This window comes from Pseudomonas sp. WS 5010, from assembly GCF_012985565.1.
Classification (GTDB): domain Bacteria; phylum Pseudomonadota; class Gammaproteobacteria; order Pseudomonadales; family Pseudomonadaceae; genus Aquipseudomonas.
The window spans coordinates 226,959-282,726 of record NZ_JAAQWQ010000003.1 but is presented as its reverse complement, the minus strand read 5'-3'; the positions used below and the strand labels follow the sequence as shown (position 1 = coordinate 282,726).

Genomic DNA, 55,768 nt, shown 5'->3' with positions numbered 1-55,768 from the left:
AGGTCGCGCATGGCTTCAAAGAAAATATTGTGGTCGGCGTTGTTGCGGGCCTTGTCGGCCATTTCGAACAGGGTGTCGTCGGCGTTATCGAACAGTTCCTGCAAACCCCGGTCGAGTTGCTGGGTGGCCTTGTCACGCACCTGGAGCACGATCACAGGCAGGCGGGCGAGCGGCGACGGCATCGCTTGTGCGGCGATCTTGTTGATCGGCACCACCTTTGCGTCATTGTGCATGCTGGCCTCCTGGAACGACGGGGTTCGGTTTTGTGAGCGCTCGCGCGGCAACCGCCAATGGAATACCGGCGGGAGCGCGATTATCTGTAGATCACCGAGACGTCAAAGCTATGACGCCAATTGCAAGGCGCGAGATTATCTTGCAAATAGCCCCTGTAGCGCCAGCAAACTCTGTAGGTGCTTTGTAATCAGGCAGGTTATGCCGGCATACCTTGGGTTCGGCGCTGCCATGCCCCTATAATCGGGGCACTTTGTATGTGGAGCCCGCTATGCCGAATCTACGCCTCGCCGACCTTACCGCCGAAATCGAAGCCAACGTGCGCCGCGCACTGCTGGAAGACATCGGCAGCGGCGATATCACCGCGCAATTGATCCCGGCCGAACGGCTGGCCAAGGCCACGATCATCACCCGGGATGCTGCCGTGATCAGTGGCACCGCCTGGGTCGATGCCGTGTTCCGCCAGTTAGACCCGCGGGTTGCCGTGCATTGGCAGGTGCGCGACGGTGAACGCGTCAGCCCCAATCAGGCGCTGTTCCACCTCGAAGGCCCCGCCCGCTCGTTGCTGACCGGTGAGCGCAGTGCGCTGAATTTCCTGCAACTGTTGTCGGGCGTGGCCACGCGCGCGCAGTACCTGGCGGACTTTGTCGCCAGTACCCAGGTCAAGCTGCTGGACACCCGCAAGACCCTGCCGGGCCTGCGTCTGGCGCAAAAATACGCAGTGACCTGCGGCGGTTGCCACAATCATCGCATCGGCCTGTATGACGCGTTCCTGATCAAGGAAAACCATATCGCCGCCTGCGGTGGCATTGCCCAGGCGATAGCTGCCGCCCACAAGATCGCCCCGGGCAAGCCGGTGGAAGTCGAAGTGGAAAGCCTGGAAGAGTTACGCGAAGCCCTGGCGGCGGGCGCCGATATCATCATGCTGGATGAGTTGAGCCTGGACGACATGCGCGAAGCCGTACGCTTGAACGGCGGCAAGGCCAAGCTGGAAGCCAGCGGCGGGATCAATGAAAGCACCTTGCTGCCCATTGCCGAGACCGGCGTGGACTACATCTCCATCGGGGCGATGACCAAGGATGTGAAGGCAGTGGATTTGTCGATGCGGCTCAGTATCTAACACCGTCATCGCCAGCAAGCCGGCTCCTACACAATTGTGCGACACCTGTAGGAACCAGCTTGCCGGCGATAATCGCGTTTAAACCACCAGATTGTTCATCTCGCAGTACTCTTCCCACTCGACACCCAGCACCTCGGCCGCCTCTTTGTGCAAGGCCAGGCGCGCCGCTTCGAATTCTTCCGCTGTGGTCGTGTACTTAAGGGTCAGTTCCCAAGGCTGGAAGCCCTGGCTCTCGGCCTCGTCCTCGAATGCCCACTGGATCTGGTCGCGCTGGTCATCAGCGTTCAGTTCCTTGATCTCTTCCTTAAGCTGCGGCGATTCCTCGAGATATTTCTTGAGGGCTTCTGCGTGCCGCACTTCCTGGGTCATTGCTGTCGTGGTCATGTCGTTCTCTTAGATCGAGGAATGGGGATGCATCTGGGTCATCAAGGTTGCGCAGATACAAAAGAACGGGCACGAATACCGGTTCATCTGGCCTTCAGAACCATTCTGGGATCATCTGAAAACTGTGGTGCCTTTTTGCCCGAGACAGGAGTCGAACCTGCGACCTTCGCGTTACGAGTGCGCTGCTCTACCAACTGAGCTACACGGGCGGTGGGCTAAAGCTAGCACTGCATTGGGCGCCCGGCAACTTACCGGATGTGCGACGCAATGACTCCCTGGACCCAGAACCGTGGCTGCAGATGGCTTTTGGCAACGTCAATGTAGTGTTGGCTGCGCTCAGTGGCACCAGGCAAGTCGCGATACACGACAAATACCAGCCACACCACCGCGAGCACTGCCGACGCTTGCCAGGCCCGGTACAACAGCGGCATCGGCGCGACAACCGGCGTGCGCCACGGATGCAATGCCATCAGCCACCCCACCACCAGCGCCAACCAGAGTTGCGAATAAGGCATCACAATCACCCCATCGACCATGGCCTGCACCGTCGCGCCCAGCAGCGCGGCAAATAGGCACAGGCGCAGCAGGTCTTGCGCGGACCCTGCCGCCCCTTGCCGATGAATGACCACCAACGTGGCCCAACCGCCGCGCAACGCCAGCAGCGCCACACACAAGGCCGATGGCACGCCCCACTCACTGGCCCACTGCAGGATCGCCTGGTGCGGGTGGGCGGCAATCGGGTTAGGGATATCGGCAAAGTGCATCGGCCCGAAACCCAGCCACGGCCGTTCGCGGATCATGTCCCAGGCTTGCCACCAGATCACTTCACGGCCCGAAAGGCTGGTGGTGAGCCGGTCATTGGAAAGACTGGCAATTTCCAGCCCCAGGTAACGCGCCAGGACCGTGAACAACAACCAGTACAAAAACAGCCCGCCACACAGTGCAGCCAACTGCCAGGTCAACCAGCGGCGCCCCGCAGCCCCCAGGAAAGCCACGACGATTGCAGCCACGCCGATGCCCAGCCAGGTGCCACGGGTGCCGCCACTGATTGCAATCAACCACCAGGCACACAACAGGGCAAATACCAACCCTCGCGCCAACCGCGAGGTGCTCGCGAGCAACAGCGGCAATGCCAGCAACGGCAAGGTAAATGTCTGGAACTGGCCGTAGAAGCGCTTGTTGGAGAACCCGGAAAGCAGGAGGTCAGTGTCCAGTGTCGGTGCGCCACTGGTAAACGCCAGCACGCCCGCGTACCCGTATTGCACAACCTTGATCAGGCACAGCAGCAACACAAACAGGATCAGCACCTGATCCAGGGCTGGATCGCCATTGCGCCGCAACCGGGCAAACGCTGCGGCAATCACCCCGCAGGTGATCATCAGCGCCCACTCGGTCAGCGCCCAGAGTGGCTGGTGGGCCAACGACGAAGAGATCAGGCCCAGGCCGAATACCAGCGCCAGGCCGATAGCGGTGGGCTTGTCGACCAGGCGCATGGCGGGAGTCGCCAGGCAATAGAGCAACGCACAGACACCCACGCCGACCTGCATGACACGCTGCCAGTCATGGCCACTGAAGGACAGGGTAATACCCAGTAGCAAAAGGCTCAGCGCCAGCACCAGGAACACGCTTCCTCGCTGTTGCACGGATAACGTCATGGGCAACCTTTACTTGGGAGCCCGTCACGCCGGGCTCCTATCACTGATTAAGGCAGCCCGGCCTCAGTTGCCAGCCGCACACCCCTTTGCAACGTACTGCTCGTCAGCGCTGGTGGTGCACTTCCAACCCTCACTGGCACTGCGCGCCAGGGTAATGAGCTTGCCCTGGATCGGCGCAGGCGCATCGAGGATTTGGCAGGCAATCGAGCCCGTCCCCGCAGCCACATCACCCACCACGCTGATCACGCAGTTGGCGGTCGGGCTGGAGCCACCGATCAGCGCCAGCGTGGGCACCGTGCCCTGGTTGAAGGTGTCTTCGAAGCCCGCCTTCAACGCCGAGATTTCCGCCAGCCCAGCCGTGAACTTGGCCTTGGCCTGGTGCTTGGTGTACATGGGCAGGCCAATGGTGGCCAAGATGCCGATGATCGCCACGACGATCAACAACTCGATCAAAGTAAAGCCGTTCTGACGCATCACACTCACTCTCCAGAATAAAACCCCATCGCAAGGCACGTCCTGCGCCCTGCCCTCAACAACCGCGCCAGTGTACTCATCCGCGCCGGGCAAGGCCCTCACAAGACGCACAATCTGACATTTTCCCCTTGTCCAATAGCCTGACGGACACAGAGGCCTGACTAAGCTGTAGATCGTCACCTGCCGATGAGCTGTCGCCGCCAATGAATGATGTCACCGCGAACCCCGCCACCACCTACGCCTGGGAAGGCACGTTGCGCAATGGCCGCAAGGTCTCTGGCGAAACCCGTGGCCATAGCCCCGCCATGATCAAGGCCCAATTACGCCGGCAAGGTATCAACCCGCTTCGGGTACAGATGCGCTCCAGCCTCCTTTCGGGCCTGGGCAACCCCATCACCCCGGCCGATATTGCGCTGTTCACTCGCCAACTGGCCACTCTGCTGAGGGCGGGAATCCCCCTGCTGCAAGCCTTCAACATGATTGGCGAAGGCTTTGACAGCCGCGCCATGCGCACGATGGTCCAGGGATTGAAGCAGGAGATTGCCGCAGGCAACAGCCTGACCGGCGCATTATTGAAACAGCCGCAGTGTTTCACCCCACTGTATTGCAGCCTGATCGCGGCCGGCGAACAGGCTGGCACCCTGGAAACCCTTCTGGAACGAGTAGCCACCCACCTGGAAAAGAGCCAACGCCTCAAGGCCCGGATCAGGAAGGCCATGACCTATCCGCTGGTGGTCCTGCTCGTGGCGGCGCTGGTCAGCAGCATCTTGCTGATCCACGTCGTACCCCAATTCGAAAGCCTGTTCGCCGGCATCGACACACCGCTGCCGCGCTTTACCCAACTGGTTATCCTGCTGTCCGAATTCATGCAGAGCGCATGGTGGATGCTGTTGCTGGCCGTGGCCGCGACTGCCTGGGGGATACGCCGTGGCTACCGTCGACACAACGGCTTGCGCCTGTGGCTGGACACTGGTTTGTTGAAACTGCCGTTGGCAGGCACACTGCTGAAAAAAACCGCTGTCGCCCGCTACGCTCGCACACTCGCCACTACCTTCGCCGCCGGCGTGCCGCTGGCACAGGCGTTGGATTCAGTGGCCGCAGCCACCGGCAACGAGCGGTTCACCCAGGCAATCACGCGCATGCGCCAGGACGTGGCAATAGGAATGCAATTGAATCAATCCATGAGCGCCAGCGGCCTGTTCCCTGGCATGGCGATCCAGATGACAGCCATCGGCGAAGAGTCGGGCACGCTGGACAGCATGCTGGAGAAGGTCGCCGAGCATTATGAAACGGACGTCGACAACCTGGTGGACAACCTGACCAGCCTGATGGAGCCGCTGATCATGGTGGTGCTCGGCAGCATTGTCGGGGCGCTGGTGATCGCCATGTACCTACCGATCTTCCAGCTTGGCACGGCGTTTTGAACATGACCCTGGAGCAACTCCTGATCCTCCACCCCTGGCTGTTCGTCTGGGCTGCACTGGTGCTGGGACTGATCGTTGGCAGCTTCCTCAACGTGCTGGTCTGGCGCCTGCCGAAAATGCTCGAGCGGGACTGGCGCGCCCAGGCCCATGAAATACTCGGCCTGCCCCCGGAGCCCAGCGGCCCGACCTATAACCTGCTGCACCCCAACTCCTGCTGCCCGCACTGCTCACAGCCGATTCGCCCGTGGCAAAACATCCCGGTGCTCAGCTACTTGCTGCTGCGGGGGCGCTGCGCGCAGTGCCACGCCTCCATCAGCCCACGCTACCCGCTGACCGAACTGGCCTGCGGGCTGCTCTCGGCATTTATTGCCTGGCACTACGGCTTCGGCTGGCCGGCCGCGGGAGTGCTGTTCTTGAGTTGGGGCCTGCTGGCTATGAGCCTGATCGACGCCGATCACCAACTGCTGCCGGATGTGCTGGTGCTGCCACTGCTGTGGCTGGGGTTGATCCTCAATTATTTCGAGTTGTACGTGACCCTGCCCGATGCCCTGTTGGGCGCGGTTGCCGGTTACTTGAGCCTGTGGTCGGTGTTCTGGCTGTTCAAGCTGTGCACTGGCAAGGACGGCATGGGCTATGGCGACTTCAAGCTACTGGCCCTGCTCGGCGCCTGGGGTGGCTGGCAGATCCTGCCGCTGACGCTGCTGCTGGCATCGCTGGTGGGCGCGATAGCAGGGGTGATTCTGTTGCGCATGCGTAACGCGCAGACATCGGTGCCCCTACCGTTTGGTCCCTATCTGGCGATTGCCGGCTGGATTGCATTGCTCTGGGGTGGTCAAATAACCGACTTCTATTTGCAGTCTGTCGGTTTCAGATGACCACTTCTGTCGCAACACCCTGGATTCTTGGCTTGACGGGCGGTATCGGCAGCGGCAAAAGCGCTGCCGCCCAGCACTTTATCGACCTTGGCGTAGACCTTATCGACGCCGACCATGCCTCGCGCTGGGTGGTGGAGCCCGGTCGGCCGGCGTTGGCAAAGATTGCCGAGCACTTTGGCAGCGCAATCCTGCTGCCCGATGGCCAGTTGGATCGCGCTGCCTTGCGCAAGCGTATTTTCGAGGCGCCGCAAGAACGCCTGTGGCTTGAGGCCCTGCTGCACCCACTGATTGCCGACGAGATCCGCAGCCATCTGGCCCGCGCCCGCTCGCCCTATGCGATCCTGGTGTCGCCGTTGTTGATCGAGTCGGGCCAGCACACCATGACCCAGCGCATCCTGGTGATCGATGTGCCGCAATCAACACAGATTCAGCGTACCCTGCTGCGCGATGGCATCAGCGAAGGACAGGTGCAGGCAATTCTCAAGGCCCAGGCCTCACGGGAAGATCGCCTGCGCCATGCCGACGATGTACTGGTCAATGACCAGGACCTGGCCTGGCTACAGGCCGAGGTCGAGCGACTGCACCACTTTTACCTTACTTTGCGTGGAGGCCGAACATGAGCCAACCCTTGACCGTCGAATGCCCAACCTGCGGCGCCCCCGTGGAATGGAAAGCGACCAACCTCAACCGGCCATTCTGCTCGGATCGCTGCAAACTGATCGACCTGGGTGCCTGGGCCTCAGAGGAACACAAGATTCCGGTCAGCCCGGACGCCGAAGACGAACTGTTCTCCGAAGACCTGCCACCGCGCGCCCACTAAGGCCGCATAAAGCCGTAGTCTTGTTGGTCGTCGAGGTTTTCCGCTAAAAACTGCAACTCGTCGGCCAGGTCTTCGGCACTACGCACGCCCTTGCTCTGCTGCACCACTGCACTGAGCAAGGCACGCAGGCTCAAGCCCGGGTCAAAACCGATTTCCTGTGCCGCATCCTGGCTTCTGCGCAACTCCTGCCGTGCCCACTCGTACACACTCATGATCGTGCTCCTGGAAGTTTCGCAGAGCATGCGACCACTTTTGCGTCACGCCTTTGATTTGGATCAAGGGCGTGAATTGTCATCTTTCCAGGGCGCCGAGAGGTAGCGCGTGCGGTTGAAAGTCTCAAGCCATTCCGGGCAAAACACCACCAGCGCACTGATCACCATGCCGTTGATAAACGCTTCGGGAAAGATGATCAGCCACAGGTAACCGATGAAGTCCTCGATCCACTCGGGCATGGCAAAGCGCCCATCCAGCCACAACAAGCCCAGGCCGGCCAACAGGCACAGCAACGCCGACAATGCGGCGGCAAAAAAGCCGGAACAGAAGATATACACGAAGGGATTGCGCGGCTGCGCCCGTTCCACCAGCAACGCGCACGTCTCAGTCACCAATACCGGCAAGAGGACCAGCAGCGCGCCGTTGACCCCGACTGCCGCCAAGTCCTGGCGCCCGAGCAGCACCAGGCCCAGTTGCGCCGCGAGCCCGCCGACGATTGCCAATGGCCAGTCGAGCAGCAGGGTCACGGCGGTCATGCCGATAAAGTGGTAGGACACCCCGGTGTCGAAGTCCCGGCGCACCAACCACAGCATGAACAGCGCGAACACCGTGCCAAATAACAGGTGCTGACGCCGCCGGTCGGCAAACAGTTCGACCCAGGACGAGCGCAGGATCGCCCATACAATCACCGGCGCATACAGCAGCCAGCCCAGCCACAGGGTGTGCGGTGCCAGCACGGCGGCGCTGATCACGGCTGCACCTGCTCCAGGGCCTGGCGCAGTTCGGCGGCAGAGGCGTACTCATGGCGCGCCACCAGCTTGCCGTCTTCCAGTTGCAGCCACAGCACTTTATCCACAGGTGCCGGATAGCGCGGAGCGATCCGCGCATCACGATCGAGCATCACCCGGTAGTTGTAGGCCTGCATCGCCGGGACCGCAAAGAGCTTGGCGATCAGCCTCGGCATGCGCTGGATATCGGCGACAAACACCCCATGGCGCGCCTCCAGATACCCCTTGGGCTGGCCCTGCAATGCCGTATCCACCAGTTTGGCCGCGTCCATGCTGCGCGCCACCAGCAGGACCTGCGCCTGGTTATCCAGGGTGTAGGCCTGGTCGAATTGATCGAGCAGGGTCCACGGCGCCAACCGCTCCCCGAGTTCAACCGCCTGGGCCCACAGGGGCAGAAAGCTCAGAAATACCGCAAGCAAAAACCTCACCGCAAACTCCTTGTGCAAAACCGTCAACCGAACCGCCAGTCTACACCGAGCCTTTTCACACGGGACTTCCTGCGGTCATCATTTGAACGCTAAGCTGGAACCATGGATGACTCAGATTATTTGCGCCTGCTCACCATAGCGGCCGAACAAGCCAACGCGTTCCTGTCCAATGCCCGCAAATGGGAGCGTGAGCGTTGGGTCTGCCAGCGCCTGCTGCAAGGCCTGAATGTGCCCTACCGCGCCGAAGAGTTTCATGCCGCGGGTCAAGAACCGCCCGATGTGCTGTTTCGCGATGCCAGTTTCGAGGTGTTTTTTGTCCTCGACGAAGGCCGGCGCCTGAATGACGAATGGCGCGACGAACTGCTGCGCCGACGCAGTGCCTTTTCCCTGAGCCAATTGGTGCGGCGCGAGGCCAAGCCCAGGCGCATTCCCGCCCATGAATTCCTCCTGCGCCTGGCGCCGACCCTGCGCAAGAAAGCCCATAATTACAAAGAACGCGGCATGGACCTGGGCGAGCTGGATATCATCGCCTTCGCCAGCCTCAAGCGCGAAGTGCTGGACCTCAACAGCCATTTCCCGCCGCCCACCGAGTACCTGCGCCAGGGCTGGCGCTCGCTGTCATTGGTCGGTCCGACCTTTGCGCGGGTGCTGTTCGCCCATCCGGACGCGCCGGATTTCTTGCGCAACAACCTGGGGCGCAGCATAGTGTTCGATGTGGGTATCAGCCTGTAACGTGGTGCCCTTCTGCAACGTCTACCTGACGAGGCCTTTATGACCAGCCGCCTGAACCCTGACGACCAACAACATGTCGAAGAGTACCTGCAACTGTCCCAGCACCAGGTTGAGCGCAAGCCTTTCCGGCCGTGGCTGCTCCTTGGGGTGGTACTGGTTGTGGTGATTGGCCTGGGCATTCTGAGCCGTCTTTTGAGTTACCTGACGCTATGAGCTGCCTGGCGCTCGCTCGGGTAACTGCACCGATTTCTTTTAGCCTTGCGAGATACCCCCATGACCCATCGTATTATTATCGTCGGCGGCGGCGCCGGCGGCCTGGAGTTGGCTACCCGCCTGGGTAAGACTCTGGGCAAGCGCGGTACCGCCAGCATTACGCTGGTCGATACCAACCTGACCCATATCTGGAAGCCCCTGCTGCACGAGGTGGCGGCCGGCTCGCTGAACTCTTCTGAAGACGAACTCAATTATGTTGCCCAGGCAAAATGGAACCACTTCGAGTTCCAGCTAGGGCGCATGAGCGGGCTCGATCGTGAACAGAAGAAAATCCAACTGGCCGCAACCCTTGATGAAGAAGGCCGCGAGCTGGTGCCTGCACGCGTGCTGGGGTATGACACCCTGGTGATTGCCGTCGGCAGCACCACCAATGACTTCGGCACCGAAGGCGCGGCACAGCACTGCCTGTTCCTCGATACCCGCAAGCAGGCCGAACGTTTCCATCAGCAATTGCTCAACCACTACCTGCGCGCCCATGCCGGGCAAACCGATGTGGTGGAACAAATCAGCGTGGCAATCGTTGGCGCTGGCGCTACCGGCGTCGAACTGGCCGCCGAACTGCACAACGCCGCCCATGAACTGGCGGCCTACGGCCTGGACCGGATCAAGCCGGAAAACATGCACATCACCCTGATCGAAGCCGGCCCTCGGGTATTGCCAGCGCTGCCAGAGCGGATCAGCGGGCCTGTGCATAAAACCCTGGAAAAGCTTGGCGTGACGGTCATGACCAACTCGGCCGTGAGCGAAGTCACTGCTGACAGCCTGATTACCAGCAGCGGCCAAGTGATCCCCGCCAGCCTCAAGGTGTGGGCCGCCGGGATTCGCGCGCCAGGGTTCCTCAAGGACATCGACGGCCTGGAGACCAACCGCATCAACCAATTGCAGGTGCTGCCAACGCTGCAGACCACCCGTGACGAGAATATCTTCGCCTTCGGTGACTGCGCCGCCTGCCCGCAGCCAGGCACCGACCGCAACGTTCCACCACGGGCGCAAGCAGCCCACCAGCAGGCGTCACTGCTGGCCAAGTCCCTGAAATTGCGCATCGAAGGCAAGACACTGCCCAGCTACAAGTACACCGACTATGGCTCCCTGATCTCGCTGTCGCGTTTTTCGGCTGTGGGTAACTTGATGGGCAACCTGACCGGCAGTGTGATGCTCGAAGGCTGGCTGGCGCGGATGTTTTATGTGTCGCTGTACCGCATGCACCAGATGGCGTTGTACGGGTTCTTCCGCACGATGATGTTGATGCTGGGCAGCAAGATTGGCCGAGGCACCGAGCCGCGGCTCAAGCTCCACTAACAACACGGCCCAGTGTGGGACTGCTCAATGTGGGAGGGGGCTTGCCTCTTCCCACATTTGATCGAGGTAACTTCAGCTTTTGCACAGGCAAAAAAAATCCCCGTATCTTTCGATACGAGGATTTTTAATATGGTCGGGGTAAGGGGATTCGAACTCCTGACATCCTGCTCCCAAAGCAGGCGCGCTACCGGACTGCGCTATACCCCGGTAAAAAAAAGGCGACCTTTTCAAGTCGCCTTCTTCGATCAGGACTTTTGGCCTCTGATCTTAAGATTCGATTCCAGCGTTAACTGGTCTCAAAAATGGTGGGTCGTGTGGGATTCGAACCTACGACCAATTGGTTAAAAGCCAACTGCTCTACCAACTGAGCTAACGACCCAAAAATGGTCGGGGTAAGGGGATTCGAACTCCTGACATCCTGCTCCCAAAGCAGGCGCGCTACCGGACTGCGCTATACCCCGGTTTGAAATTGGCTCCGTGACCAGGACTCGAACCTGGGACCCAATGATTAACAGTCATTTGCTCTACCGACTGAGCTATCACGGAACTACATATTTCAAAGTACTACGATGCTGCTTACTACCTTCTCTTCGACCCGTCCGTATCGCTACGTTCGTGTGTCTGAGGCGCGCTATTCTACAATCTTAAAAACCCCTGTCAACCCTTTAAATTGCTTTTAAGACAATGATTTGCGCTTCTTTCTGATTTCTCCTTGGGGAGAAGAAACCCGTGGGCTGACGTTGCTGCGGGGCGCACTTTACAAGCCTTTGCCTTACAGTTCAACGCCCTATCGAAAAAAAAGGCCCCGCAATGCGGGGCCTCTGCTTATAACCACCAGTTGCAGGCTTAGTGGAAGACGATTTCGTCGTTTTCCACGGTGGCCTTGACGCTGGTCCCCGGCATAAAGCTGCCCGAGAGGATCAGTTGCGCCAGCGGGTTCTCGATCCAGCGCTGGATCGCACGTTTCAAAGGCCGTGCGCCATACACCGGGTCGTAGCCAACCGCGATCAACTTGTCCAAGGCCTCGCTGCTCAGTTCCAGCATCAGCTCGCGCTCTGCCAGACGGCTGCGCAGGCGACCCAGTTGGATCTCGGTAATGCCAGCGATCTGATCCCGCGCCAAAGGCTCGAAGATCACCACTTCGTCGACCCGGTTGATAAATTCCGGGCGGAAGTGGCTGGTCAGCGCGTCCATTACCGCAGCACGCTGGCCTTCACGATCCCCGACCATCTCCTGGATCTGTACCGAGCCCAGGTTGGAGGTCATCACGATCACCGTATTACGGAAGTCCACGGTACGCCCGTGGCTGTCTGTCAGCCGGCCATCTTCCAGCACTTGCAGCAACACGTTGAACACATCCGGGTGGGCCTTCTCGACCTCATCCAGAAGGATCACCGAGTAAGGCTTGCGCCGTACCGCTTCGGTCAGATAGCCGCCTTCCTCGTAGCCCACATAGCCTGGTGGCGCTCCGATCAAACGAGCCACGGAGTGTTTCTCCATGAACTCGGACATATCAATGCGCACCATCGCCTCTTCAGTATCAAAGAGGAACTCGGCCAGGGCCTTGCACAGCTCGGTCTTACCCACACCGGTCGGGCCGAGGAACATGAACGAGCCACTCGGGCGATTCGGGTCGGACAAACCGGCCCGTGAACGCCGCACCGCATTGGACACTGCCACCACGGCCTCTTCCTGGCCAATCACGCGTTGGTGCAACAGGCTTTCCATACGCAACAGTTTGTCACGCTCGCCTTCCAGCATCTTCGACACCGGAATGCCGGTCCACTTGGACACAACCTCGGCAATTTCTTCCTCGGTCACCTTGCTGCGCAGCAACTGGTTTTCGCTGTGGCCATGCTGGTCGACCATTTGCAGGCTGCGTTCCAGATCCGGGATCACCCCGTACTGCAACTCGGCCATGCGGTTCAGGTCGCCTTTACGGCGGGCAGCTTCCAGTTCCTGGCGCGACTGCTCTATTTTTTGCTGGATCTGTGCGGAACCCTGTACTTCGGCTTTTTCCGAGGTCCAGATTTCTTCCAGGTCCGAATACTCGCGCTCCAGGCGGACGATTTCTTCCTGGAGTTTTTCCAGGCGTTTCTTCGCCGCGTCATCGTCCTCTTTTTTCAGCGCCTGGGATTCCACTTTCAGTTGAATCAGGCGGCGCTCCAAGCGGTCCAGCACCTCAGGCTTGGAGTCGATCTCCATGCGAATCCGGCTGGCCGCTTCGTCGATCAGGTCAATGGCCTTGTCCGGCAGCTGACGATCAGTGATATAGCGATGGCTCAACTTGGCCGCCGCGATGATCGCACCGTCAGTGATTGCCACGCGGTGGTGGACCTCATAACGCTCTTTCAGGCCACGCAGGATCGCGATGGTGTCTTCTTCGCTCGGTTCTTCCACCAGGACTTTCTGGAAGCGACGCTCAAGGGCCGCGTCCTTTTCAATGTACTGGCGGTATTCGTTGAGCGTGGTCGCCCCCACACAATGCAACTCACCCCGGGCCAGTGCTGGCTTGAGCATGTTGCCTGCGTCCATCGAGCCTTCGCCTTTACCAGCGCCGACCATGGTGTGCAGTTCGTCGATAAACAGAATGATCTGCCCTTCCTGCTTCGACAGCTCGTTAAGCAGGGATTTGAGGCGTTCTTCGAACTCGCCACGGAACTTGGCACCGGCGATCAACGCCCCCATGTCCAGGGACAGCAAGCGCTTGCCCTTGAGGCCGTCCGGCACCTCACCATTAATGATGCGCTGGGCCAGGCCTTCGGCGATGGCAGTTTTACCCACCCCAGGCTCACCGATCAGCACCGGGTTGTTCTTGGTACGACGCTGCAGGACCTGGATGGTGCGACGAATCTCGTCATCACGCCCGATCACCGGATCCAGCTTGCCGTCTTCGGCGCGCTTGGTCAGGTCGACGGTGTATTTGTCCAGGGCCTGGCGTGACTCCTCATGATTGGGGTCATTCACCGCCTCGCCGCCGCGCAGGTTGTTGATGGCATTTTCCAGGGCCTTTTTGCTCACGCCCTGGCCCAGCAACAACTTGCCGAGCTTGCTGTTGTCATCCATGGCGGCGAGCAACACCAGTTCGCTGGAGATGAACTGGTCACCCTTCTGCTGGGCCAGGCGATCTGCCTGGTTGAGCAGGCGCGCCAAATCCTGGGACATATTCACGTCGCCCGTCGGATTCTGGATTTTCGGCAGTTGGTCGAGCTCTTTGCTCAACTCTTTGCGCAGGCTGTTGACGTCGAAGCCCACCTGCATCAACAGGGGCTTGATAGAACCACCCTGCTGTTCGAGGAGTGCCTGCATCAAGTGCGCGGGCTCGATGGCCGGATGGTCGAGGCCAACCGCCAGGGATTGGGAATCCGATAACGCCAATTGTAATTTGCTGGTTAAACGATCAATACGCATTAGTCACCTTCCTTTTGAGCAGGCCGGAGCTATGTGCGAGCGAGCTTGCCCGCGATTAACGCATCCTGAATGAAGAAACCTGCCAGATACCCCTATAGATGGGGTGGATTCTGGAAGATTCAAGCCGGCACTGCTTGATATGGATCAGCAGAGTCTAGCGTTCGAGCCAGATCAGGGAGGCAAATCGACCGGTGCGCGGGCTGCGCCGGTAAGAAAAGAAGCGCGGATCGGTCACGGTGCACAAGCCGCCACCGTAGACGGCGGTGATTCCACGCGCAGCCAGGCGCAGGCGCGCCAACTGGTAGATGTCGGCAAGGAACTTGCCGGGGTTGTGGCCGGGAACGAAGGCCTGCGCGGTTTGCGGGTGTTGCTGCATAAACGCTTCACGCACTTCCGGGCCGACTTCAAAGGCCTTAGGGCCAATCGCCGGGCCCAACCACACCAGTACGTCGGCCGGCACAGCCCCCAGGCTGTCGGCGGCAGCTTCCAGTACACCCGCCGCCAGGCCACGCCAGCCGGCATGGGCCGCAGCAACCCGGGTACCGGCCTTGTTGCAAAACAGGGCCGGCAGGCAATCGGCGGTCATCGCCGTGCAGGCGACGCCCGGCGTCTCGGTCCAACTGCCATCAGCCTCGGCAATCTGTCCCGGGTCGGCCTTAACCACGACCACGCCATGCACCTGGCGCAGCCAGGCGGGCTGGATATCGAACGCGGCAGTGAGGCGACGACGATTTTCAAGCACAGCTGCAGGGCTGTCCTCGACGTGATCACCTAGGTTGAGGCTGTCGAACGGCGCCAGACTGACGCCGCCCGCACGGGTGGTGACGCAGGCTTTCACCCCGGCCGGCGCAGGCCAGTCAGGAATCAGCCAGTCATTCATCCGACAAAGGCCTCGCGGTCCTGCTTGAGCAACGACAGCAACCAGACAAAGTCGTCGGGCAGTGGCGATTCCCAGCTCATCCGCTCACCGCTCGTCGGATGATCCAGTTCCAGGAAGCGTGCATGCAGCGCCTGGCGCGGGAACGACTTCAATGACTCAACCATGGTCACGCTGGCGGCCGGCGGAATACGGAAGCGACCACCGTAGGCCGGGTCGCCGACCAACGGGAAGTTGATATGCGCCATATGTACCCGGATCTGGTGGGTACGGCCGGTTTCCAGCTTGACCCGCACATGGGTGTGGGAACGGAAGCGCTCCAGCACGCGATAGTGGCTGACGGCCTGCTTGCCGCCCTCCATCACCGCCATGCGCTGGCGCTGCTGGCCGTGACGACCGATAGGCGCGTTGATCTTGCCACCGGCCACGACCACACCAATCACGATGCACTCATAGATGCGGCTGACACTGCGACTCTGCAATTGTGTGACCAACTGCGTCTGCGCCTGGATGGTCTTGGCCACTACCATCAGACCGGTAGTGTCCTTGTCCAGGCGGTGGACGATGCCGCAGCGCGGGACATTGATGATGTCTGGCACATGGTGCAACAAGGCATTGAGCAAGGTGCCATCAGCGTGCCCGGCCGCCGGGTGAACCACCAGGCCTGCGGGTTTGTTGATCACGAGGATGTCGTCGTCTTCATAGACGATATCCAGCTCGATGTCCTGGGCGATCCATTCTCCCTGGGCTTCCTGCTCGGCAGTCAGCTCAAGAACCGAACCGCCATGAACTATGTCTCGCGGGCGGATAACCGCTCCATCCACAGTCAGGCGGCCGTCTTTGATCCAGGCGGAAAGGCGCGAGCGCGAGTGCTCAGCGAATAGTTGTGCGGCGACTTGATCGAGGCGTTGGCCGCCCAATTCGGACGGCACCTCTGCGCGAAGTTCAATTTTATCGGACATGCTCAGACTAGGCGTGGCACAGCCTTTGGTTTCGGCTGCGCGCTTGTGGTTAAATACGGCGTCTTTTGCCCCGAGGCTTTCATCGGGGCGCTCATCATAACAGGACGGCCCCGCCCAAGACAGCGGCCGTCATAGGGACGCAAGCCGCCATGCAAGTGAAACACCTGCTGCTGATCGCCATCCTCGCCATGACTGCTGCTTGCTCGTCAACAAAGGACGTCGTCGACGAAAACCTCAGTGAAGTCGAGCTGTACCAGCAGGCTCAGGCCGACCTGGACAACAATAGCTACACAAGCGCCACGGCCAAGCTCAAGGCCTTGGAGTCGCGCTATCCGTTTGGCCGCTATGCCGACCAGGCCCAGCTCGAACTGATCTATGCGAACTACAAGAACGCCGAGCCGGAAGCTGCCAAGTCCGCTGCCGAGCGTTTTATCCGCCTGCACCCGCAGCATCCGAACGTGGACTACGCCTACTACCTCAAGGGCCTGACCTCGTTTGACCAGGACGTTGGCCTGCTGGCGCGCTTCCTGCCGCTGGACATGACCAAGCGTGACCCAGGTGCTGCGCGCGACTCCTATAACGAGTTCGCCCAACTGACCAGCCGCTTCCCCAACAGCCGCTACGCGCCGGACGCCAAGCAGCGCATGATCTACCTGCGCAACCTGCTGGCTTCCTACGAAATCCACGTAGCCCACTACTACCTGACGCGCCAGGCTTATGTTGCTGCCGCCAACCGTGGTCGCTATGTAGTGGAAAACTTCCAGGAAACCCCTTCCGTGGGTGATGGCCTGGCAGTGATGACCGAGGCTTACCAGCGCCTGCACCTCGACACCCTGGCGGCTACCAGCCTGGAAACCCTGAAACTCAACTACCCGGACCACCCTAGCCTGCAAGACGGCCAGTTTGTGCCGCAGGTTGCCGAAGCGGACAACCGCTCGTGGCTGAGCAAGTACACCCTGGGCCTGATCGAGTCCCGTCCACCGTTGCCGCCGGGCGAAACCCGCGCCAACCAGGACATCCTCAAGCAGTATCAGGACGCCAAGGACGCCATTCCATCCGAGCTCAAGCCGCACGACGAGAACGGCGACGTGATCGAGGAAGAAGCACCAGAGGCCCTGGGCAACAACCAGGATCGCTCGTGGTTCAGCTACATGACGTTCGGTGTCTTTGACTGAACCCGTCTTGGCAGCGCAAGAAGGAGCCCCTCGGGGCTCCTTTTTTTATGGCGCGACTTTATTACCCTGTGCGCCGCTAACATCCTTGGCTAAACTGCCGGATTCCCTGTCGAGAAGCTGCCTGCCATGGTTCGTTTACTGTTCTGGATTGCCCTGATTGCTGCTGCGGTATGGTTCTGGCGCAAATTCAAGCGCCCCGCTTCGACCCAGCAACAGCCCGGCGAACAAAGTGCCGCGCCCATGGTTCGCTGTGCGCACTGCGGCGTGCATCTGCCTCAAGACCGGGCATTGAGCCAACGCCAGGACTGGTACTGCACCCAGGCGCATCTGGAGCAGGGACCGAAATCTATCGAGCGCTGAGTACTCTGGAACGGTAGGAGCCCCGGTTTATATTCGACCAGTGGGCGCATAAGGGGCCGGGTCGATCACCGGCTCATGCCCCAGCAGCAAGTCAGCAAACAACTGGCAAGACGCAGGCGCCAATACCAGCCCGTTGCGGTAATGCCCACAGTTGAGCCACAACCCTTCAAACCCTGGCACCTTGCCTATATAGGGGATGCCCTCGGGCGAACCAGGCCGCAAACCAGCCCAATGCCCCACCACTTGGGCATCTGCCAGTGCCGGAATCAACTCCACCGCCGAGGCCTTCAAGCTTTCCAGGGCCGGTTCGGTCGGTGTCTTGTCGAAGCCCTCATGCTCCAGCGTACTGCCAATCAGGATGTGCCCATCACGGCGCGGGATCGCATAGCGGCCTTTTGCCAAGACCATGCTGGACAGAAAGTCCGAGGCGCATTTGTACAGAATCATCTGGCCCTTGACCGGCTCCACCGGCAACGTCAGCCCGAGGCTACCCAGCAATTCACCACTCCAGGCACCGGCGGCAAGCACGACCTGATCACCCCGCACCTCACCGTGCGCCGTATTGACCCCAACGATGCTGCCGCCCTCCTGGATAAACCCCTGTACCGCGCAATGTTCATGCAGGGTCACGCCAGGCAACGCCAACAGTGCAGCCTTGAGGGATTTGACCAGGCGTGGATTACGCACGTTGGCCACATCTGCCATATAAATAGCCTGTGCAAACCCCGGTCCCAACACTGGAACCGCGTCACGGGCGGCCGACACATCCACCTTGCTCAACGGCCGGCCTTCCCGCTCAGCCCAGGCCAGGGCAGCGGCCTCGTCGTCGAGGTCCAGCCAATAAAGGCCGGTGGTATGAACCTCAGGATCCACGCCAGTGGCGGCAAACAGACGCTGGGCCAATTGCGGGTAGAAGTCCTGGGACCAATGGGCCAGCGCCGTGACGGCCGGGCTGTAGCGCCATGGGTATAACGGCGAAACAATCCCGCCTCCGGCCCAGGAGGATTCCTGACCGACCGACGAACGGTCAAGCACGGCAACCGCCACCCCCTGAGTTGCCAGGTTGAACGCCGTCAACAACCCGATAACACCACCACCCACAACCACGACTTGCTGCTTAGTCATTGTTCGATCCAGCCCATAAAAAGAAAGGAGCGCCGCTGGCGCCCCGTCGCCCACCCGCCTTATCGCCCCCAGCACTCTTGACGCGTAGTGCCGGGCACTGCGCCGGGATTGGTCCGCGCGCCCGTGCTGGTCAAACTGAACACACCACAAGGATCACCCAGCATCGCGCCGGCAAAAGGCGTCGCGATCAAGGTGAAGTCCTGCGGGTCCAGTATCACGGTGATTCTATAGCGATCATTGCCGGTACTGACGCCGCTTGCATCAATAAAAGTGCCATTTCTCACGTGATAGCGCTCAAGGTGCTGAGCTTGCTCCGTGAGCAGCCCGACGATTTCGGTGCGATAGGCCTTTTTCACCTGGGCGGTATACACCGGATAAGTCACCGCGACCAATGTGCCGATGATCGCCAGTGCAATCAGTAACTCTAACAAGGTGAATCCTTTGCAGTTGCCGCTCATCGTGATGCTCACCTACTGAAGTTGTCGCCAGAGAATTCGTCGAAATCGCCCAGCGGCCTCCGGGTCTACCCGCGCATAGACGCTCTCCAGAACCGTGCGCAACTGGCCGCTGATCCCCACTGCAGTGACCCGGTACAAGGTCGCCGGGGTATCGGGCGGCAAATGTGCCAACCCGACAGCGGGCCCCAGGTTTTGAATGCCATAGACGCCTCCCTGTATGCCGACCCAGGTGATAGCCGAAATTGGATCGACGCCCGGCTGGCTGATGGCATAGGCCTCGTTAGGCGGTGCGCAGGTAACTTGGGACTGGCAGGGCGGCAAACCAAATCCGTGTGCCTGCACTGCCGACTCACCGAGCCGGAGCCCACTTTCGGCGGTTTGAAACGATTGGTTGCGATGCCTGAGGCTGCCGGCGAGCTGTTCCTGCGACGTAGAGCCCTGCATCGATGACAGACCGAGAACCGTCAACAACAGCAGCAATACCAGGCTGATCAACAGCACCACGCCGCGCTGCCTGGGAGCCGTGATCCGCCACCCGCTATTCAAGGCGATTACGCACGGCGGCGACGGCGCTGTAGACCTGGTCCCGCACACGGCCTGCCGGGTCGCGAAGCGTCAATAGCACACGCACACTGCGGATCAGCGATTCGTCGCCAGGATGGCTGTCATACCGGTTTACAACACTGGAGCCAGGCTGGCTGGCCATCCCGAAACTCAACTCGAACGCCCCTACGTTATCCACCAGCACCGCCTTGGCCGGCGTTGCTGGCGTGCTGAGTTTTAGCTGCCCCGACTCAAAGGTGTAGGTCAGTTTGCGCACGGGAAAGGCGATCTGCCCGGGCCCCGGCTTGGGCGGCACATCCGAATAAGCCTGGGCGTTGTCGACACAATTGCTGAGCACAGTCCAGTCAGGCCGACTGCCTTGGCCACCAACATCGCCGGTGACCAGTGTCAGGCTGGTCGAGGCACCATTGACCACCACGCTGACCGGCCTGGAAAAATCAGCAGGCGCCTGAGCTATCAGAGGCAGGGACAGACACCCGAACATCCCCGCCAGGCGAATCTCCTGGATCATCTTGCCCAGGATGAATCGCCCGTCATCCTGCAACAACGCTGACGCGTGCTGGCTGGCGGCACTGCTTCGGGCGGCCAGGGTTACCTGGACGGCCGCCAGGACCACGAGCAACCCCAGGGTCGCCGCCAGCAATGCTTCGACCAGGCCCAAACCCAGGCTGGAGCGCCTCATCGCACAGGCCTCGGATCGACAGCGACGCGACTGGTCAGGGTAAATATTTCACGGGTATTGCTGGCCTTGGCCGCACGGGAGTCATCCCAACTGATGCTGATGGTCACCTCACGCTGATTGATCGCAATCGAACCTTTGGCGGAATCGCCGGCAAGGTGGCTGATATTGGCCTCGAAGTCATGCAAGTCCTGGTCGCGGACACTCGCGGCCAAGGTGCTGGCAGGCGAGATATCGTCGCTTCCCCAGGAATAGTCGGCAGCAGCGTTGGCGCGGATCCGGTCGAGCATGTCGTAGGCGATGAAACTCACCTGGCTGATCATCCTGGAACTGTCGGTGTATTTGAGCGCATTCAGCTGGATCAGCCCGGCCCCCAGCAGGCCAACACCGAGAATCAGCAGCGAGACGAGCACTTCGATCAGGCTCATGCCGGCCTGTCGGGCGGTAGCAGGGGAGGCACAAGAGGTTGCCGGGCAGGTTCGCATAGCCATCGTCATCCTTGTCGAAGGTCATCAAAACGACCGAGAGAGCCGTGTGTTGCCCAAGACTAGCGCCGCTCCCGTGACCGCGCTGCCTCTCGGAATAAAGGGAAATACTTTGGACAGAAAGGCCATCACCGCCCTGCCCGCAGTGCCGCTATAACTAGTTCAGCCACACGGTCCATGGAGGGACGAGGTATGAAACAACGAGGTTTTACATTGATCGAACTGCTGCTCGGCTTGATCGTCAGCGGCATCCTGGCGCAATTGGCGGTACCCGGCTTCAAGAGCCTGCTGGACTCACAAACGCGACTGAGCGCCGCACAAACGCTAGCGTCCGGCCTGCGCTACGCGCGCACCCAAGCCATTGCACGTAATCGAACGGTGATCATCCATGCGCTGGATGATGACTGGAGCCGAGGCTGGAGAGTGGTGGTGGACATGAATGGGCGCGGTCATCTGGACGACGACAATCCGGTCCTGCTGGAGCGCCAGGACAATGGGCGGATCCCGATCGTGGGCAATACCCCGGTGCGCACGCAGATTCGTTTCAGCGGGTTGGGCGAACCCCTGCTGTCTGCGGGCGGGTTTCGCGCCGGCACCGTACATGTGTGTTCAACGGACCAGCCGCTGAGCCTGCATCAAGTGGTGCTGGCGCCCACCGGCCGGATCAGCCTGCGCAGCGACAAGGCCGAGCAGGCCTTGTGCCGCGGGTACGACGAGTTGGGGCTCAGAGCAGCGAACGAACCCGCAGCTCCTTGGGCATGGAAAAAGTGATGTTTTCTTCACGTCCTGCCAGCTCGTCGGCGCCTGTCGCACCCCACGCCTGCAACTGCTGGATCACGCCGCGCACCAGGACTTCCGGCGCCGAGGCGCCCGCCGTGATACCGATGCGCTCGACACCGTCGAACCAACTGCGCTGCAGGTCTTCGGCGCCATCGATCAGGTACGCCGGGGTGGCCATGCGCTCGGCCAACTCGCGCAGGCGGTTGGAGTTGGAACTGTTGGGGCTCCCCACAACCAGCACCACGTCGCACTCGTCGGCCAGTTGCTTGACGGCATCCTGGCGGTTTTGCGTGGCGTAGCAGATATCGTCCTTGCGTGGCCCACCAATGGCGGGGAAACGGGTACGCAGGGCGTCGATGACACGACTGGTGTCATCCATCGACAAGGTAGTCTGGGTCACGAATGCCAACTTCTCAGGGTTATGCACTTGCAACTCGGCGACGTCTTTTTCGTCTTCCACCAGGTAGATCGCGCCGCCGTTACTGGCGTCGTACTGGCCCATGGTGCCTTCGACTTCGGGGTGGCCGGCATGGCCGATCAGGATGCACTCACGGCCGTCGCGGCTGTAGCGCGCCACTTCGATATGCACCTTGGTTACCAGCGGGCAGGTTGCGTCGAAGACTTTCAGGCCGCGGCCTGCTGCTTCGGTGCGCACGGCCTGGGAAACGCCATGGGCGCTGAAGATGACGATAACGTCATCCGGCACCTGATCCAGTTCTTCGACAAAAATCGCGCCACGGGCCCGCAGGTCTTCGACCACGAACTTGTTGTGCACCACTTCATGGCGCACGTAGATCGGCGGCCCGAAGACTTCCAGGGCGCGATTGACGATTTCGATCGCCCGGTCCACCCCGGCGCAGAAGCCACGGGGGTTGGCGAGTTTGATTTGCATGCTGTGCCTCGTGTCTTTGTGGGAGCTGGCTTGCTGGCGATGGCAACGCCTCGGAGTAACGGGTAGACCGAGGTGATGCTATCGCCGGCAAGCCGGCTCCTACAGGAACCGGTTTCGTCAGTTAGAGCGCTTTAACGTCGATGATTTCAACATCAAAGGTCAAGGTCTTGCCGGCCAACGGGTGGTTGAAGTCGATGGTCACCTGAGTGTCATCGAAGGTTTTGACCACGCCGGGCAGTTCGGTATTCGCCGCATCGTTGAAGATCACCAGCAAGCCTTCCGACAGCTCCATGTCCTGGAACTGCGACCGCGGGATAACCTGTACGTTTTGCGGGTTGGGCTGGCCAAAGGCGTTTTCCGGCGGGATCTGCAGGTTGCGCTTGTCGCCGGCCTTGAAGCCGAACAATGCCGCCTCGAAACCCGGCAGCAGGTTGCCGTCGCCGACCTTGAAGGTCGCCGGGGCCTTGTCGAAGGTGCTGTCGACCGTGTCGCCGTTCTCCAGGCGCAATGCAAAATGCAAGGTGACTTCCGTGTTCTGGCCAATGCGTTGTTCGGCCAATACTTGTTCAGTCATTTACAGCTTCTCCGGGTTTGTTGCCCTTGAACATATCCAGCGCCAGCATGATTGCGCCAACGCAGATGGCGCTGTCGGCAAAGTTGAACGCCGGGAAGTAATGGCGGTTCTGCCAGTGCACCAGAATGAAGTCGATCACATGGCCCAGGGCAATGCGGTCGTACAGATTGCCCAGCGCACCGCCCAACACCAGTGCCAATGCGATAGCCAGCCAAGTATCGTTGCGGCCCAGGCGCTTGAGCCAGACCACCAGCACCGCACTGACCACCACGGCGATCAGGGCGAACAACCAGCGCTGCCAGCCACCACCGTCAGCGAGGAAGCTGAAGGCGGCGCCGGTGTTGTAGGCCAGGGTCCAGCTGAAGTAGTCAGGAATCACCACGATCTGCTGGAACATTTCCAGGGTGCCCTCGAAGTGAGCCTTGCTGACCTGGTCGATGACCAGGACCAGCAAGCTCAATGCGAGCCAACCCAGACGTCCGAACCGGCTGGATTTAGGCATAGTGGCGAACCTCGCCAGCACCGCTAATGTTGTCGACGCAACGACCGCAGATTTCCGGATGCTCCGGGTTCACGCCGACGTCTTCACGGCAGTGCCAGCAACGGGCGCACTTGGCGAAGGCCGACTTGACCACCTTGAGCTTGAGGCCCGGCACTTCGGTTGCGACCGCATCAGCCGGGGCCTGGGCGAATGGCGCCAGGCTGGCTGTGGAGGTAATCAGCACGAAGCGCAGCTCGTTGCTCAACTTGCCCAGGTCGGCGGTCAGGCCTTCCTCGGCAAACAGGGTGACTTCGGCCTGCAGGTTGCCACCGACGGCCTTGGCCGCGCGCTGGACTTCCAGTTCCTTGTTCACCGCGACCTTGACGGCCATCACGCCTTCCCAGTACTCGCGGCCCAGTTCGAAGTCGGCCGGCAATTCGGTCAGGCCTTCGTACCAGGTGTTGAGCATCACGGACTCGTTACGCTCGCCCGGCAGGTATTCCCACAGTTCGTCGGCGGTGAAGGCCAGGATCGGCGCGATCCAGCGCACCAGCGCTTCAGAGATGTGGTACAGCGCGGTCTGTGCCGAACGGCGGGCCTTGCTGTTGGCGCCAGTGGTGTACTGGCGGTCCTTGATGATGTCGAGGTAGAAGCCACCCAGCTCCTGCACGCAGAAGTTGTGGATCTTCGAGTAGACATTCCAGAAACGGTATTCGCCGTAGTGTTCCTGCAACTCGCGCTGCAGCAACAGGGTACGGTCCACGGCCCAACGGTCCAGGGCGAGCATTTCGTCGGCCGGCAGGATGTCGGTAGCCGGGTTGAAGCCGGTCAGGTTCGACAGCATGAAGCGTGCGGTATTACGGATTCGACGGTAGGCATCGGCGCTGCGCTGCAGGATCTGCTCCGAAACGGCCATCTCACCCGAATAGTCGGTCGAAGCCACCCACAGGCGCATGATATCGGCGCCCAGGGTGTCGTTGACCTTCTGCGGCGCGATCACGTTGCCCAGGGACTTGGACATCTTGCGACCGTTCTCGTCGACGGTGAAGCCGTGGGTCAGCAGTTCCCGGTACGGAGCGTGATCGTCGATGGCGCAACCGGTCAGCAGGGACGAGTGGAACCAGCCACGGTGTTGGTCCGAGCCTTCCAGGTACAGGTCGGCGCGCGGGCCGGTCTCGTGACCCATCAGGTGCGAGCCGCGCAGCACGTGCCAGTGGGTAGTGCCCGAGTCGAACCACACGTCGAGGGTGTCGCTGATCTTGTCGTACAGCGGCGCTTCGTCACCGAGCAACTCGGCAGCGTCCAACTTGAACCAGGCCTCGATGCCTTCCTGTTCAACGCGCTGGGCCACCACCTCCATCAGTTCGACGGTACGTGGGTGCAGCTCGCCGCTTTCCTTGTTCAGGAAGAACGGAATCGGCACGCCCCAGTTGCGCTGGCGGGAGATGCACCAGTCCGGACGATTGGCGATCATCGAGTGCAGGCGCGCCTGGCCCCAGGCCGGGACGAACTTGGTGTCTTCGATGGCTTTGATCGCACGCTTGCGCAGGGTTTCGCCAGCCACAGGCTCTTTGTCCATGCCGATGAACCACTGCGCGGTGGCGCGGTAGATCAACGGGGTCTTGTGGCGCCAGCAGTGCATGTAGCTGTGCTTGATGGTTTCGGTGTGCAGCAGCGCCCCGACTTCTGACAGTTTGTCGATGATCGGCTGGTTGGCCTTGAAGATGAACTGGCCGCCGAAGAACTCCAGCGACGGCGCGTACACGCCATTGCTCTGCACCGGGTTGAGGATCTCATCGTTGACCATGCCATAGGCCTTGCAGGTCACGAAGTCGTCCACGCCGTAGGCCGGTGCGGAGTGAACCACGCCAGTACCCGAGCCCAGCTCGACGTAGTCAGCCAGGTATACCGGCGACAGGCGGTCGTAGAACGGGTGACGGAAATTGATCAGTTCCAGCGCGGAGCCGGTGGTGGTGGCGATCACCGCACCTTGCAGCTCGTAGCGGGCCAGGCAGGCCTCGACCATTTCCTCAGCCAGTACCAGCAGGCGATCACCAACGTCCACCAGGGCGTAGGTGAATTCCGGATGCACGTTCAGCGCCTGGTTGGCCGGGATGGTCCACGGGGTGGTGGTCCAGATCACGATGGCGGCAGGCTTGGCCAGGCTTGCCAGGCCAAAGGCCTCGGCCAGCTTGGTATCGTCGGCAATCGGGAACGCGACGTCGATGGTCGAGGACTTCTTGTCTTCGTATTCGACTTCCGCTTCGGCCAGGGCCGAGCCACAGTCAAAGCACCAGTTCACAGGCTTGAGGCCCTTGAACACGAAGCCGCCCTTGACGATCTCGGCCAAGGCACGGATTTCCCCGGCCTCGTTCTTGAAGTTCATGGTCTTGTACGGGTTGGCCCAGTCGCCCAACACACCCAGGCGGATGAATTCGGACTTCTGCCCTTCGATCTGCTCGGTGGCGTAGGCACGGCACAGTTCGCGGGTCTTGTCGGCGCCCAGGTTCTTGCCGTAGGTCACTTCGACCTTGTGTTCGATCGGCAGGCCGTGGCAGTCCCAACCCGGGACATAAGGTGCGTCGAAGCCCGCCAGGGTTTTCGAGCGGATGATCATGTCCTTGAGAATCTTGTTCAGCGCATGACCGATGTGAATCGTGCCGTTGGCATAAGGAGGGCCGTCGTGCAGGACGAACTTCGGACGATCCTTGCCAATCTCGCGCAACTTTCCGTACAGGCCAATACTGTCCCAGCGCTGCAGGATCTGCGGTTCGCGCTGTGGCAGGCCGGCCTTCATTGGGAAGGCGGTGTCCGGAAGGTTTAGCGTGGCTTTATAGTCGGTCATTTAAGGCTCTTCATTAGCGATGGGCGCTAGGTGCGGCTAGTGCACGGGCGGCGGCGACATCCGCATTGATCGCCGTTTTCAGCGCCTCCAGGGAGGCGAATCGCTGCTCTTCACGCAGCTTTTGGTGGAAAACCACCGTCAAACGCCGGTCATATAAATCCCCGGCAAAATCCAAAAGGTGAACTTCCAGGTGGGCCTTGCCATCACCTGCAACCGTTGGCCTGACGCCTATATTGGCGACTCCGGGCCACGGTTGGCCGTCGATATCGACACTCACCAGGTACACCCCGGTCAGTGGCACGCGACGGCGCTTGAGCTGCACGTTGGCGGTTGGCGTGCCCAGTTGGCGCGCCAGCTTCTGGCCGTGCAGGACCCGCCCGGCAATCCGGAACGGGCGACCGAGCAAACGCTCGGCCAAGGCGAAGTCGGCAGCGGCCAGGGCATTTCGCACCTGGGTACTGCTCACGCGCAGGCCGTCCAGTTCGACGGTTTGCGCGGCTTCGACAGTAAAACCCTGGGTCACGCCGGCCTGTTGCAGGAAATCGAAATCCCCTACCCGGTCGCAACCGAAGCGGAAGTCGTCGCCGACCTCCAGGTGCTGCACGCCCAGGCCATCGACGAGGATGCGGTCAACGAACTCCGTGGCGCTGAGGCTGCGCAAACGCTGGTTGAACGCCAGGCACAGCACCCGGTCCACACCCTCTTCAGCCAACAGCTGCAGTTTGTCCCGCAGGCGAGCCAAACGGGCCGGGGCCGTCTCGGGGGTGAAAAATTCACGGGGCTGCGGCTCGAAAATCACCACGCAGCTGGGCACGCCCAACTCGACTGCGCGCTCGCGCAGCCGCGCCAGGATAGCCTGGTGGCCACGGTGAACACCGTCAAAGTTGCCAATAGTGGCGACGCACCCCCGATGCTCGGGGCGCAGGTTGTGGAGACCTCGAACCAGCTGCATAACGCGCTTCTTGCTCATAAAGTGGTCGATTATAACCACACCCAGCCCTGGGCGACAGGCAACAGCGCAGGCCAAATGATTCGAATCGAAAAAACAGCCGGCTTATTGTTGATTGTGATCAGTTCAGCGCCTTGCGATTGAAATCCCGCAGGCGAAAGCCCAGCACCAGCAACATGCCAAAGTAGGCGACCACCCCGGCCACGACCAGCAGGCCCAGGCGCAGGAATCGCTCGAGCATCTGCCCTTCGTCCCACGCGGGCATCCAGTGCATCAAGCCCAGCAATACCGCCGACATCACCGCCACCGCCACCAGCAGCTTGAGGGCGAACATGCCCCAGCCTGGCTGCGGCTGGTACATTTTCTGTTTACGCAGTTGATAAAACAGCAGGCCGGCATTGATGCACGCCCCGGCGCTGATCGCCAAGGCCAGGCCCGCGTGCGCCAGAGGCCCGATGAAGATCAGGTTGAACAGCTGGGTAACCACCAGGGTGAAAATTGCGATCTTCACCGGGGTCCGGATGTTTTGCTGGGCATAAAAGCCCGGCGCCAGGACCTTGATCACGATAATCCCCAGCAACCCTACCGAATAGGCGACCAGCGCGCGCTGGGTCATCAAGGCGTCGAAAGCGCTGAACTGGCCGTACTGGAACAGCGAAACCGTCAGCGGCTTGGCCAGGATCCCCAGGGCCAGGGAGCACGGCAGCACCAACACAAAGCACAGGCGCAAGCCCCAGTCGAGAATGCGCGAGTACTCATGGCGGTCCTTGCTGGCATAGGTGCGGGCCAGGGTCGGCAGCAAGATGGTGCCCAGCGCCACGCCGAGCACGCCGGAGGGTAATTCCATCAGACGGTCGGCGTAATACATCCACGACACCGAACCTGAGACCAGCAACGAAGCGAACGCAGTGTTGATGATCAACGAAATCTGGCTCACCGACACCCCGAGAATCGCCGGCAGCATGTTTTTCATGACCCGCCACACGCCCGTGTCCTTGAGGTTCAGGCGCGGCAACACGAGCATGCCGATCTTTTTCAGGTGCGGCAGTTGATACAACAGTTGCGCCAGGCCACCGGCCAGCACTGCCCAGCCAAGTGCCATGACGGGTGGATCGAAGTACGGCGTGAGGAACAGGGCAAAGATGATCATGCTGACGTTAAGCAGGGTCGGCACAAACGCCGGTACCGAGAAGCGGTTCCAGGTATTGAGGATCGCGCCCGCCAGGGACGACAGGGAAATCAGCAATATATAAGGAAAGGTCACCCGCAACAGGTCACTGGTCAGGGCGAATTTTTCTGGAGTGTTGGCAAACCCGGGCGCCGTGGCCCAGATAATCCAGGGTGCGGCGAGCATGCCGGCGATGGTCACCAACATCAGTACCAGGGTCAGAAGCCCCGAGACATAGGCAATGAATGTGCGAGTGGCTTCCTCTCCCTGCTGGGTCTTGTACTCGGCCAGGATCGGCACGAATGCCTGGGAAAACGCACCCTCGGCGAAGATCCGCCGCAACAGGTTGGGCAGTTTGAACGCGATAAAGAAGGCGTCCGTGGCCATGCTCGCGCCAAAAATACGCGCGATGAGGGTGTCACGCACAAACCCCAGAACCCGGGAAATCATCGTGATAGAGCTGACGGCGGCCAACGATTTGAGCAGATTCATTGAAAGAGTTTTTGCCTATAGATAAAGAGCAGGCGAACAAAGCGCCTACTTATGCGATACTGCGCGCCTGCAACAGCACAGAGCCAAAGCTCGCGAGTTTACAGGTCAAGTGCCGGAAATAAATCACCCGCCTCTTCAGATCGACCACTCAGCAGTTCGCATCAGCCGCCCTTGACAAGACGTCAACTCATCGGCATGATTCGCGGCCTATTTTGTTTGCTATTTCCTAAAAAGTCTTTCGAGGAGCTCGACGGTGGCCAACACACCTTCCGCCAAAAAACGTGCAAAACAGGCTGAGAAGCGTCGCAGCCACAACGCCAGCCTGCGTTCCATGGTTCGTACCTACATCAAGAATGTAGTTAAGGCCATTGACGCAAAAGACGCTGAAAAAGCTCAAGCTGCTTACGTTCTGGCCGTGCCAGTTATCGACCGTATGGCCGATAAAGGCATCATCCACAAGAACAAAGCTGCTCGCCATAAAGGTCGTCTGAATGGCCACATCAAGGCTCTGAACCTTGCTGTTGCAGCCTAAGCGATAAGCTTGTTAAAAAACCGACCCCAGGGTCGGTTTTTTATTGCCCACGATTTATGCCACACCCCAAAACAAATGTAGGAGCTGGCTTGCCTGCGATGAGTATTAACATTCAACATTGATGTCGACTGTTGAACCGTTATCGCAGGCAAGCCAGCTCCCACATAATGCAGAGCAGAGTTGCCAGGTTTATTGCGCGCTAGGCCACGGCAAGATCGGAATCGCCGTCACCGCATTCTGCGGACTGCCTTCGATCAAGCGATCGCTGTAGACCAGGTACACCAGGGTATTACGCTTCTTGTCGAGGAACCGCACCACCTGCATGGTCTTGAACACCAGCGAAGTGCGCTCCTTGAACACCTCGTCGCCATCTTTCAGCTCACCCTTGAAGCGAATCGGCCCCACCTGACGACAAGCAATCGACGCCTCGGCACGATCCTCAGCCAAGCCCAGCCCCCCCTTCACTCCGCCCGTCTTGGCGCGGGACAGGTAGCAGGTCACGCCATCCACCTTGGGATCATCAAAAGCCTCGACCACGATCCGATCGTTGGGTCCGACAAACTTGAACACCGTCGATACCTGGCCAATCTCTTCAGCCGAAGCCAGCAGCGGCATCGCCACCAGCAGACCGAGCAACCCCTTCATCACGCGCATCGCAGTTTTCCTTTAGACCAGAATCAGGTTGTCGCGGTGAACCAGCTCCGGCTCAGCCATGTAACCCAACAGACCGACAATCGACTCAGACGACTGCCCAATGATTTTCTGCGCCTCGAGGGCACTGTAGTTGGCCAGGCCGCGGGCGATTTCACGACCGTCGGGCGCCACGCACACCACCATTTCACCACGACGAAAGCTGCCCTGGACCAGCTTGACGCCTACCGGCAACAAGCTCTTATTGCCTTGGGACAACGCAGAAACAGCCCCCGCATCCAGCACCAAGGTACCGCGCGTCTGCAAGTGACCAGCCAGCCACTGCTTACGCGCCGCCAGCATGCCGCGCTCCGGCGACAGCAGCGTGCCGATGCGTTCACCGGCCTTGAGGCGATCCAGCACGCGCTCCAGGCGCCCACCCACGATGATCGTATGGGCACCGGAACGAGCCGCCAGGCGCGCCGCGCGCAGCTTGGTCTGCATGCCACCTCGACCCAGCGCACCACCGACACTGCCCGCCACCGCGTCAAGCGCCGGATCATCGGCCCGCGCTTCGTAAATCAGCTGGGCGTGCGGATTGTTGCGCGGATCGGCGTCGAACATGCCATCACGATCCGTGAGGATCACCAGCAGGTCGGCCTCCACCAGATTGGCCACCAGCGCAGCCAGGGTGTCATTGTCACCAAAGCGGATTTCGTCGGTCACCACGGTGTCGTTCTCGTTGATCACCGGGATCACCTTGAGCTCGACCAGTGCACGCAAGGTGCTGCGGGCATTGAGGTAGCGCTTACGGTCGGACAGATCGTCATGGGTCAGCAGAATCTGCGCGGTATGGCGGCCGTGCTCGGCAAAGCTGGATTCCCAGGCCTGCACCAGCCCCATCTGGCCAATCGCAGCAGCGGCCTGCAACTCATGCATCGCGCTGGGTCGCGCGGTCCAGCCGAGGCGGCTCATCCCGGCGGCAACCGCCCCGGACGACACCAGCACCAACTCGACACCTGCCTCATGCAAGGCCACCATCTGTTCAACCCAGACGCTCATGGCTGCGCGATCCAGCCCCTTGCCATCCGCCGTCAGCAGCGCACTCCCGATCTTTACGACCCAGCGTTGCGCACCCGTCACTTTGCTCCGCATCATCTTCAACCTTAGATTGAGGGCCACGCGACCCAGCGCCGCCCATAACGTTATTCGTGACTACCGATTTCCAGATACTAAAACGCCGCTCGATTGAGCGGCGCTTAAGTTTATCGCAACAGATCAGTCACGCACGTAAATGATTTCTGGACCATCTTCATCATCCACGTCTTCCTCGTCCCAATCATCATCACCAATATCATGGACCGACTTGACGCCACTGCGGCGCAGGGCACGCTGGTCATCCAGCGCCTGCAACTGCGCACGCGCTTCATCTTCGATACGCTGGTCGAGGTCAGCCAATTCAGCCTTGTAGACCGGATCGGCAGCCAGGCGATCAGCACGATCTTCCAGGTAGCGCATGATGTCGCGAGTCAGACGCTCAGTGCCTTCTTTGGCAATGGCGGAGATCACGTAGACCGGACCTTCCCACTGCAGGCGATCAACGATCTCCTTGACCCGTTCTTCATGCTCTTCTTCGAGGATCTGATCGCACTTGTTCAGCACCAGCCAACGGTCACGCTCAGCCAGGGACGGGCTGAACTTGGCCAGTTCGTTGACAATCACTTCAGCCGCATCCGGGGCACTGGTTTCATCCAGCGGCGCCATATCGACGAGGTGCAGCAGCAAACGGGTACGGGACAAGTGCTTGAGGAAGCGAATGCCCAGGCCGGCGCCATCGGAAGCACCTTCGATCAGGCCCGGAATGTCCGCAACCACGAAGCTTTTCCAGCGATCGACACTGACCACGCCCAGGTTCGGCACCAGGGTGGTGAACGGATAATCCGCCACTTTTGGCTTGGCCGCAGACACCGAGCGAATGAAGGTACTTTTGCCAGCGTTTGGCAGGCCCAGCAGACCCACATCCGCCAACACTTTCATTTCCAGCTTCAGGTCACGCTGCTCGCCCGGCTTGCCTGGCGTAGTCTGGCGCGGCGCACGGTTGGTACTGGACTTGAATCGGGTGTTACCCAGACCGTGCCAGCCGCCCTGCACAACCATCAGCTTCTGGCCGGCCTTGGTCAGGTCGCCAATCACTTCCTGGGTCGCAGAGTCGATGATAGTGGTGCCGACCGGCACACGCAGCACCAGATCCTCACCTTTTTTACCGGTGCAGTCGGTGCTGCCACCATTGGAGCCACGCTCGGCATCGAAGTGCCGGGTGTAGCGGTAGTCGACCAGGGTATTGAGGTTTTCGTCGGCCATCATGTAGATAGAACCGCCATCACCACCGTCGCCGCCGTTAGGGCCACCGTTTTCGATGAACTTTTCGCGACGGAAACTCATGCAACCGTTACCGCCGTCGCCTGCTTTTACTCGGATGGAAACTTCATCAACGAACTTCATAACAAAACGCCTCTCGCCGCACGGACGAGCTTAAGAAACCAAGACATAAGACTCTTGCAAAAATGAGCGCAGCGACCTCAATCAGCGACCGCAAATCCCGCTGCCTTCGCCATTACAAACAGCTTTGCAAGAGACTCACCCCACAAACGAAAAAGCCCCGTCGCAAGACAGGGCTTTTCCAGCGAGCTCGCAATTAAGCCGAGACAACGCTCACGTAACGGCGGTTGAACGCGCCTTTTACTTCAAACTTGATCACGCCTTCGATTTTCGCGAAGAGAGTGTGATCTTTACCCATGCCTACACCGTAACCGGCGTGGAATTGGGTGCCGCGCTGACGCACGATGATGTTGCCCGGAATGATTTTCTGGCCGCCATACATCTTAACGCCAAGGCGTTTGGCTTCTGAGTCGCGACCGTTACGGGTACTACCACCAGCTTTTTTGTGTGCCATGAGTCAATTCTCCTAGTGAGGAATTAGGCTGAAATTAAGCCTGAATACCGGTGATTTTGATCTCGGTGTACCACTGGCGGTGGCCCATACGCTTCATGTGGTGCTTACGACGACGGAACTTGATGATGCGGACTTTATCGTGACGACCTTGGGAGATCACTTCAGCCACAACGGTAGCGCCAGCAACAACTGGAGCGCCGATGTTCACGTCATCGCCATTGGCGACCAACAGAACGCGATCAAAAGTAACGGATTCGCCGGTAGCGATTTCCAGTTTTTCGATCTTCAGGTATTCACCTGGGGCGACCTTGTATTGCTTGCCACCAGTAACAATTACTGCGTACGACATGGTATTTCTCCGATAATCCTGCTCACCCAGCGCTTTATAAGAAGAGGTATTGGCTGGCATGGCTGCATGGGATGGACGTCCCGAATGCAATTGCGTAAGGCAGGTGCTGCCCAGGAAGTTCAGGGTGCGCGATTGTACGCAAGCTGCGAGAGGCTTGCAAGTAGCCGTCTATCGCGCCTTGACACCCAGGGGCGCGGGTCCTAGCATGCCGCGCAACCCTTCTGGAGCGACTGTCGCTGATGCAACCCCAAGCTTTCTACCGCGCGGTGGCGGACGATTTTAGCGCCGTCGACGGCATCATCAAGAAGCAGCTGACTTCTAAAGTGCCACTGGTCTCCAAAATTGGCGACTATATTACTTCGGCCGGCGGTAAACGCCTGCGGCCATTATTAGTGTTGCTGTGTGGCAAGGCCCTGGGCCGTGAAGGCGATGACCTGCGCCTGCTGGCCGCCACTATCGAGTTCCTGCATACCGCCACCCTGCTGCACGACGATGTGGTCGACATGTCCGGCATGCGCCGTGGCCGTGAGACCGCCAACGCCATGTGGGGCAACGCGCCCAGCGTGCTGGTGGGCGATTTCCTGTATTCGCGCTCGTTCGAAATGATGGTCGAGCTGGGCTCGATGCCGGTGATGAAGATCCTGTCCCAGGCCACGCGCATCATCGCCGAAGGCGAAGTGCTGCAGCTGTCCAAGGTGCGTGACGCGAGCACCACCGAAGAAACCTATATGGAAGTGATTCGCGGCAAGACCGCGATGCTCTTCGAAGCCTCGACCCACAGCGCCGCCGCCCTGTGCGAAGCGAGCGCCGAACAGGCCGAAGCCCTGCGCACCTTTGGCGATCACCTGGGCGTGGCCTTCCAGTTGGTGGATGATCTGCTCGATTATCGCGGTGACGCCGAAACCCTGGGCAAGAACGTCGGTGACGACCTGGCCGAAGGCAAGCCGACCCTGCCGCTGATCTACACCATGCGCGAAGGCACCCCGGAACAGGCGGCATTGGTGCGCAAGGCGATCCAGAAAGGCGGCATTGAAGACCTGGAAAGCATCCGCGCCGCCGTGGAAGCCTCGGGTTCGCTGGACTACACCGCACAGCTGGCCCGCGACTACGTGGCCCGCGCCATCAAATGCCTGGAAGCCCTTCCAGCCAGCGAATACCGGGACGCCCTGGTGGAGCTGAGTGAATTTGCGGTAGCCCGTACTCACTAACACTCTGTGGGAGCCGGCTTGCCTGCGACAGCATCACCTCGCTACAGCTGATAGACCGAGGTGTCTGCATCGCAGGCAAGCCGGCTCCCACATTGAGACCGCATCGCCCCGCCCCCGGCAAAACCCTATATAATGTGCGACTTTTAGCCATCCTGACTTTCAAGGAGCTTTAGTGAGCACGTTGCCACCCTGCCCAAAATGCAATTCCGAATACACCTACGAAGACGGCGCCCAGCTGATCTGCCCGGAATGCGCCCATGAGTGGTCCGTCGGTGGTGAAGCCGAAGCAGCCAGCGATGAAACCGTGAAGAAAGACTCCGTTGGTAACGTCCTGCAAGACGGCGACACCATCACCGTGATCAAGGACCTCAAGGTCAAGGGCACCTCGCTGGTGGTCAAGGTCGGCACCAAGGTCAAGAACATCCGCCTGTGCGATGGCGACCACGATATCGATTGCAAGATCGACGGTATCGGCCCGATGAAGCTCAAGTCCGAGTTCGTCCGCAAGGTCTGACCTGCCGCCATCCCGTGCCCCGCGCGGGATGGCGCTTCACCCTCCCCGTACCACCCCCTCCCCAGTAGCAAAAGGCCAGCCCTTTTGACCTTGAACAATGCCCACACAGAAAAACCAGGAAATTGCCAATAGGGACTTGCTATTCTTTGAATAAGAATTATTCTCATTGAAACCCTTCAAGGAGATGCGACCCATGACTTATTTGATTGATGCCTGGCTGGACCGTCCGCACCCTTACCTGCGGATCCTTCATCGGGAAACCGGCGAAGTCTGTGCGGTGCTGGAAGAAGAAGCGCTCAATGAACTGCAGGACCAGGGCGACCTGGACGTCAACGGCCTGAGCTCCAGTGAACCTGGGGTGCTTAAAGAGGTGGTGAGGAATCTGTTTCTGTTCTGCTATGCCCGAGCGTTGCGCCCGGTGACGGAGCTACATGGCAAGTTTCATCCATGAGCAACCGCGCAGAACCTGATTGCATGGCCCTCTGCAGGAGCTGGCTTGCCGGCGATAACATCACCTCGGTGTAACCCATACCGAGTTGTCTGTATCGCTGCGACCCGCCAAGCCAGCTCCTACATAGAGCCATCAGCAGGTCTTACAGAACGTCGAGCAGCTCGACGTCGAATACCAGAACGCTGTGCGGCGGGATGCTGCCAACACCTTGTGCGCCGTAAGCCAGTTCGCTCGGCACGTACAGGCGCCATTTGCTGCCGGCATTCATCAGTTGCAGGGCTTCGGTCCAGCCAGCGATCACACCACCGACCGGGAATTCTGCCGGCTGGCCACGCTCGTAGGAGCTGTCGAACACAGTGCCGTCGATCAGGGTGCCATGGTAGTGGGTACGCACCTGGTCTTCACGGGTCGGCTTGGCGCCGTCGCCGGCGGTCAGCACTTCAAATTGCAGGCCGGAAGCCAGGGTGGTGATGCCGTCACGCTTGGCGTTCTCAGCCAGGAATGCCAGGCCCGCGCCTGCGGCTGCTTCAGCCTTGGCCGCTGCTTCGGCTTGCATGATGTCGCGAATCACTTTGAAGCTGGCAGCCATTTGCTCCTGGTCAACACGGCTTGGCTTGCCGCCGAACGCGTCGGTCAGGCCAGCCAGGATCGCGTCCAGGCTGACGCCCGGTGGCGGGTTGTCGCGCAGTTGGTCGCCCAACTGACGGCCAATGCCGTAGCTGACGCGGGTTTCGTCGGTGGACAGATTGACTTCGGACATGGAAAGGCTCCGCTGTAGGACAACTGCAAAAATCCGCAAAAACGCGGGGTCTGGCGTGTCATCCAAACTAAAAGGGCGAGCAGACTAGCACACTCGCCCCAGGCTTGATGAGCCCAAAATCCCGGGCCGGCAGGCGCCGGTCATGGATCAATGCTTGGTCAGTTTATCCAGGTAGCCCATGGCAAACGCCGAGATCACGAAGGTCATGTGAATGATCACGTACCACATCAGGTGCTGTGGATCGACATTCTTGGCATCCATGAAGATCCGCAGCAGGTGGATCGAGGAAATTGCCACGATGGACGCCGCCACCTTCATCTTCAGCGACGAAGAGTCCATGGTGCCCAGCCAGTTGAGCTTCTCCTTGTTGTCGTCGATATCCAGTTGCGAGACAAAGTTCTCATAGCCGGAAATCATCACCATCACCAACAAGCCACCCACCAGGGCCATGTCGATCAACGACAGCAGCACCAGGATCAGCTCCGACTCGGCCATCGCAAAGACATTGGGCAGCAAATGGATCACTTCCTGGAAGAATTTCAGCGCCAACGCCAGCAGCCCGAGGGACAAGCCGAAATAGATCGGCGCCAGCAGCCAGCGGGAGGCGTACATTGCATTTTCGATAAAGCGTTCCATGGAATCTCACACAGCTTGGCTAGAAATGGCGGCGAGTATATCAGCCGCGTACATTGCGCCATAACCACCCGGAAACTGACCTGTAGCGCTTCTGTAAGACAATTTTTCTGCTAGTGTCGGCCTCATCAACGTGGCTCGATGCTGCCGGACAGGAATCTCAAATAATGGATGTGCGATCTCCCTTGGCCAGTCTTGGCCTGTGTATGGCTTTACTGGCGGCCAGCGGCTGCTCCCCCAGCGACGAGCACAAGCAAGCCTCTCTGGAAGAAAAAACCACCCAGTTCGAACAATCCCTGGATACGATCCAGGATCCGCGCCTCAAGGAGGCCGTGGGCGAGCTGGGCGGCTCGCTGCTATTGCTGGAGCGGGCGCGCATCAAGCTCGACACCAAGCCAGTGGAGACCGAGTACGGGGAAAACAGCCTGGCCGTGCTTGCGCACTACCCTACCCCGCAAGCGCTGGTGGATACCTACATCAACGGGCTGTTCGTCCTACGCAAGAACTCGCACTCGGACTACCTGACCGATCTGCAACCGGTGTTCCCGTTCAGTTTCAATATGCCGGACCAATTCCCGTTTCCCCATGGCCTGGAATGGCAATCGGTGACCTTGAGCAACAACAAGATCATCCCGTTCCAGCCGGAATGGTCAGAAACCGACCCCGGCATTCAGTTGAGCCCCAGCAGCTCCAACCTGACCAACCCGGACGACCTGACCGTCACCTATCCCTTCATCGAAGGCATCGAGACGGACAACAAGAGCCAGCCCCAACCCGTCACCCTCAAGGGCCGGGTCGAGGTGATTGCACCCAGCAAAGTGCTGACCTTCGACCTGACCCGCAAAGACGTGGGCCACAAGCGCACCGAGGCAAACATCACGCTGACCCTGCTGGCCCTGGAGAACAACTACGCCGAGATCGAACTGACCAACACCAGCCCCCTGGCGCCACAAGTGGCGGATGAGTCGCCCAACCCGCTGCTGGTCCAGGCCCGGGACACCACCGGGCAATTTCTTTCCCGTGCCGGTTCGATCAATGAAAGCGCCGCCCAGGTGGCGTTCTACGAGCAGCAACTGGCGCAGATGCGCAAGCAGACAACCTGGTCCGAGGCCTTTGAAAAGCAGTTGCAAGACGAGCAGAAAGCCTTCGAACAAAAACAGGCCAGCCACTACGCCAAGGTCTACTTCAACGGGGTGATCGATAACCTGCAAGTCAGCGTGCTGGATTTCTCCGACGCTACAGTCACCCGCAAGGACCTGGAACTGCCGATACGGCGCTTTGACAAGAACAGTCTGGAGAAAACCGTGCAGGGCCTGCCCATGCCCGTCACGGTGTATGACGATGAGGCCGCAGGCTGGCTCCAAAGTGCCAGCCTCTCCGAAGACCAGTTGAAAAGCAGCGTCACCATCAGCCAGTCGGTGGACGACGCCAGCGCCGCCCACATCGCCTTTGACCATCCCTTCACCTTCAATGACGACCTGATCGGCTCGACTCGCACCAGCAACGACGCCCCGCTGACGTTCTTCACCGCAAATGATCAAGGCAAGCGCGGCGAGCCCATCGAGCTGCCCACCGAGGCCTTTGAGGTCGACCCATGGCGCGCCACCATCACCTACGACCTTAATTTATTCCCGGAAACCCCGGCATTTGCCGTGGGATCGATCCCGCTGTTCCTGGCCACCATCGAAAAGAACACCGTCAACACCGCCCAACTGCCCAAGGGCCTGTCGATCCAGGACAACGTGCTGATTGTCGACCAGGCGCTCTTCCCTTCCGATAGCTGGCGCTTCTTTGCCAAGGACGCCAGTGGCAAGTACTTGAAGGAAATCCTCGGCGTCAGCCACCGCGCTGCGGAATACGGCACCGCGTTGTTTGATGTGCATTACTTTTATGGCCAGCCGACCGCGCTTGAAACGTACCAGCGCACGGCGTTGAACACCGTGCAATACGGCTTCGAGGTCAAGCTGGACAAGCCCGAGAGCAAATTGTAGGAGCCGGCTCCTACAAAGGTTGCGGTTTACAGGTGCAGGGCCTGGGGCCGTCCGCCATTGAGCTGGCGCAGGTGGGCCTGCAAGTGCAGGCACCAGATCTGCGGGTCGTCGGCCAGTTCGTAGCCGTGCAGGGTCAGGCTTTGCACGATGGATTCAAGAATGTTTTCCGCGACGAACGGGCCATGGAACGGCCCCTGGGACTTGATGGTCGAGGGCTGCTCACCTGTCATTCCGGCGGCAAACAGCAACGTCCACATCCCGGCATCCCCCGCAAGAGGACGAATGGAACATTCAATTCGGGTGACCAGGCCCAGGCACTGGCGGGTGAGGCAAAGGCTGCGCGGCATGGCGGCGACCCTCGGTAGATCCGGTGTTCAGCCTCCAGACACAAGGCCGTCTCTATCCCATGACTCCTGTAGATATCCCTTGAGCTGAGAATAGAAGAAAACCGCTACAAACCAAGATTGTAGGGACCAACGGCCATCAGCTCCCCACAACCCAGCCAAAAATATGGCGCTTTCCCCGCTCGGACCCGACTTGCCGGCGATAGCGATACATAGAGCGCCATCGCCGGCAAGCCGGCTCCAATGGGTGATCCCGCATCAGCTGGGCTTGGCTTCGACCAACGCCTGCTGCGCCAGCTCCTTTTCCGCTTCCTTGAGGTCTTCCTCGCTGATCATCTCGGCAATCGCCCGCAGACGTTCAACCACGCGCGCGTTGACGCTACCCTCGGGGAATTGCCCTTCGGCATCCGGCTCGCCGGCAGGCTCGCCCACCAACAGGCTCAACGCCTCGTCGGCCTGGCGCACGGCATACACGTGGAACTGCCCTTGCCTTACCGCCTGCAAGACCTTCTCGTCGAGCATCAGCGTCGCGACGTTGGCCTGGGGAATGATCGCGCCCTGCTCGCCCGTCAAGCCACGGGCCTCGCACAGGCGGAAGAAGCCTTCGATCTTCTCGTTGACCCCGCCCACCGCCTGCACTTCACCGAACTGGTTGATTGAGCCAGTAATGGCAAAGCACTGCTTGAGCGGGGTCTTCGACAGCGCCGAAATCAACGTACAGGCCTCGCCCAACGAGGCGCTGTCGCCGTCGACATAACCGTAGGATTGCTCCAGGGCAATGCTCGCAGAGATCGCCAGGGGAAATTCCTGGGCATAACGGCTGCCCAGGTAACCGGTGAGGATCATCACGCCCTTGGAGTGGATCGGCTGGCCGAGGTTGACCTCACGCTCGATATCGACAATGCCACTGCCGCCCGGGTACACCGTGGCAGAAATGCGCGCCGGCACACCGAACGCCGAATCACCGACCTCCAGCACCGTCAGCCCGTTGCATTTGCCCACTGCCGCGCCGGCGGTGTCGATCAGGATCACCCCGGCGAGCATGTCGTCGAGGATCCGCGCCGAGACCCGGCCGGTGCGCGTGGCCTTGGCCTTCAACGCGCGCTCGATGTGCCCGGCGTCGGTGCGTTCATCACCCGCCAGGTGGCGGATGAAGTCCGCCTCGCTGACCAGCTGGAACAGGTCGCCGATGCGCGCCGACAAACGTCCCTGGTGCTCCGCCAGCCGTGCGCTATAGGTCGCCAGGCGTGCCACCGCATCCGAGGTCAGCGGCGCCATGCCTTCTTCCGAGGTGCGGGTTTTCAGCAACTGGGCGAACTGCTCCAGGCTTTCATCGACCATCGGGATGTCTTCATCGAAATCCACCAGCACCCGGAACATCTCCTGGAAGTCCGGATCCAGGTCTTGCAGGGTGTAGTACAGCGAGCGGGCGCCGATGATGATGACCTTGACCTGCAACGGGATCACTTGCGGGTTGAGGGTCACGGTGGCCAGGCGGCCCAACTCGCCCAGAGGCGACTCCATCTTCAACTTGCGCGACTGCAGCGCGCGCTTGAGCGCGTCCCAGACAAACGGCTCGCTGAGCATTTTCTCGGCTTCGAGGATCAGGAAACCGCCGTTGGCACGATGCAACGCCCCCGGACGCAGTTGCCGGTAGGTGGTGTAGAGCGCGCCCTGGTCGGTGCTGTACTCGATCCGGCCAAACAGGTTGTCGTAGGTCGGGTGCGGTTCGAACACCACCGGCGCGCCGCCATTGAGCGGATGGCCCACCACCAGGCTCGGGCAGTACTGCTCTTCCAGCAACTTGCGCGCCTGGGCGTCGGTTTTGGCGTCATCCACCAGCAGTTCGACCACGGTCTTGAGCAGATAGACCTGCATCGCCTGCAGGTAGCCGCAGACGCCGGCGTTCTCGGCGTACTTCTCGGACAACGGTGCCAGCAATGGCTGCAAGGCCAGGGTGATGGTCTCTTCGTTGAACTGGCGCATCTGGTTGTTGGACTCGCGCTTCCACTGCGGCAGGCTGGCGAGTTCTTCGTTGAGGCGCTCTTCGAGCTCGGAAATATCCGTGTGGAAACGCTCACGGTCGGCTTCCGGCAGTTGCGAGAACTCGGCCTCGTCCAGGGCCTTGCCATCGAGCATCGGGGTAAAGGCGATATTGCTGCTGTCACGGTACAGCGCCACGTCCTTTTCCAGGGCCAGGCGCTCGATCACATCCAGGGCGCGGTCGTAGCGCTGGTTGAAGGCGCGGTCGATCGCGCTTTTGCGCTGTTGATACGTAGGGTGCTCGAACACTGCCGGGAAGGTGGCGACCAGGTTGTCGATCAGGCCACTGATATCTGCGATGAACGGGGCCGCGCCGCCCGCAGGCAATTCCAGGGCGCGGGGCTCGCGGGGCTCGTCGAAGTTATTGACGTAGACCCAGTCCGCCGGGGTCTGCAGGCGCTTGCCTTCGGCCTTGAGGTAGCGTTTGACGAACGAAAAGCGGCCGGTACCGGGCTCGCCCATGACAAATACGTTGTAACCGGGGCGTGGCATGGCCACACCGAACTGCAACGCTTCAACCGCGCGTTCCTGGCCAAGCACACCGCGAAAGGGCTCCAAGTCATTGGTGGTCGAGAAGCTGAACTGTTCAGCGGAGAAAGGACGGGTCAGCGCTTCGGGCGCTAGACGCAAGCTGGCAGCAACAGGATCAGGCATCGGGCTTCCTTACATCAGGCGGGGCAATGGCGGCATTCTGGCGCCGTGCGTAGCTGGCTGGCAAGGCACGACTGAGGTAAAGCATAGACACGGGATGCGGCCTGCAAAAAAACCAGTCTGCATTGATTGTTTTACAAAAAAGCACGGAACCCTTGGAACATGCCTAAACTCCAAACTGCGCGGGTTGGACTAATAACTGGCCCCTAGGGTGCTTTGCGGCGCCTGAACCCTTGTCCATTGGTTTGCACACTAAGAGAACAAAGCTATGAAACGGATCCTTCTCGGTACTCTCTTCACCGTTGTCTCCCTCAATGCAATGGCCGAAGCGCCAGGTGGCCCTAACTGCGGTTGGGGCAACATGCTGTTCGAAGGCCAGCGCGGCACGCCGGCTCACTTCCTCGCTTCCACCACCAACGGCACCTCCGGTAACGCCACCTTCGGCATGACCTCGGGCACCAACGGTTGCAGCACCAACAGCGCGCTGACTTACGGCGGCAAATCGTGGATTGCCATGAATGGCATGATGAACGAGCTGTCCGAAGACATGGCCAAAGGCAATGGCGAAGCACTGACCACCTATGCCGTGGTCCTGGGCGTTGCTCCAGAAGATCGTGATCACTTCGCCGCTGTGACTCACGAACACTTCCAGCAGATCTTCAGCAAGGCTGACGTGACCGCAGAAGACGTGCACTCCAACACCATCGCTGTTCTCAAGGGCGACGCCCGCCTGGCGAAATACGCCACCCAGGCTTAAGCTCGACCTACCCGCGCCCTTACCCGGCGCGGGTTTTATTTTTTGGACCTGCCCCTTTCCCGGGTCTTTATTTATTCCGACTTAAGTTGCCCCTATGCTCAAACGCCTTGCCTGCCTGGCACTCTTCGCCTGCGCCCCGCTATCTGCGGCGCCGCACCTTGATGATCAACGTTTGCAGCAATTGGCCAATGATCCATTCTGGCTTTCATTGGGGCACTACGAAGCCGGCAAGCTCAAAGGCTGGCGCAGCTATGTCAGCGACCAGAAATTCTTCCTCGCCAAAGACGGCGCCCACCACCCGGACGCCGAACTCAAGGCCACCGTAGACGCACTGTACGCCCCGGCCAGCCTCGGCGAAAAACATGCCCAATGCGTGTACCCGGCCCGCACCCGCTGGCTCAAGGACCAGTTGCACCTGACTGACCTGCCCGCCGTGGACTGCGTCGAGTTCAAGCAATGGTTCAAGGACGTCGCGCCCCACAGCGCGGTGATGATCTTCCCGGCGGCCTATCTCAACAGCCCATCTTCGATGTTCGGCCATACCTTGCTGCGCATCGACCAGGCTGATGTGCAAAGTAACAAGACCGCCTTGCTCAGCTACGCGATCAACTTCGGCGCCTACATTGAAGGCTCGGACAACAGCATCCTCTACGCCTGGAAAGGCCTGATGGGCGGCTATCCCGGCCTGTTCGCCCTGGTGCCCTACCAGGAAAAACTCTCGGAATACCGCAGCCTGGAGAACCGCGACCTGTGGGAATACCGCCTGAACCTGACCCAGGTCGAAACCGAGCGCATGGTCGAGCACGTGTGGGAGCTCAAGCAAATCCAGTTCGACTACTTCTTCTTCGATGAAAACTGCTCGTACCGCCTGCTGGAATTGCTGCAAGTGGCCCGCCCCGGCCTGCGCCTGACCGAACAGTTCCCGCTCACCGCCATTCCCACCGACACCGTAAAAGCGGTGAAGGACGCGGGCCTGGTGGAGAAAATCGATTATCGCCCGTCCCGCGAACGTGAGTTGCTGGAGCGCGCCAAGCCCCTGGACAGTGACGAGCAGCAATGGGTGCTAAAGATCAGCGATGACCAAAAACAATTGCAAGATCCAACGTTCATGGCCCTTGGCAAAGACCGCCAGGCCCTGATCATCGACGCGGCCTACCGCCTGGGCCGCTACCGCGCCAACGGCCTTGAGCGCGACAGCGAACGCTCCCAGCGCAGTTTCGAGTTGCTGCGGGCAATCAACCAGAACCCGGCGCCGGACCTACAGATCGAGCGCCCCGGCCTGCCGGAAAACGGCCATGAATCGCGCACCTGGCAAGCAGGTATCGGCACCCGTGGCGACAAAGCCTTCGGCGAATACGGCCTGCGCATGGCCTACCACGACCTCAACGACAACGCCGAAGGCTTCCCCCTGGGCGCGCAGATCGAAATCCTGCAGATGAAACTGCGCCAGTACGAAGGCAACAACTGGCAACTGCAACAACTGGACCTGGCGACCATCCGCTCCCTGACTCCGCGCAATGAGCTGCTGCAACCGCTGTCCTGGCAAGTCACCGGCGGCCTGGAGCGGGTACCGGGCAAACATGACGACGAAACCCTGGTCAGCCACGTCAACGGCGGCGCCGGCGGCACCTGGCAACTGCACGACGACATGCTCGGCTTTGCCCTGGGCACCGTGCGCGTGGAACACAACAACGACTTCAGCGAATTCATCTCCCCCGCTGCCGGCTTCAACACCGGGCTGCTGTGGAAAAACCCGCTAGGCAACCTGAGCCTGGAGGCCAAGGGCGACTTCTTCACCAATGGCGAGGTACGACGTAGTATCAGCCTGAATCAGCAGTGGGAAGTATCACGCAACCTCGGCGTGCGCCTAAGTGCGCAACGGGAGTTCAGCCACCTGGCGACGCCGGTTAACGAGGTGATGCTTGAGCTGAAGTGGTATCACTACTGACCGGCCCCAACGCCTATTGAAGATCCAGTGTGGGAGCGGGCTTGCCCGCGATAGGGGTGTGTCAGTCGCTGTGGATATGACTGATCCACCGCCATCGCGAGCAAGCCCGCTCCCACATTTGGCCCGCGTTTATCCCACACCCTAAGGAGCTCTTACGACATGGCCGTTACCTGCACCAGCCTTGAACACGTCCGGGAAAACATCGACCGCCTTGACCGCCAGATCGTCGCCCTGCTGGCCGAGCGCGGCAGTTTCGTGTCCCAGGCCGCCCGCTTCAAAAAAGACAGCGATGGGGTCAAGGCACCCCAACGGGTCGAACAAGTGATCCACAAGGTTCGCGATTTAGCGCAAACCCTCGGCGCCAACCCCGACGTCACGGAGCAGGTGTACCGCGCGATGATTGGCGCATTCATCCAGCAAGAACTGGCCGAACACGCTGCGCTCGCGCAACCCACCGCCTAAGCCCCTGTGGCGAGTGAGCCGCCCAAACAAATTGCTCACCCCGTTTTCACATCGCCCCGACGAATCCCCTTCTAGACTTCCCTTATCAGCCGCTCAACGGCCTGGGAGTATGAGATGTGGCGGTTCGCTGTGATGTTGGGTGTAGTGATGGCGCTTTCAGGCTGCCAATCCACCCACGATGAGTTACTGGCCAAGGGTTATCCACCGCCCTTCGCCGACGGTTTTGACGATGGCTGCAGCAGCGGGCGCCAGGCGGCCGGGGTGATTACTGGGGAGTTTCGCAAGAACGTCCCGCGCTATTTGAAAGACCAGGCGTACGCCGAAGGCTGGGAGGACGGCTTTCGCCAGTGCAAGGCCATGCGCGAGAGCGAGGACCAGAATGACTACCGCGACCGCCATTGGGACGAGCGCGAACGCGCCTGGCAGCAGGAGAAGGACCGCGACGCCGCACGGGCTTATCGCAGCCAGTAACACCAGAGCGAATGTGAGAGTTGTCGAGCCCCAGCGAAGCTGTGATTGCGCTGGGCCAGGCAGTAAACCTGTGCTGACCTACCGCTATCGCAGCCGCGCTGGGGCTCGACAGCTCCCACAATTGATCATCGGTGTCGCTCAGCTCGCGGTTTAGACGATGCCCTGCGCCAGCATCGCATCCGCCACTTTCACAAAGCCTGCGATGTTCGCGCCCTTCACGTAGTTGACCCGGCCATTCTCCTCACCGTAGTGCACGCAGGCATGGTGGATCGACTGCATGATGTTGTGCAGTTTGCTGTCCACTTCACCGGCGGTCCACAGCAGGCGCATGGCGTTTTGCGACATTTCCAGGCCACTCACCGCCACGCCGCCAGCATTGGAGGCTTTGCCCGGGGCAAACAGAATGCCCGCTTCGATAAAGATATCCACAGCCTCGAGGGTGGTCGGCATGTTGGCGCCTTCGGCCACGCAGATGCAGCCGTTGCGCAGCAGGGTGCGGGCGGCTTCGGCGTCCAGTTCGTTCTGGGTCGCGCATGGCAGGGCGATGTCGCACGCCAGCTCCCATGGGGTCTTGCCGGCGCAAAACTCCAGGCCAAAACGCGCGGCCAGTTCGCTGATGCGCCCGCGCCGTACGTTTTTCAGCTCCAGCAGCGCCGACCATTGCTCGTCGGTCAAACCGCTTTCGCAGTACAAGGTGCCTTCGGAGTCGGACAGGGAAATCACCTTGCCGCCCAGGTCCATGACCTTGCGCGCTGCGTATTGCGCGACGTTGCCGGAACCGGAAACCGCCACGCGCTTGCCTTCGACGCGCTGGCCCTGGCGCTTGAGCATCTCCTCGGCAAAGTACACGCAACCAAAGCCGGTGGCTTCCGGGCGGATCAGGCTGCCGCCGTAGCTCATGCCCTTGCCGGTAAGCACCGAGGTAAATTGGTTGCTCAGGCGCTTGTACTGGCCAAACAGGAAGCCGATTTCCCGGGCGCCCACGCCGATATCGCCAGCCGGTACGTCCACGTCCGCGCCGATATGGCGGTACAACTCACTCATGAACGACTGGCAGAAACGCATGACTTCAGCGTCGCTCTTGCCCTTGGGATCAAAGTCCGAGCCGCCCTTGCCACCGCCCATGGGCAGCGAGGTCAGGGAGTTCTTGAAGGTCTGCTCGAAGGCGAGGAACTTCAGCACCCCCAGGTTGACCGACGGGTGGAAGCGCAGGCCGCCTTTGTAAGGGCCGATGGCGCTGTTCATCTGGATACGGAAGCCGCGGTTGACCTGGACCTTGCCCTGGTCATCGACCCACGATACCCGGAAGGTAATGGCGCGTTCCGGCTCGCAGATGCGCTCCAGGATGCCCGAGGTCAGGTAGTGGGGATTGGCTTCAAGAAAGGGCCACAGACTGCGTAGGACTTCTTCCACAGCTTGGTGGAATTCCGGCTGGTCCGGGTCGCGTTTTTTGAGGCGGGCAAGGAAGGATTCGACGGATTCGATCATGAAAAGTCTCGGCAGATTTATTGTCGTTAATGGCGATTTGCCCAGGACTTTATCAATTCATGTCGCACCGCGACAGGGCAAAATGTCGCTTTTGTGAATTTAAATGGTGCGATAGATATAAATACACGCGCTTTTTTTTGCCCCAAAACAGGGATTTCAGTTCAAGGGGCGCACCAATAGATAGACCGCGATCGCAGGCAAGCCAGCTCCCACATTAGATCGAGTACCTCTGCTACGACACGGTCAAATGTGGGAGCTGGCTTGCCTGCGATGAAGTCACCTCGGTCCCTCTCAATTGCGCCAAAAAAAACGGAGCCCGAAGGCTCCGTTTTGTTCAAACCAACCCGAATCAGGCGAGTTTTTTGTGCCGTACACGATGCGGCTGGGCAGCCGCTTCGCCCAGGCGCTTCTTGCGATCGGCTTCGTATTCGGTGTAGTTGCCTTCAAAGAACACCGCTTGCGAATCGTCTTCGTACGCCAGGATGTGCGTCGCCACACGGTCAAGGAACCACCGATCGTGAGAGATCACAATCGCGGCGCCCGGGAAGTCCAGCAGGGCTTCTTCCAGGGAACGCAGGGTTTCCACGTCGAGGTCGTTGGACGGTTCGTCGAGCAGCAACACGTTGCCGCCTTCTTTGAGGGTCAGGGCCAGGTGCAAGCGACCGCGCTCACCACCGGACAGGTCCTTGACGAACTTCTGCTGGTCGCCGCCCTTGAAGTTGAAGCGGCCAACGTAGGTGCGCGACGGGATTTCATAGTTGCCGATACGGATCTGGTCGGAACCGTCGGAGATCTGCTGGAACACGGTCTTGCTGCCGTCGAGGTCTTCGCGGCTCTGGTCCACGCAAGCCAACTGCACGGTTTCGCCGACTTCGATGGTGCCCGAATCCGGTTGTTCCTTGCCCATCAGCATACGGAACAGCGTGGATTTACCCGCACCGTTACCGCCGATCACGCCGACGATGGCGCCTTTAGGCATGGAGAAGGACAGGTTGTCGATCAGCACGCGATCGCCATAGCCTTTGCAGACGTTCTTGAATTCGATGACCTTGTCACCCAGGCGCGGGCCGGCCGGGATGTAGATTTCGTTGGTCTCGCTGCGCTTCTGGAATTCCTGGGACTGCATTTCCTCGAAGCGTTGCAGACGGGCCTTGGATTTCGACTGACGGGCCTTGGCGCCTTTGCGCACCCACTCCAGTTCGTCCTTCATGGCCTTTTCATGGGCCGACTGCTGCTTGGATTCAGCGGCCAGACGGTCGGACTTGGCTTCCAGCCAACCGGAGTAGTTGCCCTCGTAAGGGATACCGGCGCCACGGTCGAGCTCCAGGATCCAGCCGGCGACGTTGTCCAGGAAGTACCGGTCGTGCGTGATCGCGACCACGGTGCCCGGGAAGTCATGGAGGAAGTGCTCCAGCCAGGCCACGGAATCGGCGTCCAAGTGGTTGGTCGGTTCGTCGAGCAGTAGCATGTCGGGGGCCGACAGCAGCAGGCGGCACAGGGCCACGCGGCGTTTTTCACCACCAGACAGGTGCTCGACCTTGGCGTCCCAGGCCGGCAGGCGCAGCGCATCGGCGGCGACTTCCAGCTGGCGCTCCAGGTTGTGACCGTCGCCAGCCTGCAGGATGGCTTCGAGCTTGGCCTGTTCGGCAGCCAGTTTGTCGAAGTCGGCATCCGGCTCGGCGTAGGCGGCGTAGACCTCGTCCAGGCGGGCCTGGGCGTCCTTGATCACGCTGACGGCTTCCTCGACCACTTCACGCACGGTCTTGGACGGGTCCAGGATCGGCTCTTGCGGCAGGTAGCCGATGTTCAGTTCAGGCATCGGGCGGGCTTCGCCTTCGAACTCGGTATCGACGCCAGCCATGATTTTCAGCAGCGTGGACTTACCCGAACCGTTGAGGCCGAGTACGCCAATCTTGGCGCCCGGGAAGAAGGACAGCGAAATGTTTTTCAGGATTTCCCGCTTCGGTGGAACAACTTTGCCCAACCGATGCATGGTGAAAACGTATTGAGCCAAAATGTGGACCTCGTAAAAAGATGAGAACAGGGCCTGCGTAGCGTCATGGCGCTGTACGTAGCACATCGAATGATCAAGGTTAACCTAAGTCGGCGGCGGCGGGCAGATTGACAGGCGCTTTTGAGCCGCGCTTTTTCCTGCAGCGGGCCAGATGTAACACAATACCCGGCAACCCCTCCCTAGAAGAAGACACATGGCACATACATGCAGGATCACGCCTTACCCTCGGACAGTCGCGCAAGACAGCTTCCATGCTTAGTGTCATGTCTGCGCTGGGGTTGTTGCTATTGATGCCGGGACCGACCAATACCCTGTTACTGCGCGCAGGCGTGCTCTCGGGTTTCAGGCGGGCCTGGACCCTGAGCCTGTTGGAGTGCCTGGCTTACCTGCTGCAGATTGCTTTTTGGGGCTACGTCCTCAGCCATATGGGGGCCAATGCGCCGTGGTGTTTGAAGGTGATGCAGTTCGTCTCGATCTGTTACCTGGTCAAGACCTCGTACAGCCTGTGGCGCGAGCCCGCCGCCGATCTGCCCCCATTGCCCGGAGAGCGGGTGTCGAGGTGGCATTTCTTTTTACTGACGCTGATCAACCCGAAGGGTTTGCTGGTGGTTTCGTTCATCGTGCCGGTGCAGACCTTTGCCGACATGGCCTTGTACGGGCAGTTCGCCATGCAATTCACGGCGGTGGTGATCCCCGTAGGGTGCGCCTGGGTGCTGTTCGGCGCACGCCTCAAACGCAGCGGACATGCCTGGCTGACCCCGCAGAACATAAACCGCACATCTTCTGTGGTTATCAGTTGCTTTGCACTGGCGATTCTATTCAGACTGGCGGATGCCCTGATCAGTACCGGCCCGGCCTGATAGTCCCGCCAGGCGGGGCTGGCACTTTGCCACAACTCAAGGCATGCTAGCCGCCCTCCGGGCGTCCGGCTTATAGTGCACGTCGCGCGCCAGTACAGCCAAACCGCAGGATCACAGCTTGACCAACGTAACAAAGCCAAGCCCCTTGCGCGCAGCGCATATTGCGCCCGGCGCCCCCCTGCACGGAACCCTCAAGGGCGCGCTGGCGACGCTGGTCCTGTTGCTGCTCGCGTTATTGTTCTGGCAGTTGCTGGACCAATTGCAGCAGAACCAGAAGAACCAGCAGCAATACACCATCGACTACAGCGCCGACCTGGCCGAACAGATCAGCCTGAACATGGCCCTGAGCGCGCAAATCGCCCTCAACCTGCTGCCGATCGTCGAACCTCCACGCAATGAAGAACAGCACCAGGCCCTGATGCGCAGCCTGCAGCGCTCGTTGCCGGAACTGCGCAGCGTCGCCCTGCTCGCCCCCAGCGGCGCGATCATCAGTGATACCGCCGACAACAGCCAGGATAGCGCCTGGCTTGAAGAGCTGGTCAAGCGCAGCCACGCCCAGTCCTATTACCTGAGCAATAACAGCGACGGCTCCATCATCTACCTGCTGCTGCACCAACCCAGCGGCGGCGCCAAAATGTACTGGGCGTTGCGCCTGGCCCCCAATTACCTGGCCAACCTGACGCGCCAGGACGGCCAGGGGCCACGGCCGATGTGGGCGATTGAAAACCAGTTGAACCACCGGGTGGTCAGTCGTGACAGCGGCATGCCCAGCCAGTGGTCGGCCGGGCTGACCCCGGAAGAGCTGAACAAGACCGTGCTGGTCACGCCCTTGAGCAAAAGCGACTGGCAACTGCGCGGGCTGTTTGATCGCGCCGCCGTGCTGGAGCAACTGCTGCCGGCGTTTATCGGCAAGTGCCTGCTGGGCCTGGCCTTTTCGCTGATCCCGGTGCTGGTGCTGCTGAACATGCGGCGCCGCCAGCGCCAGGTCAATGAAGGCCGGCGCCGCTACCAGGATATTTTCGAAGGTACCGGCGTGGCCTTGTGCGTGCTCGACCTGTCGGGCCTGCGCGGTTTCTTCGACAAGGCCCAGTTGCACACCCGCGAACAACTGCAGGACTGGCTGCAAAACAGCCCCGAGCAACGCCAGCAACTGCTCAAGGAGCTGCGCATCACCGAGGTCAACCAGGTCGCGGTGCGCCTACTGAATGTGGCGTCCTGCGAACAGGCGTGGGAACGTTTGATCGACGGTTGCCCACTGGACACCAGCGCCATTGGCTACGCAGTGCTTGAGGCAGTGCTGACCCAGCAGAAACAGCTGGAGTTGGAGATTCAACTCAGCGACATCGAAGGCAACGACCAGTACCTGTGGCTGGTGATGCGCCTGCCGGAAGAACAGCACGACTATAAGGCGGTGATCCTCAGCATCAGCGATATCACCAGCCGCAAACTGGTGGAGCTGTCGCTGGTGGAGCGCGAGGCGTTCTGGTCGGACGTGGTGCGCACCGTGCCGGATCACCTGTATGTGCAGGATGTGATCAGCCAGCGCATGATCTTCAGCAACCACCACCTGGGCCACACCCTGGGCTACAACAAACACGAACTGCAGCAGATGGGCGAGTATTTCTGGGAGATCCTGCTGCACCCCGAAGACGCCGAGCACTACCACGACCTGCGCCAGCAGCAACGCGCCGCCGGGTACCTGGCGCAGTTGCAATGCCAGTTGCGCTTTCGGCACCGCAACAATCAGTGGCGGCGCTTCGAGATCCGCGAACAGGCCCTGGCCCGGGACAAGACCGACCAGGTCACGCGGATCATTGGCGTGGCCAAGGACATTACCGACCAGATCGAAGCCAGCGAATCCCTGCGCGACAGCGAACAGCGCTACCGCATGCTGGCCGAAAGCATCAGCGACGTGATTTTCTCCACCGACAGCAAACTGGCCCTCAACTACGTCAGCCCGTCGGTGAATGCGGTGCTGGGCTATGAAGTCGACTGGATCTTCAAGAACGGCTGGCAATCGACCATCGCCAACCCACAGCAACTGACCGGCATCTACACCCTTGTGGAACGGGTCAGCCGCGCCCTGGACCAGCCCGAAGCCCTGGCCTTGTTGCGCGATGACGTGCAGACCCAACTGTTCCTGTTCGATTGCCTGCGGGCCGATGGGCGCAAGGTGCCGATCGAACTGCGCCTGGTGCTGGTGTGGGACGAGCACGGCGCGTTCGAAGGCATCCTCGGCGTGGGCCGCGATATCAGCCAGCAACGCCGCGCCGAGAAAGACCTGCGCATGGCGGCCACGGTATTCGAACACTCCACCTCGGCGATCCTGATCACCGACCCCGCCGGCTATATCGTGCAGGCCAACGAAGCCTTCAGCCGGGTCAGCGGCTATGCCGCGGCCGATGTGCTCGACCAATTGCCGAACATGCTCACCGTCGACGAACAGCAGGAAGCCCACCTGCGCTATGTGCTCAAGCAGTTGCACCAGCACAGCACCTGGGAAGGTGAAGTGTGGCTCAAGCGCCGCAGCGGCGAGCATTACCCGGCCTGGGTCGGCATTACCGCCGTGCTCGATGACGAGGGCGACCTGGCCAGCTACGTGTGTTTTTTCAGCGACATCAGCGAGCGCAAGGCCAGCGAACAACGCATCCACCGCCTGGCCTACTACGACGCCCTGACCCACCTGCCCAACCGCACGCTGTTCCAGGACCGCCTGCACACCGCGTTGCAATCGGCGGAGCGGCAGAAGTCGTGGGTGGTGCTGATGTTCCTCGACCTCGACCGCTTCAAACCGATCAACGACTCCCTGGGTCATGCCGCGGGCGATCGCATGCTCAAGGAAATGGCGACCCGCCTGCTCGGCTGTGTGGCCGAGGACGATACCGTGGCGCGCATGGGCGGTGACGAGTTCACCTTGCTCCTGCAACCCCGGGTCAGTCGCGAGATGGCGTTGAACCGCGCGATCCACGTGGCCGAGCAGATCCTCGCCAGCCTGGTGAAGCCGTTTGTGCTGGAGGGCCGCGAGTTTTTTGTCACCGCCAGTATCGGCATCGCCCTGAGCCCTCAGGACGGCAACGAACTGAGCCAACTGATGAAAAACGCCGACACCGCGATGTACCACGCCAAGGAGCGCGGCAAGAACAACTTCCAGTTCTACCAGGCCGACATGAACGCCAGCGCCCTGGAGCGCCTGGAGTTGGAGAGCGACCTGCGTCATGCCCTGGACCAGAACGAATTCGTGCTCTATTACCAGCCGCAGTTCAGTGGCGATGGCAAACGTTTGACCGGCGCCGAAGCCCTGCTGCGCTGGCGTCACCCGCGCCGTGGCCTGGTGCCGCCGGGGGATTTCATCCCGGTGCTGGAAGAATTGGGCCTGGTGGTGGACGTGGGCGACTGGGTGATCGACGAGGCATGCCGCCAACTCAAGACCTGGCACCAGAACAAGGTGCGGGTGCCCAAAGTCTCGGTGAACATCTCGGCGCGGCAGTTCTCCGACGGGCAGTTGGGCACGCGGATCGCCACCATCCTCAAGGAAACCGGCCTGCCGCCGGCGTGCCTGGAGCTGGAGCTGACCGAAAGTATCCTGATGCGCGAAGTCAACGAGGCCCTGCAGATCCTTGCCAGCCTGAAAAACCTCGGCCTGAGCATCGCCGTGGACGACTTCGGCACCGGCTACTCATCGCTCAACTACCTCAAGCAATTCCCCATCGACGTGCTGAAGATCGACCGCACGTTCGTCGACGGCCTGCCCTCCGGCGAGCAGGACGCGCAAATCGCCCGGGCAATCATTGCCATGGCCCACAGCCTGAACCTGGCGGTGATCGCCGAGGGCGTGGAAACCCATGAGCAACTGGACTTCCTGCGCGAGCACGGCTGTGACGAGGTGCAGGGTTATCTGTTTGGGCGACCGATGCCGGCCAATCGGTTTGAGGCGCAGTTCTGTAACGACGCCCTGTTCATGTTTGACTGAAAATCATCAGATGATGCTGATGGCCCCTTCGCGAGCAAGCCCGCTCCCACATTCGACCGTATTCCACCTGAAGGAACCCGATTGAATGTGGGAGCGGGCTTGCTCGCGAAGGAGCCCTCAAATACGCCATCCATCTCTGGATGAACGCCACTTGTCCGCGACATGATGTCCTTTCATATGCCATCTAAAACCCATTGGGTTAGAATGCCCCTCTTTTCTGCCCCCGATCCTTGAGGACCGCCATGTTCAGCCGTGATTTGACTATTGCCAAGTACGACGCCGATCTCTTTGCCGCCATGGAGCAAGAAGCTGTGCGCCAGGAAGAGCACATTGAGCTGATCGCTTCGGAAAACTACACCAGCCCTGCGGTGATGGAGGCTCAAGGTTCGGTTCTGACCAACAAGTACGCCGAAGGTTATCCGGGCAAGCGTTACTACGGCGGTTGCGAATTCGTCGATATCGTCGAGCAACTGGCCATCGACCGTGCCAAGGAACTGTTCGGCGCCGATTACGCCAACGTCCAGCCACACGCCGGCTCCCAAGCCAACGCGGCCGTTTACCTGGCCCTGCTGCAAGGCGGCGACACCATCCTGGGCATGAGCCTGGCCCACGGCGGTCACCTGACCCACGGTGCTAGCGTTTCGTCCTCTGGCAAGCTGTACAACGCTGTGCAGTACGGCATCGACGGCAACGGCCTGATCGACTACGACGAAGTCGAGCGCCTGGCGGTCGAGCACAAGCCAAAAATGATCGTGGCCGGTTTCTCTGCCTACTCGCAGATCCTCGACTTCCCACGCTTCCGTGAGATCGCTGACAAGGTTGGCGCCTACCTGTTCGTCGACATGGCCCACGTGGCCGGTCTGGTCGCCGCTGGCGTCTACCCGAACCCGGTGCCTTACGCTGACGTGGTGACCACCACCACCCACAAGACCCTGCGCGGTCCACGTGGCGGCCTGATCCTGGCTCGTGCCAACGCCGATATCGAGAAGAAGCTCAACTCCGCCGTCTTCCCGGGCGCCCAAGGTGGCCCGCTGGAGCACGTGATCGCTGCTAAAGCGATCTGCTTCAAGGAAGCGTTGCAGCCTGAGTTCAAGACTTACCAGCAACAAGTGGTGAAGAATGCCCAGGCCATGGCCAGTGTGTTCATTGAGCGCGGTTTTGACGTGGTGTCCGGCGGTACTGAGAACCACCTGTTCCTGCTGTCGCTGATCAAGCAGGACATCTCCGGTAAAGATGCTGACGCTGCCCTGGGCAAAGCCTTCATCACCGTGAACAAGAACTCGGTACCGAACGATCCACGTTCGCCGTTCGTCACCTCGGGCCTGCGCTTCGGCACCCCGGCCGTGACCACTCGTGGCTTCAAGGAAGCAGAGTGCAAGGAACTGGCTGGCTGGATCTGCGACATCCTGGCTGACCTTTCCAACGAAGCCGTGATTGACGCGGTACGTGAGAAGGTCAAGGCCATCTGCAAGAAGCTGCCGGTATACGGCGCTTGATTGCAGGCGCTTGAATAAAAAGCCCGGCTCTTGAGCCGGGCTTTTTTATGCCTGTTGGAACGCGGTCAACATGTGGGAGCGGGCTTGCCTGCGATAGCGGTGGGTCTGCCAACTCATCATTGACTGATCTACCGCTATCGCAGGCAAGCCAGCTCCTACACTGGTCGCGTTTCAAGTCAGGGTTGGTAGACCCGCTGGAAACCCGCGCGAATCTTCTCTTGCGGTAACTCATCGGCAATAAACACAATCA

56 protein-coding genes and 5 tRNA genes (2 of these 61 only partly in view) are annotated in these 55,768 nt (G+C 60.4%); 23 read left to right on the top strand and 38 right to left on the bottom strand.

Going from position 1 to position 55,768, the window contains the following annotated elements; all coding sequences use genetic code 11:
* Positions 1-233 carry the 5' portion of a DUF1631 domain-containing protein gene (locus tag HBO11_RS10235; protein ID WP_169951008.1) on the bottom strand. The gene continues 1,927 nt to the left of window position 1, outside the view, so only the first 233 of its 2,160 coding nucleotides appear in the window; it begins with the start codon at positions 231-233; its stop codon lies beyond the left edge, outside the window.
* Positions 234-502: 269 nt separating this feature from the next.
* Here HBO11_RS10235 and nadC point away from each other — a divergent pair, with 269 nt between their 5' ends.
* On the top strand, positions 503-1,351 hold the full coding sequence (nadC, locus tag HBO11_RS10230) for a carboxylating nicotinate-nucleotide diphosphorylase (RefSeq protein ID WP_169951010.1): 849 nt from the start codon (positions 503-505) through the stop codon (positions 1,349-1,351).
* Between the two features lie 78 nt (positions 1,352-1,429).
* Here the strand turns inward: nadC and HBO11_RS10225 are convergent, their stop codons facing one another.
* The 4 genes from HBO11_RS10225 to HBO11_RS10210 all read right to left on the bottom strand — a co-directional run bounded on the left by HBO11_RS10225 (position 1,430) and on the right by HBO11_RS10210 (position 3,864).
* Entirely contained in the window at positions 1,430-1,735 is a 306-nt protein-coding gene (locus HBO11_RS10225) for a DUF6388 family protein (protein WP_169951014.1), read from the bottom strand.
* Between the two features lie 136 nt (positions 1,736-1,871).
* Positions 1,872-1,944 (bottom strand) — tRNA-Thr (locus tag HBO11_RS10220).
* A 39-nt stretch (positions 1,945-1,983) separates the two neighbouring features.
* Positions 1,984-3,390, bottom strand: a complete 1,407-nt coding sequence (locus HBO11_RS10215; RefSeq protein WP_169951016.1) for an O-antigen ligase family protein — start codon at positions 3,388-3,390, stop codon at positions 1,984-1,986.
* Positions 3,391-3,453: 63 nt separating this feature from the next.
* Positions 3,454-3,864 carry a pilin gene (locus HBO11_RS10210; RefSeq protein WP_169951393.1) on the bottom strand — a complete coding sequence of 137 codons (411 nt, stop codon included), beginning with the start codon at positions 3,862-3,864 and terminating at the stop codon, positions 3,454-3,456.
* 203 nt (positions 3,865-4,067) lie between these two features.
* Between HBO11_RS10210 and HBO11_RS10205 the strand changes: the two genes are divergently transcribed.
* Genes HBO11_RS10205 through yacG form a run of 4 tightly spaced genes read left to right on the top strand, consistent with a single transcriptional unit; the run spans position 4,068 to position 6,983 of the window.
* Positions 4,068-5,288, top strand: a complete 1,221-nt coding sequence (locus HBO11_RS10205; RefSeq protein WP_169951019.1) for a type II secretion system F family protein — start codon at positions 4,068-4,070, stop codon at positions 5,286-5,288.
* 8 nt (positions 5,289-5,296) lie between these two features.
* On the top strand, positions 5,297-6,163 hold the full coding sequence (locus tag HBO11_RS10200; RefSeq protein WP_275941750.1) for an A24 family peptidase: 867 nt from the start codon (positions 5,297-5,299) through the stop codon (positions 6,161-6,163).
* Positions 6,160-6,783: a dephospho-CoA kinase gene (gene coaE / locus HBO11_RS10195; protein ID WP_169951024.1), complete on the top strand. Its 624-nt coding sequence runs from the start codon at positions 6,160-6,162 to the stop codon at positions 6,781-6,783. The genes HBO11_RS10200 and coaE overlap by 4 nt, the downstream gene beginning before the upstream one ends.
* On the top strand, positions 6,780-6,983 hold the full coding sequence (gene yacG, locus HBO11_RS10190) for a DNA gyrase inhibitor YacG (protein ID WP_092238375.1): 204 nt from the start codon (positions 6,780-6,782) through the stop codon (positions 6,981-6,983). Before coaE ends, yacG begins: the two co-directional genes overlap by 4 nt.
* Here yacG and HBO11_RS10185 read toward each other — a convergent pair.
* The 3 genes from HBO11_RS10185 to HBO11_RS10175 all read right to left on the bottom strand — a co-directional run bounded on the left by HBO11_RS10185 (position 6,980) and on the right by HBO11_RS10175 (position 8,412).
* The gene (locus HBO11_RS10185; protein ID WP_057441062.1) at positions 6,980-7,195 is read right to left on the bottom strand and encodes a hypothetical protein; all 216 of its coding nucleotides are present in this window, start codon (positions 7,193-7,195) and stop codon (positions 6,980-6,982) included. The genes yacG and HBO11_RS10185 overlap by 4 nt on opposite strands.
* A 63-nt stretch (positions 7,196-7,258) precedes the next feature.
* Complete coding sequence (locus tag HBO11_RS10180) at positions 7,259-7,948, bottom strand: energy-coupling factor ABC transporter permease (protein WP_169951027.1); 690 nt, start codon at positions 7,946-7,948, stop codon at positions 7,259-7,261.
* A complete protein-coding gene (locus HBO11_RS10175; protein WP_169951030.1) occupies positions 7,945-8,412 on the bottom strand; it encodes an FAD/FMN-containing dehydrogenase in 468 nt (155 codons plus the stop codon). The genes HBO11_RS10180 and HBO11_RS10175 overlap by 4 nt, the downstream gene beginning before the upstream one ends.
* A gap of 102 nt (positions 8,413-8,514) precedes the next feature.
* Between HBO11_RS10175 and HBO11_RS10170 the strand changes: the two genes are divergently transcribed.
* The 3 genes from HBO11_RS10170 to HBO11_RS10160 are packed head-to-tail and all read left to right on the top strand — an operon-like array spanning position 8,515 to position 10,716.
* Positions 8,515-9,144, top strand: coding sequence for a DUF1780 domain-containing protein (locus tag HBO11_RS10170; protein ID WP_029292005.1), 630 nt, complete (start codon positions 8,515-8,517; stop codon positions 9,142-9,144).
* Between the two features lie 39 nt (positions 9,145-9,183).
* Positions 9,184-9,357, top strand: a complete 174-nt coding sequence (locus tag HBO11_RS10165) for a DUF3094 family protein (RefSeq protein WP_169951032.1) — start codon at positions 9,184-9,186, stop codon at positions 9,355-9,357.
* A gap of 60 nt (positions 9,358-9,417) precedes the next feature.
* Complete coding sequence (locus HBO11_RS10160; RefSeq protein ID WP_169951034.1) at positions 9,418-10,716, top strand: NAD(P)/FAD-dependent oxidoreductase; 1,299 nt, start codon at positions 9,418-9,420, stop codon at positions 10,714-10,716.
* A 130-nt stretch (positions 10,717-10,846) separates the two neighbouring features.
* Here the strand turns inward: HBO11_RS10160 and HBO11_RS10155 are convergent.
* From HBO11_RS10155 to rluD, 7 genes are all read right to left on the bottom strand, one after another.
* Positions 10,847-10,923 (bottom strand) — tRNA-Pro (locus HBO11_RS10155).
* A gap of 96 nt (positions 10,924-11,019) precedes the next feature.
* Positions 11,020-11,095 (bottom strand) — tRNA-Lys (locus tag HBO11_RS10150).
* A 5-nt stretch (positions 11,096-11,100) separates the two neighbouring features.
* A tRNA-Pro gene (locus tag HBO11_RS10145) sits at positions 11,101-11,177 on the bottom strand.
* A 9-nt stretch (positions 11,178-11,186) separates the two neighbouring features.
* Positions 11,187-11,262, bottom strand: a tRNA-Asn gene (locus tag HBO11_RS10140).
* A gap of 300 nt (positions 11,263-11,562) precedes the next feature.
* Positions 11,563-14,127, bottom strand: a complete 2,565-nt coding sequence (gene clpB / locus HBO11_RS10135) for an ATP-dependent chaperone ClpB (protein ID WP_092230488.1) — start codon at positions 14,125-14,127, stop codon at positions 11,563-11,565.
* Between the two features lie 154 nt (positions 14,128-14,281).
* On the bottom strand, positions 14,282-15,007 hold the full coding sequence (pgeF, locus tag HBO11_RS10130) for a peptidoglycan editing factor PgeF (protein WP_169951036.1): 726 nt from the start codon (positions 15,005-15,007) through the stop codon (positions 14,282-14,284).
* Positions 15,004-15,966: a 23S rRNA pseudouridine(1911/1915/1917) synthase RluD gene (rluD, locus tag HBO11_RS10125; protein WP_029292014.1), complete on the bottom strand. Its 963-nt coding sequence runs from the start codon at positions 15,964-15,966 to the stop codon at positions 15,004-15,006. The genes pgeF and rluD overlap by 4 nt, the downstream gene beginning before the upstream one ends.
* A 149-nt stretch (positions 15,967-16,115) precedes the next feature.
* Here rluD and HBO11_RS10120 point away from each other — a divergent pair, with 149 nt between their 5' ends.
* The gene (locus HBO11_RS10120; protein ID WP_169951038.1) at positions 16,116-17,141 is read left to right on the top strand and encodes an outer membrane protein assembly factor BamD; all 1,026 of its coding nucleotides are present in this window, start codon (positions 16,116-16,118) and stop codon (positions 17,139-17,141) included.
* 126 nt (positions 17,142-17,267) lie between these two features.
* Entirely contained in the window at positions 17,268-17,501 is a 234-nt protein-coding gene (locus tag HBO11_RS10115; RefSeq protein WP_169951040.1) for a PP0621 family protein, read from the top strand.
* A 27-nt stretch (positions 17,502-17,528) separates the two neighbouring features.
* Here the strand turns inward: HBO11_RS10115 and thiO are convergent, their stop codons facing one another.
* The 5 genes from thiO to pilV are packed head-to-tail and all read right to left on the bottom strand — an operon-like array spanning position 17,529 to position 20,812.
* Positions 17,529-18,626: a glycine oxidase ThiO gene (gene thiO / locus HBO11_RS10110; RefSeq protein ID WP_169951042.1), complete on the bottom strand. Its 1,098-nt coding sequence runs from the start codon at positions 18,624-18,626 to the stop codon at positions 17,529-17,531.
* A gap of 59 nt (positions 18,627-18,685) precedes the next feature.
* A complete protein-coding gene (locus tag HBO11_RS10105) occupies positions 18,686-19,084 on the bottom strand; it encodes a type IV pilin protein (protein ID WP_169951045.1) in 399 nt (132 codons plus the stop codon).
* Between the two features lie 12 nt (positions 19,085-19,096).
* On the bottom strand, positions 19,097-19,588 hold the full coding sequence (locus tag HBO11_RS10100) for a PilX N-terminal domain-containing pilus assembly protein (RefSeq protein ID WP_169951047.1): 492 nt from the start codon (positions 19,586-19,588) through the stop codon (positions 19,097-19,099).
* A 34-nt stretch (positions 19,589-19,622) separates the two neighbouring features.
* Positions 19,623-20,330: a pilus assembly protein PilW gene (locus HBO11_RS10095; protein WP_169951049.1), complete on the bottom strand. Its 708-nt coding sequence runs from the start codon at positions 20,328-20,330 to the stop codon at positions 19,623-19,625.
* Positions 20,327-20,812: a type IV pilus modification protein PilV gene (gene pilV, locus HBO11_RS10090; RefSeq protein WP_169951396.1), complete on the bottom strand. Its 486-nt coding sequence runs from the start codon at positions 20,810-20,812 to the stop codon at positions 20,327-20,329. Before pilV ends, HBO11_RS10095 begins: the two co-directional genes overlap by 4 nt.
* Before the next feature lie 192 nt (positions 20,813-21,004).
* On the opposite strand from pilV, the gene HBO11_RS10085 reads away from it, so the two are divergent.
* Entirely contained in the window at positions 21,005-21,583 is a 579-nt protein-coding gene (locus tag HBO11_RS10085; protein WP_169951051.1) for a GspH/FimT family pseudopilin, read from the top strand.
* Here the strand turns inward: HBO11_RS10085 and ispH are convergent.
* From ispH to murJ, 6 genes are all read right to left on the bottom strand, one after another.
* Positions 21,537-22,484, bottom strand: a complete 948-nt coding sequence (gene ispH, locus HBO11_RS10080; protein ID WP_032861885.1) for a 4-hydroxy-3-methylbut-2-enyl diphosphate reductase — start codon at positions 22,482-22,484, stop codon at positions 21,537-21,539. The two genes, HBO11_RS10085 and ispH, sit on opposite strands and share 47 nt — an antisense overlap.
* A gap of 121 nt (positions 22,485-22,605) precedes the next feature.
* The gene (gene fkpB, locus HBO11_RS10075) at positions 22,606-23,043 is read right to left on the bottom strand and encodes an FKBP-type peptidyl-prolyl cis-trans isomerase (protein WP_169951398.1); all 438 of its coding nucleotides are present in this window, start codon (positions 23,041-23,043) and stop codon (positions 22,606-22,608) included.
* Between the two features lie 7 nt (positions 23,044-23,050).
* On the bottom strand, positions 23,051-23,560 hold the full coding sequence (lspA, locus tag HBO11_RS10070) for a signal peptidase II (RefSeq protein WP_169951053.1): 510 nt from the start codon (positions 23,558-23,560) through the stop codon (positions 23,051-23,053).
* Positions 23,553-26,384, bottom strand: coding sequence for an isoleucine--tRNA ligase (gene ileS / locus HBO11_RS10065; protein WP_169951055.1), 2,832 nt, complete (start codon positions 26,382-26,384; stop codon positions 23,553-23,555). Before ileS ends, lspA begins: the two co-directional genes overlap by 8 nt.
* A gap of 13 nt (positions 26,385-26,397) precedes the next feature.
* Entirely contained in the window at positions 26,398-27,336 is a 939-nt protein-coding gene (ribF, locus tag HBO11_RS10060) for a bifunctional riboflavin kinase/FAD synthetase (RefSeq protein WP_057441100.1), read from the bottom strand.
* Positions 27,337-27,454: 118 nt separating this feature from the next.
* On the bottom strand, positions 27,455-28,993 hold the full coding sequence (gene murJ, locus HBO11_RS10055) for a murein biosynthesis integral membrane protein MurJ (protein ID WP_169951057.1): 1,539 nt from the start codon (positions 28,991-28,993) through the stop codon (positions 27,455-27,457).
* Between the two features lie 253 nt (positions 28,994-29,246).
* On the opposite strand from murJ, the gene rpsT reads away from it, so the two are divergent.
* Positions 29,247-29,525, top strand: a complete 279-nt coding sequence (gene rpsT, locus HBO11_RS10050; RefSeq protein WP_029292043.1) for a 30S ribosomal protein S20 — start codon at positions 29,247-29,249, stop codon at positions 29,523-29,525.
* Between the two features lie 189 nt (positions 29,526-29,714).
* Here rpsT and HBO11_RS10045 read toward each other — a convergent pair whose 3' ends face one another.
* From HBO11_RS10045 to rplU, 5 genes are all read right to left on the bottom strand, one after another.
* Positions 29,715-30,179, bottom strand: a complete 465-nt coding sequence (locus HBO11_RS10045) for a CreA family protein (RefSeq protein WP_169951059.1) — start codon at positions 30,177-30,179, stop codon at positions 29,715-29,717.
* Positions 30,180-30,191: 12 nt separating this feature from the next.
* Positions 30,192-31,310, bottom strand: a complete 1,119-nt coding sequence (gene proB / locus HBO11_RS10040; RefSeq protein WP_169951401.1) for a glutamate 5-kinase — start codon at positions 31,308-31,310, stop codon at positions 30,192-30,194.
* A 123-nt stretch (positions 31,311-31,433) separates the two neighbouring features.
* Complete coding sequence (gene cgtA, locus HBO11_RS10035; protein WP_154906582.1) at positions 31,434-32,657, bottom strand: Obg family GTPase CgtA; 1,224 nt, start codon at positions 32,655-32,657, stop codon at positions 31,434-31,436.
* 193 nt (positions 32,658-32,850) lie between these two features.
* Complete coding sequence (gene rpmA / locus HBO11_RS10030; RefSeq protein WP_029292052.1) at positions 32,851-33,108, bottom strand: 50S ribosomal protein L27; 258 nt, start codon at positions 33,106-33,108, stop codon at positions 32,851-32,853.
* 34 nt (positions 33,109-33,142) lie between these two features.
* Entirely contained in the window at positions 33,143-33,457 is a 315-nt protein-coding gene (rplU, locus tag HBO11_RS10025) for a 50S ribosomal protein L21 (protein WP_003176051.1), read from the bottom strand.
* A gap of 239 nt (positions 33,458-33,696) precedes the next feature.
* Between rplU and HBO11_RS10020 the strand changes: the two genes are divergently transcribed.
* The 3 genes from HBO11_RS10020 to HBO11_RS10010 all read left to right on the top strand — a co-directional run bounded on the left by HBO11_RS10020 (position 33,697) and on the right by HBO11_RS10010 (position 35,630).
* The gene (locus HBO11_RS10020; RefSeq protein ID WP_038443490.1) at positions 33,697-34,665 is read left to right on the top strand and encodes a polyprenyl synthetase family protein; all 969 of its coding nucleotides are present in this window, start codon (positions 33,697-33,699) and stop codon (positions 34,663-34,665) included.
* A gap of 172 nt (positions 34,666-34,837) precedes the next feature.
* Positions 34,838-35,179: a zinc ribbon domain-containing protein YjdM gene (locus HBO11_RS10015; protein ID WP_032861873.1), complete on the top strand. Its 342-nt coding sequence runs from the start codon at positions 34,838-34,840 to the stop codon at positions 35,177-35,179.
* Positions 35,180-35,372: 193 nt separating this feature from the next.
* A complete protein-coding gene (locus HBO11_RS10010) occupies positions 35,373-35,630 on the top strand; it encodes a hypothetical protein (RefSeq protein WP_029292069.1) in 258 nt (85 codons plus the stop codon).
* Positions 35,631-35,772: 142 nt separating this feature from the next.
* Here HBO11_RS10010 and HBO11_RS10005 read toward each other — a convergent pair whose 3' ends face one another.
* Together HBO11_RS10005 and HBO11_RS10000 are read right to left on the bottom strand one after the other, a co-directional pair.
* On the bottom strand, positions 35,773-36,390 hold the full coding sequence (locus HBO11_RS10005) for an FKBP-type peptidyl-prolyl cis-trans isomerase (RefSeq protein WP_038443496.1): 618 nt from the start codon (positions 36,388-36,390) through the stop codon (positions 35,773-35,775).
* Between the two features lie 147 nt (positions 36,391-36,537).
* Positions 36,538-37,026, bottom strand: coding sequence for a TIGR00645 family protein (locus HBO11_RS10000; RefSeq protein ID WP_057441112.1), 489 nt, complete (start codon positions 37,024-37,026; stop codon positions 36,538-36,540).
* Positions 37,027-37,190: 164 nt separating this feature from the next.
* Between HBO11_RS10000 and HBO11_RS09995 the strand changes: the two genes are divergently transcribed.
* Complete coding sequence (locus HBO11_RS09995; protein ID WP_169951062.1) at positions 37,191-39,014, top strand: hypothetical protein; 1,824 nt, start codon at positions 37,191-37,193, stop codon at positions 39,012-39,014.
* A gap of 26 nt (positions 39,015-39,040) precedes the next feature.
* Here the strand turns inward: HBO11_RS09995 and HBO11_RS09990 are convergent, their stop codons facing one another.
* Together HBO11_RS09990 and HBO11_RS09985 are read right to left on the bottom strand one after the other, a co-directional pair.
* A complete protein-coding gene (locus tag HBO11_RS09990; protein ID WP_169951064.1) occupies positions 39,041-39,361 on the bottom strand; it encodes a hypothetical protein in 321 nt (106 codons plus the stop codon).
* Between the two features lie 255 nt (positions 39,362-39,616).
* Positions 39,617-42,055: an AAA family ATPase gene (locus HBO11_RS09985; protein ID WP_169951066.1), complete on the bottom strand. Its 2,439-nt coding sequence runs from the start codon at positions 42,053-42,055 to the stop codon at positions 39,617-39,619.
* A 265-nt stretch (positions 42,056-42,320) separates the two neighbouring features.
* On the opposite strand from HBO11_RS09985, the gene HBO11_RS09980 reads away from it, so the two are divergent.
* The 4 genes from HBO11_RS09980 to HBO11_RS09965 all read left to right on the top strand — a co-directional run bounded on the left by HBO11_RS09980 (position 42,321) and on the right by HBO11_RS09965 (position 45,690).
* Complete coding sequence (locus tag HBO11_RS09980; protein ID WP_029292080.1) at positions 42,321-42,809, top strand: DUF3015 domain-containing protein; 489 nt, start codon at positions 42,321-42,323, stop codon at positions 42,807-42,809.
* 94 nt (positions 42,810-42,903) lie between these two features.
* Positions 42,904-44,757: a DUF4105 domain-containing protein gene (locus tag HBO11_RS09975; protein WP_169951068.1), complete on the top strand. Its 1,854-nt coding sequence runs from the start codon at positions 42,904-42,906 to the stop codon at positions 44,755-44,757.
* A 159-nt stretch (positions 44,758-44,916) separates the two neighbouring features.
* A complete protein-coding gene (locus HBO11_RS09970; protein ID WP_169951070.1) occupies positions 44,917-45,219 on the top strand; it encodes a chorismate mutase in 303 nt (100 codons plus the stop codon).
* A gap of 114 nt (positions 45,220-45,333) precedes the next feature.
* Positions 45,334-45,690 carry a hypothetical protein gene (locus HBO11_RS09965; protein ID WP_169951072.1) on the top strand — a complete coding sequence of 119 codons (357 nt, stop codon included), beginning with the start codon at positions 45,334-45,336 and terminating at the stop codon, positions 45,688-45,690.
* A gap of 150 nt (positions 45,691-45,840) precedes the next feature.
* On the opposite strand, the gene gdhA is transcribed toward HBO11_RS09965, so the two are convergent.
* Together gdhA and ettA are read right to left on the bottom strand one after the other, a co-directional pair.
* Positions 45,841-47,178, bottom strand: coding sequence for an NADP-specific glutamate dehydrogenase (gene gdhA, locus HBO11_RS09960; protein ID WP_169951074.1), 1,338 nt, complete (start codon positions 47,176-47,178; stop codon positions 45,841-45,843).
* Positions 47,179-47,527: 349 nt separating this feature from the next.
* The gene (ettA, locus tag HBO11_RS09955) at positions 47,528-49,192 is read right to left on the bottom strand and encodes an energy-dependent translational throttle protein EttA (RefSeq protein ID WP_029292090.1); all 1,665 of its coding nucleotides are present in this window, start codon (positions 49,190-49,192) and stop codon (positions 47,528-47,530) included.
* Positions 49,193-49,443: 251 nt separating this feature from the next.
* On the opposite strand from ettA, the gene HBO11_RS09950 reads away from it, so the two are divergent.
* The 3 genes from HBO11_RS09950 (at position 49,444) to glyA (ending at position 55,518) form a co-directional block, all read left to right on the top strand.
* Complete coding sequence (locus HBO11_RS09950) at positions 49,444-50,052, top strand: LysE family transporter (protein ID WP_169951076.1); 609 nt, start codon at positions 49,444-49,446, stop codon at positions 50,050-50,052.
* 118 nt (positions 50,053-50,170) lie between these two features.
* Complete coding sequence (locus tag HBO11_RS09945; RefSeq protein WP_169951078.1) at positions 50,171-54,022, top strand: bifunctional diguanylate cyclase/phosphodiesterase; 3,852 nt, start codon at positions 50,171-50,173, stop codon at positions 54,020-54,022.
* 242 nt (positions 54,023-54,264) lie between these two features.
* Complete coding sequence (gene glyA, locus HBO11_RS09940) at positions 54,265-55,518, top strand: serine hydroxymethyltransferase (protein WP_038443507.1); 1,254 nt, start codon at positions 54,265-54,267, stop codon at positions 55,516-55,518.
* Between the two features lie 176 nt (positions 55,519-55,694).
* Here glyA and yjiA read toward each other — a convergent pair whose 3' ends face one another.
* Positions 55,695-55,768, bottom strand: the end of a protein-coding gene (gene yjiA, locus HBO11_RS09935) for a GTPase (RefSeq protein ID WP_169951080.1). Its footprint extends 886 nt past the window's final position; the window shows 74 of its 960 coding nt (coding positions 887-960); the start codon falls outside the window, past its right edge — the gene reads right to left on this strand; it ends in the stop codon at positions 55,695-55,697.

What these genes read in the sequence shown, in the direction of transcription:
- nadC (WP_169951010.1), top strand. Translation starts at nt 503, where the DNA reads ATGCCGAATCTACGCCTCGCCGACCTTACCGCCGAAATCGAAGCCAAC.
- HBO11_RS10225 (WP_169951014.1), bottom strand. Translation starts at nt 1,735, where the DNA reads ATGACCACGACAGCAATGACCCAGGAAGTGCGGCACGCAGAAGCCCTC.
- HBO11_RS10215 (WP_169951016.1), bottom strand. Translation starts at nt 3,390, where the DNA reads ATGACGTTATCCGTGCAACAGCGAGGAAGCGTGTTCCTGGTGCTGGCG.
- HBO11_RS10210 (WP_169951393.1), bottom strand. Translation starts at nt 3,864, where the DNA reads ATGCGTCAGAACGGCTTTACTTTGATCGAGTTGTTGATCGTCGTGGCG.
- HBO11_RS10205 (WP_169951019.1), top strand. Translation starts at nt 4,068, where the DNA reads ATGAATGATGTCACCGCGAACCCCGCCACCACCTACGCCTGGGAAGGC.
- coaE (WP_169951024.1), top strand. Translation starts at nt 6,160, where the DNA reads ATGACCACTTCTGTCGCAACACCCTGGATTCTTGGCTTGACGGGCGGT.
- yacG (WP_092238375.1), top strand. Translation starts at nt 6,780, where the DNA reads ATGAGCCAACCCTTGACCGTCGAATGCCCAACCTGCGGCGCCCCCGTG.
- HBO11_RS10185 (WP_057441062.1), bottom strand. Translation starts at nt 7,195, where the DNA reads ATGAGTGTGTACGAGTGGGCACGGCAGGAGTTGCGCAGAAGCCAGGAT.
- HBO11_RS10170 (WP_029292005.1), top strand. Translation starts at nt 8,515, where the DNA reads ATGGATGACTCAGATTATTTGCGCCTGCTCACCATAGCGGCCGAACAA.
- HBO11_RS10165 (WP_169951032.1), top strand. Translation starts at nt 9,184, where the DNA reads ATGACCAGCCGCCTGAACCCTGACGACCAACAACATGTCGAAGAGTAC.
- HBO11_RS10160 (WP_169951034.1), top strand. Translation starts at nt 9,418, where the DNA reads ATGACCCATCGTATTATTATCGTCGGCGGCGGCGCCGGCGGCCTGGAG.
- clpB (WP_092230488.1), bottom strand. Translation starts at nt 14,127, where the DNA reads ATGCGTATTGATCGTTTAACCAGCAAATTACAATTGGCGTTATCGGAT.
- pgeF (WP_169951036.1), bottom strand. Translation starts at nt 15,007, where the DNA reads ATGAATGACTGGCTGATTCCTGACTGGCCTGCGCCGGCCGGGGTGAAA.
- rluD (WP_029292014.1), bottom strand. Translation starts at nt 15,966, where the DNA reads ATGTCCGATAAAATTGAACTTCGCGCAGAGGTGCCGTCCGAATTGGGC.
- HBO11_RS10120 (WP_169951038.1), top strand. Translation starts at nt 16,116, where the DNA reads ATGCAAGTGAAACACCTGCTGCTGATCGCCATCCTCGCCATGACTGCT.
- HBO11_RS10115 (WP_169951040.1), top strand. Translation starts at nt 17,268, where the DNA reads ATGGTTCGTTTACTGTTCTGGATTGCCCTGATTGCTGCTGCGGTATGG.
- thiO (WP_169951042.1), bottom strand. Translation starts at nt 18,626, where the DNA reads ATGACTAAGCAGCAAGTCGTGGTTGTGGGTGGTGGTGTTATCGGGTTG.
- HBO11_RS10105 (WP_169951045.1), bottom strand. Translation starts at nt 19,084, where the DNA reads ATGAGCGGCAACTGCAAAGGATTCACCTTGTTAGAGTTACTGATTGCA.
- HBO11_RS10095 (WP_169951049.1), bottom strand. Translation starts at nt 20,330, where the DNA reads ATGAGGCGCTCCAGCCTGGGTTTGGGCCTGGTCGAAGCATTGCTGGCG.
- pilV (WP_169951396.1), bottom strand. Translation starts at nt 20,812, where the DNA reads ATGCGAACCTGCCCGGCAACCTCTTGTGCCTCCCCTGCTACCGCCCGA.
- HBO11_RS10085 (WP_169951051.1), top strand. Translation starts at nt 21,005, where the DNA reads ATGAAACAACGAGGTTTTACATTGATCGAACTGCTGCTCGGCTTGATC.
- ispH (WP_032861885.1), bottom strand. Translation starts at nt 22,484, where the DNA reads ATGCAAATCAAACTCGCCAACCCCCGTGGCTTCTGCGCCGGGGTGGAC.
- lspA (WP_169951053.1), bottom strand. Translation starts at nt 23,560, where the DNA reads ATGCCTAAATCCAGCCGGTTCGGACGTCTGGGTTGGCTCGCATTGAGC.
- ileS (WP_169951055.1), bottom strand. Translation starts at nt 26,384, where the DNA reads ATGACCGACTATAAAGCCACGCTAAACCTTCCGGACACCGCCTTCCCA.
- ribF (WP_057441100.1), bottom strand. Translation starts at nt 27,336, where the DNA reads ATGCAGCTGGTTCGAGGTCTCCACAACCTGCGCCCCGAGCATCGGGGG.
- murJ (WP_169951057.1), bottom strand. Translation starts at nt 28,993, where the DNA reads ATGAATCTGCTCAAATCGTTGGCCGCCGTCAGCTCTATCACGATGATT.
- HBO11_RS10045 (WP_169951059.1), bottom strand. Translation starts at nt 30,179, where the DNA reads ATGCGCGTGATGAAGGGGTTGCTCGGTCTGCTGGTGGCGATGCCGCTG.
- proB (WP_169951401.1), bottom strand. Translation starts at nt 31,310, where the DNA reads ATGCGGAGCAAAGTGACGGGTGCGCAACGCTGGGTCGTAAAGATCGGG.
- cgtA (WP_154906582.1), bottom strand. Translation starts at nt 32,657, where the DNA reads ATGAAGTTCGTTGATGAAGTTTCCATCCGAGTAAAAGCAGGCGACGGC.
- rpmA (WP_029292052.1), bottom strand. Translation starts at nt 33,108, where the DNA reads ATGGCACACAAAAAAGCTGGTGGTAGTACCCGTAACGGTCGCGACTCA.
- rplU (WP_003176051.1), bottom strand. Translation starts at nt 33,457, where the DNA reads ATGTCGTACGCAGTAATTGTTACTGGTGGCAAGCAATACAAGGTCGCC.
- HBO11_RS10020 (WP_038443490.1), top strand. Translation starts at nt 33,697, where the DNA reads ATGCAACCCCAAGCTTTCTACCGCGCGGTGGCGGACGATTTTAGCGCC.
- HBO11_RS10010 (WP_029292069.1), top strand. Translation starts at nt 35,373, where the DNA reads ATGACTTATTTGATTGATGCCTGGCTGGACCGTCCGCACCCTTACCTG.
- HBO11_RS10005 (WP_038443496.1), bottom strand. Translation starts at nt 36,390, where the DNA reads ATGTCCGAAGTCAATCTGTCCACCGACGAAACCCGCGTCAGCTACGGC.
- HBO11_RS10000 (WP_057441112.1), bottom strand. Translation starts at nt 37,026, where the DNA reads ATGGAACGCTTTATCGAAAATGCAATGTACGCCTCCCGCTGGCTGCTG.
- HBO11_RS09995 (WP_169951062.1), top strand. Translation starts at nt 37,191, where the DNA reads ATGGATGTGCGATCTCCCTTGGCCAGTCTTGGCCTGTGTATGGCTTTA.
- HBO11_RS09990 (WP_169951064.1), bottom strand. Translation starts at nt 39,361, where the DNA reads ATGCCGCGCAGCCTTTGCCTCACCCGCCAGTGCCTGGGCCTGGTCACC.
- HBO11_RS09985 (WP_169951066.1), bottom strand. Translation starts at nt 42,055, where the DNA reads ATGCCTGATCCTGTTGCTGCCAGCTTGCGTCTAGCGCCCGAAGCGCTG.
- HBO11_RS09980 (WP_029292080.1), top strand. Translation starts at nt 42,321, where the DNA reads ATGAAACGGATCCTTCTCGGTACTCTCTTCACCGTTGTCTCCCTCAAT.
- HBO11_RS09975 (WP_169951068.1), top strand. Translation starts at nt 42,904, where the DNA reads ATGCTCAAACGCCTTGCCTGCCTGGCACTCTTCGCCTGCGCCCCGCTA.
- HBO11_RS09970 (WP_169951070.1), top strand. Translation starts at nt 44,917, where the DNA reads ATGGCCGTTACCTGCACCAGCCTTGAACACGTCCGGGAAAACATCGAC.
- HBO11_RS09965 (WP_169951072.1), top strand. Translation starts at nt 45,334, where the DNA reads ATGTGGCGGTTCGCTGTGATGTTGGGTGTAGTGATGGCGCTTTCAGGC.
- gdhA (WP_169951074.1), bottom strand. Translation starts at nt 47,178, where the DNA reads ATGATCGAATCCGTCGAATCCTTCCTTGCCCGCCTCAAAAAACGCGAC.
- HBO11_RS09950 (WP_169951076.1), top strand. Translation starts at nt 49,444, where the DNA reads ATGCTTAGTGTCATGTCTGCGCTGGGGTTGTTGCTATTGATGCCGGGA.
- glyA (WP_038443507.1), top strand. Translation starts at nt 54,265, where the DNA reads ATGTTCAGCCGTGATTTGACTATTGCCAAGTACGACGCCGATCTCTTT.